The 57,536-nt window shown below is 69.6% G+C and carries 49 protein-coding genes and 3 pseudogenes (1 of these 52 running past the window's edge); 23 read left to right on the top strand and 29 right to left on the bottom strand.

All coding sequences use genetic code 11. The features are described from left to right. Positions 1 to 553, bottom strand: the start of a protein-coding gene (gene ald, locus FG385_RS24170) for an alanine dehydrogenase (protein WP_139099068.1). 563 nt of this gene lie to the left of the window's left edge; only the first 553 of its 1,116 coding nucleotides appear in the window; its start codon is at positions 551 to 553; its stop codon lies beyond the left edge, outside the window. Between the two features lie 157 nt (positions 554 to 710). On the opposite strand from ald, the gene FG385_RS24165 reads away from it, so the two are divergent. Beyond that, entirely contained in the window at positions 711 to 1,655 is a 945-nt protein-coding gene (locus FG385_RS24165) for a zinc-binding dehydrogenase (protein ID WP_139099067.1), read from the top strand. Here FG385_RS24165 and FG385_RS24160 read toward each other — a convergent pair. Genes FG385_RS24160 through rdmE form a run of 3 tightly spaced genes read right to left on the bottom strand, consistent with a single transcriptional unit; the run spans position 1,650 to position 5,502 of the window. Further along, positions 1,650 to 2,366: an MOSC domain-containing protein gene (locus FG385_RS24160; protein WP_139099066.1), complete on the bottom strand. Its 717-nt coding sequence runs from the start codon at positions 2,364 to 2,366 to the stop codon at positions 1,650 to 1,652. The genes FG385_RS24165 and FG385_RS24160 overlap by 6 nt on opposite strands. A 19-nt stretch (positions 2,367 to 2,385) precedes the next feature. Next, on the bottom strand, positions 2,386 to 3,906 hold the full coding sequence (locus FG385_RS24155; RefSeq protein ID WP_139099065.1) for a PucR family transcriptional regulator: 1,521 nt from the start codon (positions 3,904 to 3,906) through the stop codon (positions 2,386 to 2,388). Between the two features lie 24 nt (positions 3,907 to 3,930). Then, on the bottom strand, positions 3,931 to 5,502 hold the full coding sequence (gene rdmE, locus FG385_RS24150; RefSeq protein ID WP_139099064.1) for an aklavinone 12-hydroxylase RdmE: 1,572 nt from the start codon (positions 5,500 to 5,502) through the stop codon (positions 3,931 to 3,933). 97 nt (positions 5,503 to 5,599) lie between these two features. Here rdmE and FG385_RS24145 point away from each other — a divergent pair, with 97 nt between their 5' ends. Together FG385_RS24145 and metX are read left to right on the top strand one after the other, a co-directional pair. Continuing rightward, positions 5,600 to 6,904 (top strand): bifunctional o-acetylhomoserine/o-acetylserine sulfhydrylase, encoded by a 1,305-nt coding sequence (locus FG385_RS24145; RefSeq protein WP_139099063.1) that lies wholly within the window; start codon positions 5,600 to 5,602, stop codon positions 6,902 to 6,904. Continuing rightward, entirely contained in the window at positions 6,901 to 8,022 is a 1,122-nt protein-coding gene (gene metX, locus FG385_RS24140) for a homoserine O-acetyltransferase MetX (protein ID WP_139099062.1), read from the top strand. The genes FG385_RS24145 and metX overlap by 4 nt, the downstream gene beginning before the upstream one ends. Before the next feature lies 1 nt (position 8,023). On the opposite strand, the gene FG385_RS24135 is transcribed toward metX, so the two are convergent. Both FG385_RS24135 and FG385_RS24130 read right to left on the bottom strand, forming a co-directional pair. Further along, positions 8,024 to 8,455, bottom strand: coding sequence for a hypothetical protein (locus FG385_RS24135; protein ID WP_235022767.1), 432 nt, complete (start codon positions 8,453 to 8,455; stop codon positions 8,024 to 8,026). Between the two features lie 106 nt (positions 8,456 to 8,561). Beyond that, on the bottom strand, positions 8,562 to 9,149 hold the full coding sequence (locus FG385_RS24130; protein WP_139099060.1) for an SACE_7040 family transcriptional regulator: 588 nt from the start codon (positions 9,147 to 9,149) through the stop codon (positions 8,562 to 8,564). Positions 9,150 to 9,288: 139 nt separating this feature from the next. Between FG385_RS24130 and FG385_RS24125 the strand changes: the two genes are divergently transcribed. From FG385_RS24125 to FG385_RS24110, 4 genes are all read left to right on the top strand, one after another. After that, a complete protein-coding gene (locus tag FG385_RS24125; RefSeq protein ID WP_139099059.1) occupies positions 9,289 to 10,077 on the top strand; it encodes an SGNH/GDSL hydrolase family protein in 789 nt (262 codons plus the stop codon). Positions 10,078 to 10,146: 69 nt separating this feature from the next. Next, positions 10,147 to 11,724, top strand: coding sequence for a carboxyl transferase domain-containing protein (locus tag FG385_RS24120; protein WP_139099058.1), 1,578 nt, complete (start codon positions 10,147 to 10,149; stop codon positions 11,722 to 11,724). Between the two features lie 5 nt (positions 11,725 to 11,729). Further along, positions 11,730 to 13,661 (top strand): ATP-binding protein, encoded by a 1,932-nt coding sequence (locus FG385_RS24115; RefSeq protein WP_139099057.1) that lies wholly within the window; start codon positions 11,730 to 11,732, stop codon positions 13,659 to 13,661. After that, complete coding sequence (locus tag FG385_RS24110; protein WP_139099056.1) at positions 13,658 to 14,812, top strand: acyl-CoA dehydrogenase family protein; 1,155 nt, start codon at positions 13,658 to 13,660, stop codon at positions 14,810 to 14,812. The genes FG385_RS24115 and FG385_RS24110 overlap by 4 nt, the downstream gene beginning before the upstream one ends. A 194-nt stretch (positions 14,813 to 15,006) precedes the next feature. On the opposite strand, the gene FG385_RS24105 is transcribed toward FG385_RS24110, so the two are convergent. Then, positions 15,007 to 17,859: an AfsR/SARP family transcriptional regulator gene (locus tag FG385_RS24105; RefSeq protein WP_160148876.1), complete on the bottom strand. Its 2,853-nt coding sequence runs from the start codon at positions 17,857 to 17,859 to the stop codon at positions 15,007 to 15,009. Between the two features lie 295 nt (positions 17,860 to 18,154). Here FG385_RS24105 and FG385_RS24100 point away from each other — a divergent pair, with 295 nt between their 5' ends. The 3 genes from FG385_RS24100 to FG385_RS24090 are packed head-to-tail and all read left to right on the top strand — an operon-like array spanning position 18,155 to position 20,233. Further along, positions 18,155 to 18,928, top strand: coding sequence for an SDR family oxidoreductase (locus FG385_RS24100; RefSeq protein ID WP_235022766.1), 774 nt, complete (start codon positions 18,155 to 18,157; stop codon positions 18,926 to 18,928). Next, positions 18,925 to 19,962 carry an alpha/beta fold hydrolase gene (locus FG385_RS24095; protein WP_407645538.1) on the top strand — a complete coding sequence of 346 codons (1,038 nt, stop codon included), beginning with the start codon at positions 18,925 to 18,927 and terminating at the stop codon, positions 19,960 to 19,962. The genes FG385_RS24100 and FG385_RS24095 overlap by 4 nt, the downstream gene beginning before the upstream one ends. Positions 19,963 to 19,981: 19 nt before the next feature. After that, complete coding sequence (locus tag FG385_RS24090) at positions 19,982 to 20,233, top strand: hypothetical protein (protein WP_139099054.1); 252 nt, start codon at positions 19,982 to 19,984, stop codon at positions 20,231 to 20,233. A 25-nt stretch (positions 20,234 to 20,258) separates the two neighbouring features. Here FG385_RS24090 and FG385_RS24085 read toward each other — a convergent pair whose 3' ends face one another. From FG385_RS24085 to FG385_RS24075, 3 genes are all read right to left on the bottom strand, one after another. Next, complete coding sequence (locus FG385_RS24085) at positions 20,259 to 21,470, bottom strand: acyl-CoA dehydrogenase family protein (protein ID WP_139099053.1); 1,212 nt, start codon at positions 21,468 to 21,470, stop codon at positions 20,259 to 20,261. Positions 21,471 to 21,484: 14 nt separating this feature from the next. Next, positions 21,485 to 22,774: an acyl-CoA dehydrogenase family protein gene (locus tag FG385_RS24080; RefSeq protein ID WP_139099103.1), complete on the bottom strand. Its 1,290-nt coding sequence runs from the start codon at positions 22,772 to 22,774 to the stop codon at positions 21,485 to 21,487. Between the two features lie 107 nt (positions 22,775 to 22,881). Beyond that, the gene (locus tag FG385_RS24075; protein ID WP_139099052.1) at positions 22,882 to 24,066 is read right to left on the bottom strand and encodes a TetR/AcrR family transcriptional regulator; all 1,185 of its coding nucleotides are present in this window, start codon (positions 24,064 to 24,066) and stop codon (positions 22,882 to 22,884) included. Between the two features lie 108 nt (positions 24,067 to 24,174). Between FG385_RS24075 and FG385_RS24070 the strand changes: the two genes are divergently transcribed. Next, positions 24,175 to 25,386 (top strand): acetyl-CoA C-acetyltransferase, encoded by a 1,212-nt coding sequence (locus FG385_RS24070; protein WP_139099051.1) that lies wholly within the window; start codon positions 24,175 to 24,177, stop codon positions 25,384 to 25,386. 2 nt (positions 25,387 to 25,388) lie between these two features. Beyond that, positions 25,389 to 27,548: a 3-hydroxyacyl-CoA dehydrogenase NAD-binding domain-containing protein gene (locus tag FG385_RS24065; RefSeq protein WP_200834629.1), complete on the top strand. Its 2,160-nt coding sequence runs from the start codon at positions 25,389 to 25,391 to the stop codon at positions 27,546 to 27,548. 45 nt (positions 27,549 to 27,593) lie between these two features. Here FG385_RS24065 and FG385_RS35475 read toward each other — a convergent pair. The 3 genes and pseudogenes from FG385_RS35475 to FG385_RS24055 form a co-directional block, all read right to left on the bottom strand. Continuing rightward, a pseudogene (locus FG385_RS35475) lies at positions 27,594 to 29,097 on the bottom strand (acyl-CoA synthetase). A gap of 18 nt (positions 29,098 to 29,115) precedes the next feature. Then, positions 29,116 to 29,973, bottom strand: a pseudogene (locus tag FG385_RS35470) (DUF5938 domain-containing protein); the annotation flags it as partial. Between the two features lie 2 nt (positions 29,974 to 29,975). Next, entirely contained in the window at positions 29,976 to 30,593 is a 618-nt protein-coding gene (locus FG385_RS24055; protein ID WP_139099049.1) for an SDR family NAD(P)-dependent oxidoreductase, read from the bottom strand. 147 nt (positions 30,594 to 30,740) lie between these two features. On the opposite strand from FG385_RS24055, the gene FG385_RS24050 reads away from it, so the two are divergent. Further along, positions 30,741 to 31,370: a TetR/AcrR family transcriptional regulator gene (locus FG385_RS24050; protein ID WP_139099048.1), complete on the top strand. Its 630-nt coding sequence runs from the start codon at positions 30,741 to 30,743 to the stop codon at positions 31,368 to 31,370. Here FG385_RS24050 and FG385_RS24045 read toward each other — a convergent pair whose 3' ends face one another. The 4 genes from FG385_RS24045 to FG385_RS24030 all read right to left on the bottom strand — a co-directional run bounded on the left by FG385_RS24045 (position 31,371) and on the right by FG385_RS24030 (position 37,028). After that, entirely contained in the window at positions 31,371 to 32,930 is a 1,560-nt protein-coding gene (locus FG385_RS24045) for an acetolactate synthase large subunit (protein WP_139099102.1), read from the bottom strand. Between the two features lie 235 nt (positions 32,931 to 33,165). Continuing rightward, positions 33,166 to 34,539 carry an FAD-binding oxidoreductase gene (locus FG385_RS24040; RefSeq protein WP_139099101.1) on the bottom strand — a complete coding sequence of 458 codons (1,374 nt, stop codon included), beginning with the start codon at positions 34,537 to 34,539 and terminating at the stop codon, positions 33,166 to 33,168. A gap of 581 nt (positions 34,540 to 35,120) precedes the next feature. Next, positions 35,121 to 35,621: a DUF3830 family protein gene (locus FG385_RS24035; protein ID WP_139099047.1), complete on the bottom strand. Its 501-nt coding sequence runs from the start codon at positions 35,619 to 35,621 to the stop codon at positions 35,121 to 35,123. A 150-nt stretch (positions 35,622 to 35,771) separates the two neighbouring features. Then, entirely contained in the window at positions 35,772 to 37,028 is a 1,257-nt protein-coding gene (locus FG385_RS24030; protein ID WP_139099046.1) for an aspartate aminotransferase family protein, read from the bottom strand. Positions 37,029 to 37,114: 86 nt separating this feature from the next. Between FG385_RS24030 and FG385_RS24025 the strand changes: the two genes are divergently transcribed. Together FG385_RS24025 and FG385_RS24020 are read left to right on the top strand one after the other, a co-directional pair. Next, on the top strand, positions 37,115 to 38,569 hold the full coding sequence (locus tag FG385_RS24025) for an NAD-dependent succinate-semialdehyde dehydrogenase (protein ID WP_235022762.1): 1,455 nt from the start codon (positions 37,115 to 37,117) through the stop codon (positions 38,567 to 38,569). Next, on the top strand, positions 38,566 to 39,627 hold the full coding sequence (locus FG385_RS24020) for a tartrate dehydrogenase (protein ID WP_139099044.1): 1,062 nt from the start codon (positions 38,566 to 38,568) through the stop codon (positions 39,625 to 39,627). Before FG385_RS24025 ends, FG385_RS24020 begins: the two co-directional genes overlap by 4 nt. A 30-nt stretch (positions 39,628 to 39,657) precedes the next feature. Here FG385_RS24020 and FG385_RS24015 read toward each other — a convergent pair whose 3' ends face one another. The 4 genes from FG385_RS24015 to FG385_RS24000 all read right to left on the bottom strand — a co-directional run bounded on the left by FG385_RS24015 (position 39,658) and on the right by FG385_RS24000 (position 43,375). Then, on the bottom strand, positions 39,658 to 40,989 hold the full coding sequence (locus tag FG385_RS24015) for an MFS transporter (RefSeq protein WP_160148875.1): 1,332 nt from the start codon (positions 40,987 to 40,989) through the stop codon (positions 39,658 to 39,660). Positions 40,990 to 41,226: 237 nt separating this feature from the next. Further along, positions 41,227 to 41,901 carry a GntR family transcriptional regulator gene (locus tag FG385_RS24010; RefSeq protein ID WP_139099042.1) on the bottom strand — a complete coding sequence of 225 codons (675 nt, stop codon included), beginning with the start codon at positions 41,899 to 41,901 and terminating at the stop codon, positions 41,227 to 41,229. Beyond that, the gene (locus tag FG385_RS24005; protein WP_139099041.1) at positions 41,892 to 42,605 is read right to left on the bottom strand and encodes a maleate cis-trans isomerase family protein; all 714 of its coding nucleotides are present in this window, start codon (positions 42,603 to 42,605) and stop codon (positions 41,892 to 41,894) included. Before FG385_RS24005 ends, FG385_RS24010 begins: the two co-directional genes overlap by 10 nt. Before the next feature lie 29 nt (positions 42,606 to 42,634). Further along, entirely contained in the window at positions 42,635 to 43,375 is a 741-nt protein-coding gene (locus tag FG385_RS24000) for a maleate cis-trans isomerase family protein (RefSeq protein WP_139099040.1), read from the bottom strand. Between the two features lie 153 nt (positions 43,376 to 43,528). Between FG385_RS24000 and FG385_RS23995 the strand changes: the two genes are divergently transcribed. The 3 genes from FG385_RS23995 (at position 43,529) to FG385_RS23985 (ending at position 46,334) form a co-directional block, all read left to right on the top strand. Next, positions 43,529 to 44,455: a D-2-hydroxyacid dehydrogenase gene (locus tag FG385_RS23995; RefSeq protein WP_139099100.1), complete on the top strand. Its 927-nt coding sequence runs from the start codon at positions 43,529 to 43,531 to the stop codon at positions 44,453 to 44,455. Then, positions 44,452 to 45,852, top strand: coding sequence for an amidase (locus tag FG385_RS23990; RefSeq protein WP_139099039.1), 1,401 nt, complete (start codon positions 44,452 to 44,454; stop codon positions 45,850 to 45,852). Before FG385_RS23995 ends, FG385_RS23990 begins: the two co-directional genes overlap by 4 nt. A gap of 98 nt (positions 45,853 to 45,950) precedes the next feature. Further along, the gene (locus FG385_RS23985; protein ID WP_139099038.1) at positions 45,951 to 46,334 is read left to right on the top strand and encodes a type II toxin-antitoxin system death-on-curing family toxin; all 384 of its coding nucleotides are present in this window, start codon (positions 45,951 to 45,953) and stop codon (positions 46,332 to 46,334) included. On the opposite strand, the gene FG385_RS23980 is transcribed toward FG385_RS23985, so the two are convergent. From FG385_RS23980 to FG385_RS23975, 3 genes are all read right to left on the bottom strand, one after another. Then, positions 46,331 to 47,533 (bottom strand): MFS transporter, encoded by a 1,203-nt coding sequence (locus FG385_RS23980; protein ID WP_139099037.1) that lies wholly within the window; start codon positions 47,531 to 47,533, stop codon positions 46,331 to 46,333. The genes FG385_RS23985 and FG385_RS23980 overlap by 4 nt on opposite strands. Then, a complete protein-coding gene (locus tag FG385_RS34045; RefSeq protein ID WP_160148874.1) occupies positions 47,530 to 47,676 on the bottom strand; it encodes a hypothetical protein in 147 nt (48 codons plus the stop codon). Before FG385_RS34045 ends, FG385_RS23980 begins: the two co-directional genes overlap by 4 nt. A 396-nt stretch (positions 47,677 to 48,072) precedes the next feature. Continuing rightward, entirely contained in the window at positions 48,073 to 48,246 is a 174-nt protein-coding gene (locus FG385_RS23975) for a helix-turn-helix domain-containing protein (protein ID WP_268815939.1), read from the bottom strand. A 167-nt stretch (positions 48,247 to 48,413) separates the two neighbouring features. Here FG385_RS23975 and FG385_RS35690 point away from each other — a divergent pair. Then, a pseudogene (locus FG385_RS35690) lies at positions 48,414 to 48,500 on the top strand (aldo/keto reductase); the annotation flags it as partial. Between the two features lie 61 nt (positions 48,501 to 48,561). Further along, positions 48,562 to 48,762, top strand: a complete 201-nt coding sequence (locus FG385_RS35685; protein ID WP_407645536.1) for an aldo/keto reductase — start codon at positions 48,562 to 48,564, stop codon at positions 48,760 to 48,762. 6 nt (positions 48,763 to 48,768) lie between these two features. On the opposite strand, the gene FG385_RS23965 is transcribed toward FG385_RS35685, so the two are convergent. Next, positions 48,769 to 50,121 carry a WS/DGAT/MGAT family O-acyltransferase gene (locus FG385_RS23965; RefSeq protein ID WP_139099036.1) on the bottom strand — a complete coding sequence of 451 codons (1,353 nt, stop codon included), beginning with the start codon at positions 50,119 to 50,121 and terminating at the stop codon, positions 48,769 to 48,771. A gap of 70 nt (positions 50,122 to 50,191) precedes the next feature. On the opposite strand from FG385_RS23965, the gene FG385_RS23960 reads away from it, so the two are divergent. Beyond that, the gene (locus tag FG385_RS23960; protein WP_139099035.1) at positions 50,192 to 51,193 is read left to right on the top strand and encodes a glutathione S-transferase family protein; all 1,002 of its coding nucleotides are present in this window, start codon (positions 50,192 to 50,194) and stop codon (positions 51,191 to 51,193) included. Positions 51,194 to 51,248: 55 nt separating this feature from the next. After that, positions 51,249 to 52,889 carry a thiamine pyrophosphate-binding protein gene (locus tag FG385_RS23955; protein ID WP_139099034.1) on the top strand — a complete coding sequence of 547 codons (1,641 nt, stop codon included), beginning with the start codon at positions 51,249 to 51,251 and terminating at the stop codon, positions 52,887 to 52,889. Between the two features lie 47 nt (positions 52,890 to 52,936). Here the strand turns inward: FG385_RS23955 and FG385_RS23950 are convergent, their stop codons facing one another. The 3 genes from FG385_RS23950 to styA all read right to left on the bottom strand — a co-directional run bounded on the left by FG385_RS23950 (position 52,937) and on the right by styA (position 55,540). Beyond that, a complete protein-coding gene (locus FG385_RS23950) occupies positions 52,937 to 53,356 on the bottom strand; it encodes a VOC family protein (RefSeq protein ID WP_139099033.1) in 420 nt (139 codons plus the stop codon). Between the two features lie 62 nt (positions 53,357 to 53,418). Continuing rightward, a complete protein-coding gene (locus FG385_RS23945; protein ID WP_139099032.1) occupies positions 53,419 to 54,249 on the bottom strand; it encodes an alpha/beta fold hydrolase in 831 nt (276 codons plus the stop codon). 61 nt (positions 54,250 to 54,310) lie between these two features. Continuing rightward, positions 54,311 to 55,540, bottom strand: a complete 1,230-nt coding sequence (gene styA / locus FG385_RS23940) for a styrene monooxygenase subunit StyA (RefSeq protein ID WP_139099031.1) — start codon at positions 55,538 to 55,540, stop codon at positions 54,311 to 54,313. Between the two features lie 53 nt (positions 55,541 to 55,593). On the opposite strand from styA, the gene FG385_RS23935 reads away from it, so the two are divergent. Next, complete coding sequence (locus FG385_RS23935) at positions 55,594 to 56,316, top strand: IclR family transcriptional regulator (RefSeq protein ID WP_139099030.1); 723 nt, start codon at positions 55,594 to 55,596, stop codon at positions 56,314 to 56,316. An 89-nt stretch (positions 56,317 to 56,405) separates the two neighbouring features. On the opposite strand, the gene FG385_RS23930 is transcribed toward FG385_RS23935, so the two are convergent. Continuing rightward, on the bottom strand, positions 56,406 to 57,236 hold the full coding sequence (locus tag FG385_RS23930; RefSeq protein ID WP_268815938.1) for a PaaX family transcriptional regulator: 831 nt from the start codon (positions 57,234 to 57,236) through the stop codon (positions 56,406 to 56,408). Positions 57,237 to 57,536 lie beyond the last annotated feature (300 nt).

The following is a 57,536-nucleotide window of genomic DNA, read 5'->3' as shown; positions in this document are numbered from 1 at the left end:
GCGCGGCGTTGAGCCCCGCGACACCGCCGCCGATCACGACCACCTTCGCCGGGCGCACGCCGGGCACGCCGCCGGGGAGCACGCCGCGCCCGCCCGAGGGCTTCAGCAGAGCGTGGGCACCGACCTGCGGTGCCAGGCGGCCGGCGACTTCCGACATCGGGGCCAGCAGGGGAAGGGCGCCGGTGGCGGTTTGCACGGTTTCGTAGGCGATCGCGGTGGTGCCCGCTTCGAGCAGGGCTTCGGTGAGCGCGCGGTCGGCGGCCAGATGCAGGTAGGTGAACAGGACCTGGTCGCGCCGCAGTCGCGGATACTCCGCGGCGACCGGTTCCTTCACCTTCAGGATCAGGTCGCCTTCGGCCCACACGTCGTCCGCCTTCGCGAGGATCTTGGCGCCCGCTGCGGTGTAGTCGTCGTCGCTGATGGCCGAGCCGGAGCCCGCCCCGGTCTCGATGAAGACCTGGTGGCCGCGACGGGTCAGTTCGTGCACGCCGGCGGGCGTCACCGCCACCCGGTACTCGTGCTTCTTGATCTCACGCGGGACGGCGATACGCACGGGGTCCTCCTGATCGCTCGTGGGGCGTCGTAATGACTACGGTGATCCACCCGGATGGCGGTGTCATCGTCCGCCCACGACAATCCTCCCGCCGGTCGATGGTTCCCGCACGACAGCGCATTGACCTCCACCTAACTGGAGCATGCAGGGTGGCCGCATGAGAGCCGTGTGGTTGACCGAGTTCGGCGGGCCCGGAGTCCTGCGGCCCGGGGAAGCGCCCGATCCGGTGCCGGGGCCCGGCCAGGCGCTCGTCGCCGTCGCGTTCGCCAACATCACCTTCGTCGAGACGCAGTTCCGCGCCGGCGGCATGAACCCGTTCGGCGTCGAGCCGCCGGTCATCCCCGGTAACGGGGTGGGCGGCGTCGTGACCGCCGTCGGCGAGGGGGTCGACGGGGATCTCGTGGGGCGGCAGGTGGTGACCGCCACGGGCGGGACCGGCGGCTACGCCGAGAAGGTCGTCGTCCCCGCCGCCGCACCGCTGGTCGTGCCGGACGGGCTCGCGCTCGACGCCGCCGTCGCCCTGCTGGCCGATGGGCGGACCGCGAAGGCGCTCATCACGACGGCAGCCGTCGAGCCCGGGCAACGGGTTCTCGTGGAGGCTGCCGCGGGCGGGGTCGGCAGCCTCCTCGTGCAGCTTGCGAAGCGGGCCGGGGCGACGGTGATCGCCGCCGCGGGAGGGCCGCACAAGGTCGCGGCGGCCGCCGAATTGGGCGCGGATCGCGCGGTCGACTATTCGGTCCCGGGCTGGGCGGAGAAGGTGGGCCGGGTCGACGTCGTCTTCGATGGGGTGGGGGGCGAACTCGGCGCGACCGCGTTCTCGCTGCTGGCGCCCGGCGGCCGGATGGTCGTCTACGGCCTCGCGAGCGGCGCGTGGGCCCCGGTCTCCGACGAGGACGCGGCCGCCCGCGGGGTGGAGATCCGCCGCGGTGCCGGCGGTACCCCGGACGATCTGCGTGCCTTCACCGAAAGCGCGCTGGAGGACGGCGCCGCCGGGCACCTGCGGCCGGTGATCGGCCAGCGATTCCCGCTCGGGGACGCCGCCGGCGCGCACCGGGCGATCGAAACCCGCGCCACGATCGGGAAAACGCTGCTGGTGCTATAGCGGCTGCGCCCATACGGGGTCACCGGCGCGGACGGTGCCGGGCCGGGTCACGCGCATGATCAGGCCGAACTTGTTCTCGTGCTGCTCGATCAGCCACGCCTGCAGCTTCGGCCAGCGTTGCCGGCCCGCCGGATCCCAGCTGGGCACCGCGCACCGGATACACGGCCCGGAGTTCGGCCCGGTCGCCTCCAGGATCACCTCGCCCACGGTGAGCGTCGTGCCCGCGCCCCAGCCTTCCTCCGCGAACGCGGGGGCGTCGAGTTCCAGGTGCAGGTTCGGGCGGAACCGGGCCAGTTCGACGGGCGCGCCCAGTTCGTTCGCGAGCGCGGCGCGGGAGGCTTCGATGGTCACGAGCACGGTCGGCCCGCGGTCCTGCCCGCCGTCGGCGGTGCGCAGTTCCAGCGGCACACCAAGGGATTCGCCGAGCGCGGTCGGCAGCGCCGGATCGGTCCACGACCATACGGTGCCGTCGGGGGCGTGCAGGATCGGCGGTTCCTCCGGCGCACCGCGGTAGGTGCTGCGCCACGACAGCAGTTCCTGGTTCTGCCGGACCGTGAGCACGTTTCCCGCGCGCTTCGGGCGGAGGTCGATCAGCGCGTGCGCGCGGTCGCCCGCCATCCCGCGGTCGTCGAACCGGGCGGCCCCGACCTGTTCGCCCCGCAACGACTTGACCGGCCAGCGGTGCAGCTGTGTCACGGCTCCGGAAAACATCGCCCCAGCGTAGTCGCGCTCACGACCACCTGAGCGCCACGAGCTGTGTGATCAGGGCCAACCGCACATCCGGATCGTCCAGATCGAGCGGCACCAGTTCGAGCAGCCGGCGGATGCGGTAGCGGAAGGTGTTGGGGTGGATCCGCAGTGCCTTCGCCGCCGCCCGCGGATCGCCGGGAAAGCGAAGCCATTCGTAGAGCGTCTCGAGGTATTCCGTGCGGTTGGCCACGTCGTGCTCCCGGAGCGTTTCGAGCGGGCCCAGCTCCGAGATCCGCGCGCTGCCGGCCGCCGTCGCCGCGCGATGCAGCACCAGAGCGGTCCACGCGTCGTCGTAGCTGCCCACGTTGCCTTCCAGCAGCCCGGCCCGCACCAGTCCCAGCATCTCGTCGGCTTCCGCCCGCGAACGCGTCAGCTCGGCGATTTCCACCGGACTGCCGGCCGCGACCCGCGCCTTCAGCTCCGCCAGCGCCTTCCGTAGCTCCGGCCACTCGCCGTCGGGCACGATCGCGTACAGCAGCCCACCGAGCTCCGCCGCGACCGGTCGTGGCCCGATGCCCTGCGAGATCCGCTCGATCAGCGCCAGCCGCAGCCCCTCGCCGTCCGTGCGGTCGCCGCCGGGGGTGTCCACGACGACGACCCGGTGCGGCTCGTCGGAGAGCTCGAGTTCCGCGATCGCCTTACGCGGCCCCACTTTCCCGTCGAGCAGCCCGCGCAGCAGCTCCGCGGACGCCCGCCGCCGCGCGTCCGCGTGCGCGCGCCTGCGGAGCAGGTGCAGGGCCACGATCGGGGCGGTGTCGGCGAACGCCGCCGCCCGCTCCTCCGGTACCGGACCGGCGACCACCGCCCACATCGAGCCCAGCAATTCACCGCCCATCCGGATCGGCACGATGAGCCGCGGCAGCGTGCCGTCCCGTTGCGCGGGCACGAAAACCGTCTGCCGCCCGCGCGAAAGTTCGCGGAACACCCCGCGCGAGCGGAAGCGCGCGAGCACGTCGCCGGGCACGCCCCGGCCCATGATCGTGGACACCCGCGCGGGATCGGTGAGGTCCTGCCGCGCGGAGTACGCGAGCACCCGCGAGTTCGTGTCCTCGATCGTGACCGGCGCGTCGACCACCGAGGCCACCACGTCGGCCAGCCGGAACAGATCGCCCGAACTCGAGTCGCCGTCCTCGACCGGGTCGTCGGCGTCGAGGACGGTCCGCAGCAGCCAGACCAGCTGCGCCCACGCCGTCGCGGCCCGCACCTGGACGAGGGCGATTCCGGCCGCCTTCGCCGCACGCCGCACGGACGCCTTCGTCGCGAGCGGCGGCTTGAGCAGCACCGCGGCTGCCTGGCGGTCCGCACTGTGCGAAACGAGCGCGGCCGCGTCCTCGGCGCTCGCCGCCGCGACGCCGAGCACGAGATCCCCGGCCGCGACCGACGCGGTCACCCCCGGCTCGGCGATCACCACATCGGCGACGGCGGGGCAGGATTCCGGCACCCACACGGCATGCAGCAGCGTCGGGCCGACGCGCTCGACGACGCTGCTGACCGACACCATTTCCGCAGCATACGGCGTTACCCGCTACCTGCTGAGGAGATCGCCCAGCACGCTCTGAAGCCGGCCCTCCCGGCCCCCGGCGGCGGCCTTCGCGCGCCAGGCCACGATCCCATCGGGCCGCACCAGGCTCATCCCGCCGGCTTCGAGCCCGTACCGGGCGGCGAAGAGCCCCTCCGGGTCGCCGAAGTCGACACCCGCCTCGAAGCAGGTCAACGCCACGCCCGTGGACGCCGACACCTCGCGCGCCGCGCCCGTCCAGTGAGGACCGTTCGCCAGCAGCACCCAGCCCCGCCCCAGCAGGTCCACAGTGGACTTCGGTACCCCGTCCACGACGATCGGCACGTGCGGTGCACGGAACCCCGCCCGGCCGCTGGGCCGGTTCGGATCCTCGGTGGGGCTCGGGTCGTCGTCCTCGATCAGGACCGCCGTCGAGCGGTACCGGAAGCCCAGCGTGAGTTCCACCTGATCGACCGGGGCACCGGTGCCGCTGAGGTCCAGTTCGGGAGACATCCGCTGCTTCGCGTTGCGCAGCGAGGTGTTCACCACCATCTCCGCGATCGGCCGCCGCTCCGCCTCGTACGTGTCGAGCAGGCCGGGACCGGCCTCGCCGCGAATCACGGCGGCGAGCTTCCACGCCAGGTCATGCCCGTCGCCGACGGCCGTGTTGCCGCCCATCCCACCGGTCGGCGGGGTCACCTTCGCCGCGTCCCCGGCGAGGAACACCCGGCCCGAGGAGAACCGCCTGGCGACCCGGGCCGCCATCTCCCACGCGCCGGACCAGCGGATCTCGGGTTCCAGTCCGGGCAGGTCGGTCGCGATCCGGATCAGTCCGGCCAGCCGCTCGGGCGGGTAGTCGCCTGCCGTCTCGCCCCGCTCGGGGTGGTAGTCGGTCCCGAACACGTACCGGCCCGGCACGTCGGTGTTGACCACGGCGCCGGTGAAGTGGGGGTTCTGCAGGTAGTAGAGGTCGGTGACGTCGGGGACCATCCGGTCGCCGAGGTCGGCGTCGAAGACCACGCCGATGGCATGGCCGATCGCGCCGAGCCCGTCGGTGCCGATGCCGAGGCGCTCGCGGATCGCGCTGCGCCCGCCGTCGGCGGCGACCAGGTACTTCGCGCGGACCCGCGCGCCGCTGTCGAGTTCCGCGGTGACCCCGTTTTCGTCCTGTTCGAACGAGACCAGCCTGGTCGAGAACCTGACCTGGGCGCCGGACTTCTCCGCTCGCGCCAGCAGGATCGGCTCGACGACGTCCTGCCCGGCCATCCCCCAGGGCACTCCCGTCGCGGCACTGAGGTCGATTTCCGACATATCCTCCAGGATCCGGTGGAACACCTGGCCGCCGAGGCTCGACGCGATCGTGATGCGCAGCCCCTGCGACGCGCGCTTGCTCACGCCCAGCACCTCGCCGTCGACACCCGCCCAGCGATACAGCTCCATCGTTCTGGGTGTCTGGCCCGAGGCTCTCGGATGCGGTGACGTGCTCGGGTGCCGTTCGACGACGAGGGTCGGCACCCCTTCCCGGGCCAGGAACATCGCCGTCGTGAGCCCGGCCAGCCCGGCACCCACCACCAGAACGTCCGTCGCTTTATCTCTCATACAAAGTATCTTAGAAACTAAGAGACTTGCTTGGCAAGGGGTACCAGCGGGTGAGAGCTGTTGGGACACGCGGCCGGCGTCGTTAACGTTGGAGTGCATGACGAGCAACGAAGGCTGGTCCTTCGAGACCAAGCAGATTCACTCCGGTGCGGCTCCGGACAGTGCCACGGGCGCCCGCGCGACGCCGATCTACCAGACCACCTCGTATGTCTTCCGCGACAGCCAGCACGGCGCCGACCTGTTCAGCCTCGCCGAGGCCGGCAACATCTACACCCGGATCATGAACCCGACCCAGGACGTGCTCGAGCAGCGCGTCGCGGCCCTCGAAGGCGGCGTGGCCGGGCTCGCGTTCGCCTCCGGCTCGGCTGCCACCACGGCGGCGATCCTGAACCTCGCCGGGGCGGGGGACCATCTGGTGTCCAGCACGAAGCTCTACGGCGGCACCTACAACCTGTTCCACTACACCCTGCCGAAGCTCGGTATCGAGACGACGTTCATCGAGGACCAGGACGATCTGGAACAGTGGCGGGCGGCCGTCCGCCCGGACACCAAGCTGTTCTTCGGCGAGTCGCTGGCCAACCCCGGCAGCAACGTCCTCGACATCGAGGGCGTCGCGCGTGTCGCGCACGAGGCGGGCCTCCCGTTGCTGGTCGACAACACGATCCCGACCCCGTACCTGCTGCGCCCGATCGAGCACGGCGCCGACGTGGTGATCCATTCCGCCACCAAGTACCTCGGCGGCCACGGCACCACCGTCGCCGGAGTACTGGTGGACGGCGGGACGTTCGAGTTCGGCGCGTATCCGGAGCGGTTCCCGGGGTTCACCGAGCCGGATCCGAGCTACCACGGCCTGAAGTACTGGGAGGCCATCGGCCCGGGCGCGTACGCCGCGAAGGCGCGCGTGCAGCTGCTGCGTGACACCGGTGCCGCGATCTCGCCGCTCAACAGCTTCCTGATCATCCAGGGCATCGAGACCCTTTCGCTGCGCGTCGAGCGGCACGTCGCGAACGCCAAGGCGCTGGCGGAATGGCTGGAGCGGCGCGACGAAGTCGAGCGCGTCTACTACGCGAGCCTCCCGTCGAGTCCGCACTACCAGCTGGCGCGGAAGTACCTGCCGAAGGGCGCGGGCGCGGTGCTGTCCTTCGACCTGCGCGGCGGGGTCGAGGCGGGCCGCAGGTTCGTCGATGGCACCGAACTGCACAGCCAGCTGGTTAACATCGGGGATGTGCGCAGCCTGATCGTCCACCCCGCGAGCACCACCCACAGCCAGCTCAGCCCGGCGGAGCAGCTGGGCAGCGGTGTCACCCCGGGCCTGGTCCGGCTCGCCGTCGGGCTCGAAGGGCTGGAGGATCTCAAGGCCGACCTCGACGCCGGGTTCCGCGCGGCGAAGGCGGCTCTGTGACCGGATCGCCGGAGTTCCCGCCCGTCACCGGTGCGTGGCGGGCGGGAAATCCGCCGGGCCGCCGGCAGTGGTTGGCGGTGGATCGGCCGCTGCGGCTGGAGGCGGGCGAGTTGCCCGCCTGCACGATCGCGTACGAAACCTGGGGCAGGCTCAACTCCGACGCCTCCAACGCCGTGCTGGTCGAGCACGCACTGACGGGTGATTCACACGCGGCCGGTGCGGCCGGGCCGGGTCATCCCTCACCAGGCTGGTGGGACGGGCTGATCGGGCCCGGCCGCGCGCTCGACACCGGCGAACTGTTCGTGGTGGTGCCGAACGTCCTCGGCGGCTGCCAGGGCACGACCGGGCCGTCTTCGCCGGATCCGGACGGGAAGTACTGGGGCAGCAGGTTTCCCCAGGTGAGCGTGCGGGATCAGGTGCACGCCGAGGCGGTGCTGGCGGACGCGCTCGGCATCGAGCGGTGGGCGCTGGTGACCGGCGGTTCGATGGGCGGGATGCGCGCGCTCGAATGGGCGGCGACGTGGCCGGCGCGGGTGGAGTCGTTGCTCGTGCTGGCCGCGCCCGCGGCGTCCTCCGCGGAGCAGATCGCCTGGGCTTCGCCGCAGCTGCACGCGATCCGGTCCGATCCGGGCTGGCGCGGCGGGGACTACTACGACGCGGCGCCGGGCGACGGGCCGCACCGGGGCCTCGGGATCGCGCGGCGGATCGCGCACGTGACCTATCGCAGCGAACCCGAGCTGGCGGGGCGATTCGGCCGTCGCAGGCAGGCACCCGGTGACGGGCGGTTCGCCGTGGAGTCCTATTTGGACCATCATGCGGACAAGATCGTGCGCCGGTTCGACGCGAACAGCTACCTGCTGCTGACCGGATCCATGAACACCCATGACGTCGGCCGCGATCGCGGCGGGGCCGGGGAAGCGCTTTCACGGATCACGGCGAGGACGCTCGTGGCCGGCGTGGACAGTGACCGGCTGTACCCGCTGCACCAGGCACGGGAACTCGCCGCCGGGATCCCGGGCGCGGGCGAGGCGGCGGTGATCTCCTCCCCGTACGGCCACGATTCGTTCCTGATCGAGACGCCCCAGGTCGCCGCACTGGTGAAGTCGCTGCTGGGCTGAATCAGTCCGCGAGCGCGTCGTGCACCCACGCCGTGACGGGCAGGTCGCGGTCGAGGCATTCGGTGGACAGCCGGATCGTCCAGCGCAGCGCCTGCAGGACCAGGCTGTCGACCTCGTCAGGCGCCGCGCTCGCGAGCGCGATCTCCACCTGCTCCTCGGCCGCCTCGGTGTTGCCGTGCACCTCGGCGAGCAACGTCCGGACGGCCGTGCGGACCGGCGGGTCGGCCTCGTCGATCGGCACCTCTTCACCGGCCTCGTCGAACACCTGGACCTTGACCGGCGCGCTGCCGCCGTCCCCGAGCACCGACACCATCGCGCTGCACTCGCCGAACAGCAGCAACATCAGCTCGCGCATCTCCGCCGTGCGGCCCGGCTCGTCGACCGCGGACGGCATGACCTGGTCGAGCGCCTCGTCGTCCTGCCCGAGCCGCATCGCGACGAGGGCGCGCTGCGCCTTCTCCACGACACTCCGCCCGGTGCTCACCCGTCCCATCAAACACCAGAAGGATGGCTCATGCGCTAGTCGAAATACGGGTGACTCACCCGAGGGCGTGCAGGGCACCGAGCGCGAGCCGGCGCAGCAGGTCCGCGAGCTCGGTGTCATCCAGATAGCGGTTGTGCGGGGTCGAGTTGATCAGGCCGAACACGGCGTGTGCCGCCGACCGGGCCTTCCGCTCACTCACCCCGGGGACGGCATCGCGGATCGCGCGCACCCAGACCTCGACGTACCGGCGCTGCAGGGCGCGCACCTCCTTGCGGTCGGCGTCGATGAGGTTGCCGAGGTTCCGCTCTTGCACGGTGATCAGCGACGGCTGCGTGAGCGCGAAGTCCACATGGAAGTCCACCAGTTCCGCGAGCACCTTCTCCGGGTCCGCGGTCGCCTCGGCACGGGCGGTGCCGCCGCCCAGCAGGAAGTGGCTGATCGAGCGCAGCATCTCGCCGAGCATGGCGTCCTTGCTGCGAAAGTGCCGGTACAGGGCCGGGCCGGAGATGCCGACGGCCGCGCCGATGTCGTCGATGCCCACACCGTGGAACCCGTGCTGGGCGAACAGCTCGGCGGCCGCGGTGAGGATCTGTTCGCGGCGGCTTGCCTTCTCGCCGTTGACCAGCGGGGTGGGGCTCGTCATCCCGTCATGCTATCGGCTTGACGTTAGTGATCACTAACGTTCGCCATCTTGTTACCTACTTACCAACTAAATGCGGGTCCGTGTGAGCGATGACCTTGCTACACCTGAATGCGGTCTGTCACTCACAGAAGGGCCGGAGATGTCCGTTCGTGCAGCAGTGAGATCCCTGATCGTCGTCGTCGCAGCGTTGCTGGCGACGCTTGGACTGACCGCGGCCGCCGACGCGGCGGCCGTCAACTACGTCGCACTCGGCGACTCCTACTCCTCCGGGGTGGGCGCCGGGTCCTATCTCGACTCCAGCAGCTGCAAGCGCAGCGCGAACGCCTACCCCGAGTTGTACGCCAACGCCAAGGGCGCTTCGCTGAGCTTCCAGGCCTGCTCGGGTGCCAAGACGTCGGACGTGATCAACAACCAGGTCGGCGCGCTCAGTTCGTCGACCAGCCTGGTGTCGATCACGGTCGGGGGCAACGACGCCGGGTTCAGCAGCGTGATGGAGAACTGCATCCTCGGTGGTGACTCGGGATGCAAGACCGCGGTGGACAACGCCGTGAACTACGTCGACACCACGCTGCCCGGCCTGCTCGACACCACGTACCGCACGATTCGTGGCAAGGCCCCGAGCGCGAAGGTCGTCGTCCTCGGGTACCCCCACTTCTACAAGATCGGCGGCTCGTGCTCGGTCGGGCTGTCCGACACCTCCCGCGGCTACATCAACGGCGGGGCGGACGCGCTCGACACGGTCATCGCGAAGGAGGCCGCGAACGCCGGCTTCACCTTCGCCGACGTCCGGTCCGCCTTCACCGGGCACGAGATCTGCTCCAGCTCACCCTGGCTCCACAGCGTGACCTGGCCCGTCGACGAGTCCTACCACCCGACGGCCACCGGCCAGGCGAGCGGCTACTACCCCACCTTCACCGGCGCGCTCTGACCCCTGGACAGCTCAGTTAGTCGTCGTTAACATCGAACGTGGTGTTAACGACGACTAACTTGGGCTGGTATGGACACACCGACGCTGACCACGTCCGCGGACCCGCGGAGCGAGAGCTACGCGCGCAACGTCACCGCGCACGCCGAACTCGTCGAGGACCTGCGCAAGCGGCTCGAGACCGCGCGGCTCGGCGGCCCGGAGCGGTCCCGCACCCGGCACGTCGAGCGCGGCAAGCTGCTACCCCGTAACCGGGTGGACGCCCTGCTCGACACGGGCTCGCCGTTCCTGGAGCTGTCCGGTCTCGCCGCGAACGGCCTCTACGGCGACGAGGCGCCCGCGGCCGGCATCATCACCGGCATCGGGCGGGTGTCCGGCCGCGAATGCGTGATCGTCGCGAACGACGCCACGGTCAAGGGCGGCACGTACTACCCGATGACCGTCAAGAAGCACCTGCGCGCGCAGGAAGTCGCGCTGCACAACAACCTTCCGTGCGTCTACCTCGTCGACTCCGGCGGCGCGTTCCTGCCCCGCCAGGACGAGGTGTTCCCCGACCGCGAGCATTTCGGCCGCATCTTCTACAACCAGGCCACCATGTCCGCTCGCGGTATCCCGCAGATCGCCGCGGTGCTCGGCTCCTGCACCGCGGGCGGCGCGTACGTGCCGGCGATGAGCGACGAAGCCGTGATCGTGCGGAACCAGGGCACGATCTTCCTCGGCGGCCCGCCGCTGGTGAAGGCCGCGACCGGCGAGGTCGTCACGGCTGAGGAACTGGGCGGCGGCGATGTGCACGCCCGCCAGTCCGGCGTCACCGACCACCTGGCCCACGACGACGCGCATGCGCTGCAGATCGTGCGCTCGATCGTGTCGACGCTCGGCCCGCGCGCCCCTCGTCCGTGGGAAGTGCTGCCGGCCGAGGCACCGGCAGTCGATCCCGGGCAGCTTTACGGTGTCGTGCCGACGGATTCCCGCACGCCCTATGACGTGCGCGAGGTGATCGCCCGGATCGTCGACGGCAGCAGGTTCGCGGAGTTCAAGAAGGAGTACGGCGCGACGCTGGTGACCGGCTTCGCGCATCTCCACGGGCATCCGGTCGGCATCATCGCGAACAACGGGGTGCTGTTCTCCGAGTCCGCGATGAAGGGCGCGCATTTCATCGAACTGTGCGACAAGCGCTCGATTCCCCTGGTGTTCCTGCAGAACATCAGCGGATTCATGGTGGGAAAGGCGTACGAAGCCGGCGGGATCGCCAAGCACGGCGCGAAGATGGTCACCGCGGTCGCGTGCGCGCGGGTGCCGAAGTTCACGGTCATCATCGGCGGTTCCTTCGGGGCGGGCAACTATTCGATGTGCGGCCGCGCGTACTCGCCACGGTTCCTGTGGATGTGGCCCAACGCCCGGATTTCGGTGATGGGCGGCGAGCAGGCGGCGTCGGTGCTCTCGACGGTCCGTAGCGACGCCGAGGGCGAATTCAAGGACCGGATTCGCGCGCAGTACGAGGAACAGGGCAATCCGTACTACTCGACGGCGCGGCTGTGGGACGACGGCGTGATCGATCCGGCCGACACCCGCACGGTGCTCGGGCTCGCGCTGTCCGCGGCGGCGAACGCGCCGCTGGAACCGGTCGGCTACGGCGTTTTCAGGATGTGATGCGGATGTTCGACAGCATTCTCGTGGCGAACCGGGGCGAGATCGCCGTCCGGGTGATCCGGACGCTGCGCGAAATGGGCATCCGGTCCGTCGCGGTGTACAGCGACGCGGACGCGGCGGCGCGGCAGGTGCGCGACGGCGACACCGCGGCCCGGATCTCCAGCTATCTGTCCATTGAGGACATCGTGGCGACCGCGCTGGAAACCGGTGCACAGGCGGTGCATCCCGGGTACGGGTTCCTCGCGGAGAACGCGGCCTTCGCCCGTGCGTGCGCGCGGGCGGGTCTGGTGCTCATCGGGCCGCCCGCCGAGGCGATCGAAGCGATGGGCGACAAGATCCACGCGAAGGCCACCGTCTCGGCCGCGGGCGTACCGGTGGTACCTGGTCTGTCTGATGTGGACGATTTCACCACTGCTGCCGCCGAGGTCGGTTACCCGTTGCTGCTCAAACCGTCCGCGGGCGGTGGCGGTAAGGGCATGCGGCTGGTGACCGGCCCGGCGGAGCTTTCCGCGGCGGTCGAGTCGGCGCAGCGGGAGGCGCGTTCCGCGTTCGGCGACGACCGGCTCCTGCTGGAACGGTTCGTCACCACCCCGCGGCATATCGAGATCCAGGTGCTCGCCGACACGCACGGCACCGTGCTTCACCTCGGTGAGCGCGAATGCAGCCTGCAACGGCGGCACCAGAAGATCGTCGAGGAGGCGCCGTCGGTGCTGCTCGACGAAGCGACGCGCGAGCGGATGGGCGCCGCCGCGGCCGAGGCCGCGCGCTCGGTCGGCTACACCGGAGCGGGCACGGTCGAGTTCATCGTGTCGGCCAAGGCGCCGGACGAGTTCTTCTTCATGGAGATGAACACTCGCCTGCAGGTCGAGCATCCGGTGACCGAACTGGTGACCGGGCTCGACCTCGTCGAATGGCAGGTCCGGATCGCCGCCGGTGAACGGCTTTCCCTCGCGCAGGAGGACATCCGGCTCAACGGGCACGCGATCGAGGCGCGGGTGTACGCGGAGGATCCGGCTCGCGGCTTCATCCCGACCGGCGGAACGGTTCTGGCGCTTGGCGAGCCTGCCGGGGTCCGGGTCGATTCCTGGCTGGAACCCGGTGCGGTCGTCGGTTCCGGCTACGACCCGATGCTGGCCAAGGTGATCGCGTGGGGTCCGGACCGGGCGGCGGCGCTGCACCGGCTCGACCGGGCGCTGGCGGACACCGCCGTACTCGGGCTGACCACGAACGTCTCGTTCCTGCGGAGGCTGCTCGCGGATCCGGACGTCCAAAGCGGACAGCTGGACACGGAACTGGTCGGGCGGCGGCTGGATTCGCTGGTGTCGGCTTCCGTTCCCGAGGAGTTCTTCGTCGCCGCGGCGGTGGACCGGGTGATCGGCCTGTGGCCCTCGGCCGGGGTCGTGGATCCGTGGGACGTGCCGAGCGGCTGGCGGCTGGGCGGCCGCGGGGGCGTGACTCTCCGGCTCAGGGCAAGGGAAACCGAGGCACTGATCCGGGTCGAGGGGTCGCCCGAAGCCGCTTCGGTCGCCGTGAACGACGGTGCCGCGGTCCGGGTTTCCGCGCGCCGCCAGGGAGATCGGCTCGAGGTGCACTACGGCGATCAGTTCCGCCGGTACCTGCGGGCGGGGGACTGGCTGGCGCGCGACGGCGTCGCGGTCGCCGTCGTCGAACGCCCGAATCTCCTTGCCACGCACGGGGAAACGGCCGAGGGCGGGCCGGTGGTGAGCCCGATGCCGGGCACCGTGCTGGTGGTGAAGGTCTCGCCGGACGAGCGCGTCGCGGCTGGCACGCCGCTCGTCGTGGTCGAAGCGATGAAGATGGAACACACCGTAGTCGCGCCCGTCGACGGTGTGGTGAGCGAACTGCGTGTCCAGGCCGGCCAACAGGTCGCGCTGGACGAAACACTGGCCGTGGTGACCCCGGAGGCGGAAAGATGATCGACTTCAGGCTCGGTGAAGAGTACGAGGCGCTGAGAAAGACGGTGCACGACTTCGCGCAGAACGAGGTGGCGCCCGTGATCGGCGGGTTCTACGAGCGCGAGGAGTTCCCGTACGACCTGGTGGCGCAGATGGGGCGGATGGGCCTGTTCGGCCTGCCGTTCCCGGAGGAGTTCGGCGGGATGGGCGGGGACTACTTCGCCCTGTGCCTGGCGCTCGAAGAACTCGGGCGGGTCGACTCGTCGGTCGCGGTGACGCTGGAAGCCGGGGTTTCCCTCGGCGCGATGCCGATCTTCCGCTACGGCAGCCAGGAGCAGAAGGAACGCTGGCTGCCCGCGTTGTGCGCGGGGGAGGCGCTCGGCGGGTTCGGCCTGACCGAGCCGGGCGGCGGCTCCGACGCCGGCGCGACCCGTACGACCGCGAAACTCGACGGCGACCAGTGGGTCATCAACGGCAGCAAGTCGTTCATCACCAACTCCGGCACGGACATCACCCGGCTGGTCACGGTGACCGCGGTGACCGGAACGAAATCCGATGGCGGCAAGGAGATCTCGACGATCATCGTGCCGTCGGGGACGCCTGGTTTCACCGTCGAACCGAAGTACTCGAAGGTGGGCTGGAACGCTTCGGACACGCACGGTCTGTCCTTTTCGGACTGCCGGGTGCCCGCGGAGAACCTGCTCGGGACGCGTGGCCGCGGATACGCCCAGTTCCTGTCCATCCTGGACGAGGGCCGGGTGGCGATCGCCGCGCTGAGCGTCGGCCTGGCCCAGGGCTGCGTGGACGAATGCCTGCGGTACGCGCACGAGCGGGAGGCGTTCGGCAACCAGATCGGCGGTTACCAGGCGATCCAGTTCAAGATCGCGGACATGGAGATCCGGGCGCACACCGCGCGGCTGGCGTACTACGAGGCGGCGGCGAAGATGCTGCGGGGCGAGCCGTTCAAGCGGGAGGCGTCGATCGCGAAACTCGTGTCCTCCAACGCCGCGATGGACAACGCCCGCGACGCGACGCAGATCTTCGGTGGTTACGGCTTCATGAACGAGTTCCCCGTCGGCCGCTTCTACCGCGACGCGAAGATCCTGGAGATCGGCGAGGGAACGAGCGAGATCCAGCGGATGCTCATCGCCCGCGAACTGGGCCTGCGCTGAGTCTGGCGGCGACGGCGCTGGCGCCGCCCGACTGCAACGTCGCTGGGCCGACCCCCAAAGCGCGGTCCAGCCCTGCGCGAATGATCGCAGCCCTCCACTGACAGCTCACTGACACCAGCAACGGCGCCGTGCCGTGAGGGACCCCCTCATGCCCTTATTGGCCGTGAGGGACCCCCTCACGGCATTGCCGCGCGTCAGGCGGTGCGTGTGGCGTCGGCGAGGATGCGCTCGGCTTGGGGCGCGAGGATCGTCGAGCCCATCGCCTCCAGCGCATCCCGCGCCTGCTGGGCCAGCGCCGCCGCCTCGCTCCGGTCGCCGCCGCGCCACAAGGCGTCCGCCAGCCAGATCAGGGAGCTCGCTGCGGCGCGCCGGTCGCCGAGGTCGGTGAAGATCTCGTGCGAGCGCCGCGCGGTGGCCGCCGCGTCGCCGAACCTGTTCTGCGCCGTCTCGACCCGGCTGCGCAGCTGCAGCAACCACCCTTCGTCATGCGGGTTGCCGCTGAGCAGCGGCGCGGCGTCGGCACAGGCGGCCGCCGCGGTTTCGACGTCGCCCAGCAGCAGGGCCGCGCGCGCCAGCTCGCGGTAGAGACCCGCGGTGAGCGAATCGACTTCGAGTTTCGCGGCCTCCTGGCTCGTCTTCTTCAGGATCCACACGGCTTCCCGCGTCCGGTCGAGCTGCTGCAGGATCTGCGCGAGCGTCCGGCTGGCCGTGCAGTAGGCGATCCTGTCCTCGCCAGTCTCCGCGATCCGCACCGCTCGTTCGGCCGTCCTCAGATCGAGCTCGTTGCGCATCATGCGGCAGAACGCCACGCCGGTCAGGCTGAACACCAGTTCGGTCGTGGCTCCCAGCCGATCGAAGGCGCGCGCACAGGCCACGAAGGTGCGTTCGGACTCCGCGACGTCCTCCGCGAGCGACGCCTCGGCTCGGCCGTAGTCGGCACGCCACGCGACCAGTTCGTCGCCCGCCGCACGTGCCGCCTCGGCGATCCGCCGCCGGGCGGCGATGAGCTCGTCGAACCCGCCGCCGAGGTGCAGCGACGGGATGACCAGATCCGCGAGCCGGGCCGCGTCGGCGTGCCAGCCGGCCGAGCAGGCCTGGTCGATGGCCGCCAGCAGCAGGTTCCGTTCCGCCCGTGCCCAGGCCGCCGGGCACTCGAGCGGGGGAAGGTCCACTTCGGATGGTGCCGCGCCGGGTGGCCGGTACGGCTGCAGCTCTTCGGTCCAGCGCGCGGCCGCGTGGTAGACCTCCTCGCCGCGGGCGAGCTGGACGTCGAGCAGCCGGCGCAAGGGCGGCAACCGGTCCTCGCCGACCGCCAGGTCCTGGGCGTACAGCGCGACGAGATCATGCGTGCGGTACCGGGTCTGCCCGGCCTCGTCGACCCCGCACGGCTCCAGCATCGCCGAGGCCGCCAACGCTTCGATCAGCCGCTCGCCGTCGCTGCCGTCGGTGACCGCGCCGAGCGCCCAGGCCGGGAAACCGCTGCGCGGCAGCATGGCCGTCCGGCGCAGCGCCTCCTGCGCCGGCGGGCCGAGCGCGCGGTAGCTCAGCGCCAGGCTCGCGCGGACCTCCATCCCCTCGACCGCGAGTTCGTCGAGGCGGGTCCGCTCGTCCCGCAGCCGCTGCACGAGCGCGCTCAACCGGCCTTCCGGATGCAGGGAAAGCCGCGCGCCCGCGATCCGCAGCGCGAGCGGCAGAGCACCGCACAACCGCACGAGCTCTTCGGCCTCGGCGCGTTCGGCCGCAACCCTGTCCGCGCCGATCATCTGGCTGAGCAGGCGGACCCCGACGTCCCCGCGCAGCGGTTCGATCCGCATGCGGCGCGCGTTCGGCAGGTCGAGCAGGGACCGGCGCGAGGTCACGAGTACCGCGCAGCCGCCGGTCCCGGGCAGCGCGGGCAGGATCTGCGCGGTCTCGCCGACGTCGTCGAGCACGAGCAGGATGCGGCGGTCGGCCAGGCGGGCCCGCAGCGCGGCCGAGCGGGCCCCGGTCCGCACCGGGATCTGCCCCGCCGGCAGCCCGCTGGCCAGCAGCAGCTGTTCGAGCAGTTCGTGGGCGGAAGCCCGGCCCGAGTGCCGGTCGTGAAGCGTGGCGAAGCACTGGCCGTCCGGGTATCGCTCGCGCAGCCGATGCGCGGCCTGTACCGCGAGCGTGCTCTTGCCGACCCCCGGTTGCCCCCATACGACGACGACCCGTGCCGCTTCACCGGGTTCGACGAGCTGTGCCAGCCGGGCAAGGGCGTCCTCGCGGCCGACGAAATCGTCGATCCCGGACGGCAGCTGGCAGACCGGCGTCCAGCCGCTTGAGCCGTCGGCCGACAGCGCTGCCGCGTGCAGTTCCCGGAGCTCGGCACCCGGTTCGACACCCAGCTCCTCGGCCAGGACCGCGCGCGCGTCGGCGTAGGCCGCAAGCGCTTCCGCCTGTGAACCCGCCTGGTAGAGGGCACGCATGAGCTGGGCCCAGAAACCTTCGCGCAGCGGATGCCGCTGGGTCAGCCACCGCAGCTCGGTGACGGCCTCCGCCTCGCGACCGGTCTCGAGGTCCAGCGCGATGCGGCGGCTCAGCGCGGTCAGCCGTAGCTCCTCCAACTCGCGGAGATCCCGGTCGGCGAGGGGCGGCGGGATGGGGCCGTCGGACCACAGGGCGAGCGCGGCGGCCAGGTAGTCGCGCTCCGTGATCTGGTCCCCGGCCTCCCTCGCCGCCTTGAGCAGCGCGGTGAACTCGAGCAGGTCGAGCTCGTGTTCGGCGACGACTATCCGGTACCCGCCGGGCTCGGCGCGGACGCGGTCCGCCGCGCCGAGCGCCGCGCGCAGGCGTTTGACCAGTACGTGCAGGCTGTTGCTGGCGTTCTTGGGGCGGCGCTGCCAGATCGCGTCGACGAGGTCGTCGGCGGGCACGACCTGGTTGGGATGGGCGAGGAGGGTGGCGAGCAGGGTCTGGTGCAACCGCGACCGGATGCTCACCGCCTCGCCGCCGGCCGTGGCGGAGAACCGGCCGAGCAGTCGGAAGCGCCAGATCTCGTGACTCGGCGTAACGGCTGTCGTTGGCACGGGCGTGATCTCCATTGAATGCTGTTCACACAGACCATACGGAACCCCGTACAGGCCGTTGCCACGCCGGTACCACTGTGATAGAAATACCGGTATAATTATACCGACAGGAGATCTGTGATCGAGTTGGCGCACCCGGGCAGCCGGCGAGGCGATCGCCGTGACCGAGGACGGTCCGCGCATCCTCACCGCGTTGTGACACTGGTGGAAAAACTGTCCCGCACCCGGCAGGATGGGCGCCATGGCAACGGAGCTGCGCGGCAAGGTCATCGTCATCACCGGCGGGGCGTAGGGGATCGGCGCCACGACGGCGGCCGCGCTGATCCCGTTCGGGGCCCGGATCGCGATCGGCGACGTCCGCCAGGCGCTGGCCGAGAAGACCGCGGCCGAGCTCGGCGGGGAGACCATCGCCCTGCCGCTCGACGTCACCGACGGGAAGGCGTTCGCCGGGTTCCTCGACGAGGCCGAGCGCCGGCTCGAGCCGGTCGACGTGCTGATCAACAACGCCGGGGTGATGCTGGTCGGACCGTTCGAGGACGAGGACGACGCGGCGACCACGCGGCAGCTGGAGATCAACCTGCACAGCGTCATCCATGGCACCCGTGAGGCGGTCAAGCGGATGCGGCCGCGCGCGGCCGGGCACATCGTGAACGTCGCCTCGATGGCCGGCAAGGCCGGTTTCCCCGGCGCGACAACGTATTGCGCGACGAAGCACGCGGTCGTCGGGTTGTCGGAGGCGGTCAGGATGGAGCTGCGCGGGTCCGGTGTGGACATTTCGTGCGTGATGCCGGCCGTGGTGCGCACGCGTCTGGCCGACGGGTTGCCGGAGACGAAGATGTTCAAGTCGCTGCCGCCCGACGACGTGGCGCGGGCGATCGTGGCCGTCCTGCGTGAGCCCCGGTTCGACGTGTTCGTGCCGAAATCGCTCGACATCACCGGGCGGATCGCCCGGCTCGTGCCGCGGTCGGCGTCGGAGTGGTTCGTCCGCGTGGTCGGAGCGGATAAGGTGTTCACACGGGCGCATTCCGGTGCGCGAGCCGACTACGAGGCGAAGGTGCGGCGGTCTTGAGCGTTTCGTTGTCCCCGGTCAGTCTGGCGGCTGCCGCGGCGAACGTGGTCGGCAAGGTCCGGGGCGGGGTGGCGGATCTGCGGCCGATGCCGCGCACGCTGATCGACCAGGGGCCGAACAGGTCGGTGTACCGGTTCCACGGCGAGTCCTCGGGCCCGCCGGTCCTGCTCGTGCCGCCGCTGGCCGCGCCCACGCTGTGCTTCGACCTGCGACGTGGCTGCAGCCTGGCCGAGCATCTGGTGGGTCAGGGCCGGCGGACGTACCTCGTCGACTACGGCTCGGTCGCGTTCTCCGACCGGCGGCTCGGCGTCGAGCACTGGATCGACGAGGTGCTGCCGCGCGCGATCCGGCACGTGAGCGAGGACGCGGGTGGCCAGGGCGTGCAGGTGATCGCGTGGTGCCTGGGCGGGCTGTTCTCGCTGCTGACCGCCGCGGACCAGCCGGATCTGCCGATCTCGTCGCTGGTGACGATCGCTTCGCCGGTCGACTTCACCGAGATCCCGCTGATCGCCCCGTTCCGCCCGCTGGTGGCGGCGACCGGCGGTCATCTGCTGACCCCGTTCTACCGGCTGCTGGGCGGCGCACCGTCCTATGTGGTCGGCCGGGTGTTCTGGGCGACCGGGATCGACAAGGAGATCACGAAACCGCTGGCCATCCTGCGCAACCTCGACGACCGCGATTTCCTCGCGCAACTCGAGGCGGTGGACCATTTCATGGACAACATGCTGGCGTATCCCGGCCGCACCTTCGGCCAGCTGTACCACCGGTTCTTCCGCGCGAACGATCTGGCGGACGGCGAGGTCGATTTCGGCGGCCGGATCATTTCGCTGTCCGGGGTCGGCGTGCCGGTACTGGTCATCGCGGGCGAGAACGACACGATCGCGCCGCGGCGGGCGGTCGAACGGCTGACCGCGCTGCTGCCTTCGGCGCCGAAGGTGGACTTCCAGGTGGCACCAGGTGGACACTTGGGCGTGCTCACCGGCCGCCGTGCCCGGACGACCACGTGGGCGCATATCGACGCGTTCTTCACCTGAGTGCGTCCGAGGGGGTGGGATGATGCTGACGCTCTGGATCGTCCTGGGGACCGTGCTCGCGCTGCTGCTGGGCGCGGCGCTGATCACCGACCTGCGGGATCGCCGGGTGCCCGGCCAGCAGAAGATCATGATGCCGCGCTGGGGCGATCGGGCGCGCACGGGGCGAGATGCGGGCTTCACCGATCAACTGGGACGCGAGGGACGACCGCGCGAAGTCCCCACGGGAGCTGGACGACGGGTGAACCCGCCCGGTCACCGGCCTCCTCGGTGACCGGGCGGTTCCGTTCCCGCACAAGCTACTTCAGTTCGGCGCTCGTCTTCCCCAGCACGCGGCGGGCCACGATGAGCTGCTGGATCTGCTGCGTCCCTTCGAAGATGTCCAGGATCTTCGAGTCACGCGCCCACTTCTCCAGCAGGGACTCCTCGGTGTACCCGAACGCGCCGGCCAGTTCCACGCAGCGAAGCGTGATGTCCACAACGGACCGTCCGGCCTTGGCCTTCGCCATCGAGGCCTGCAGCGAGTTCGGCTTGCGGTTGTCCGCCATCCACGCCGATTCCAGCGTCAGCAGGTACGCCGCCTCGTAGTCGGCCTCCAGCTCCAGGTAGGCGGCAGCCGCGGCGTGCTGGCTGTTGGCGGGCTTGTCGTAGTCCACGACCACGCCGGCCTCTTCCAGGATGCGCGCGGTCTCCTCCAGCGCGGCGCGGGCGAGGCCGACGGCCATCGCCGCCACCAGCGGACGGGTGTTGTCGAAGGTCTGCATGACCCCCGCGAAACCCTTCTTGGTGTCGACCTCCGGCGAGCCCAGCAGGTTCTCCTTCGGCACCCGGCAGTTGTCGAACCGCAGCACCGCCGTGTCCGAGGCACGGATCCCCAGCTTGTGTTCCAGGCGCACGACTTCGAAGCCCGGCGTGCCCTTTTCGACCACCAAGGACTTGATCGCCGCCCGGCCGGCGGACCTGTCCAAAGTGGCCCAGACGACCACCGCGTCCGCGCGCTGGCCCGAGGTGACGAAGATCTTCTCACCGTTCAGCACATACGAATCGCCGTCTTCGACCGCGGTCGTGGTGATGGCCGCCGAGTCGGACCCGCAGTCCGGCTCCGTGATCGCCATCGCGGCCCACAGCTTGCCGAACCGCGCCAGCTGCTCGTCGTTCGCGACCGAGGCGATCGCCGCGTTGCCGAGGCCCTGCCGCGGCATCGACAGCAACAGGGCCACGTCACCCCAGCACATCTCGATCGTGCCGAGCACCGTGCTCAGGTTGCCGCCGTTCCTGTTGCCAGAAGAGTCTTTCGTGGAAGATTCTCGCCGGACACCGGCCGCGCCCGCGCCGCCTTCGCCGGACGAGTTCAGCCCGTCGAGCACCGCGGCGAACATGTCCAGCTCTTTCGGGTACGCGTGCTCCGCCCGGTCGTACTTCCGCGAGATCGGCCGCAGCACCTGCGACGCGGCCTGGTACGCCTGGTTGATCAGCGCGCCGGCCTTCTTCGGTGGTTCGAGGTTGATCACGGCAAACCCTTTCTTCAGAGAAGGACGACGCCCTCGGCGATACCGATCGCGCGCAGATCGCGGTACCACCGCTCCACCGGATGCTCCTTGGTGAACCCGTGCCCGCCGAGCAGCTGCACCCCGGCATTGCCGATCCGCATTCCCTTGTCCGTGGCCAGTTTCCGGGCCAGCGCCACCTCGCGTGCATACGGTTTGCCCTGCTCGGCCCGTGCCGCCGCGCGCAGCGTCACCAGGCGCAGGCCCTCCAGTTCGATCGCGATGTCCGCGACCGAGAACGCGACGGCCTGCCGGTGGCTGATCGGCTCGCCGAACGCGGTGCGATCGTTGACGTACGGGATCACGTAATCCAGCACGGCCTTCGCGGTACCGGTCGCGAGCGCCGCCCAGCCGAGCCGTGAAAGCCGCACGACGTCGGCGAACGCGTCCGGCGTGCCGAGCAACGCGCCCGCGGGGACTTTCACCTTGTCCAGGAACAGCTTCCCGGTCGCCGCACCGCGCAGGCCCATCGCCGGTTCGGCCTCGACGGTCAGCCCCGAAGCCGACGATTCGACGAGGAACAGCCCCGGCCCGCGACCCTCGAGATCGGCCGAGACGATGAACAGCTCAGCCTGGGAAGCCCGCGGTACCAAGGACTTCACCCCGTCCAGCTGGTACCCGGACGGCGTCCGGCGGGCGCGCGTCGCGGGTTTGAACGGGTCGAACAGCGGGCGTGCCTCCTGCAGCGCGAGCGCCGCGGCGGGCACGTTCTCGCCGACGAACGCCGGGAGGTAGTCGGCCTGCTGCTGCGCGTCGCCCCACAGCACCAGCGCGGTGCTCACGGCCGACGGCGCCAGCACCGCCACCGCGAGCCCGAGATCGCCGTGCGCCAGTGCTTCCGCGATCAGCGCGCTCGTCACGACCGAGCGCTCCGAACCGGCGCCGCCGAGCTCTTCCGGGATGCCGATGAGCGTGACGCCCAGTTCTGTCGCGCGCGTGAGCAGGCCGTCCGGCGGGGCCAGCTTCGCGTCGGCTTCGGCCGCGGCCGGGCGCAGTTGCTCGGCGGCGAACTCGCTGACCGTCTCGACGATCATCTGCTGCTCGTCGCTCGGCGTGAGGTCGAACAGGCCCTTGCCCGCCGGCGCCGCGGGCCGCGCCGGCTTGCCCGTGACCCGTGCCGCCGAGAACGCGCGCGAAGCGGCGCCCGCCGTGCGGAAGCCGCCCTTGGTCGCGGCGCCGACCAGGTGCTGCAACGGCACGCGCAGGCCCGCCCGCTCCAGCGTCCTGTTGCCGGCGAGCTTGGTCAGTGCGGCAAGACCGGCGCCCATCAGGTCGCGCTTGCGCTGGGGTGTTCCCACGTCGCACTCCTCATCAGACCTCTACCTACTCGCGAGTAGGTTAGCACGCTCAGGCTTGCGTGCGCAGGACCTGCCGCTCAGCCGATGTTCAGCACAGCCGACAACAACGTCGCCAGCTCGGCGGCCAGGTTCGGGCGCGCGCTGACCCGTCGCGTCCGGGCCAGGTCGTTCGCGATCGTCAGCGCCGCGTGCACGGTGATCCTGGCTTCGCGCCGGTCCAGCCCGGGCTCGACCGTGCACAGCAGATCCACCCAGCGTGTGACGTAGTCGCGCTGGACGCGTACCAGTTCGGCGCGTTCCGGCTCGGCGACGTTCACCGCATCGATGGAGAAGGACACCGCGAGCTCACCCGAACCGGTGAGCACCTGAACATACGAGGAAACCAGGCGCCGCAGCGCTTCTCGCTCGTCCGAACTGCCGCGGAGCACCTCTTCGGTCGCCACGGCGAGCCGGTCGGCGGCGCGGCGGGCGATCGCGTGGATCAGGCTTGCCTTGCTGGGGAAGTGCCGGTACACGCTGGGGCCCGCGATACCCGCGGCCGCACCGATGTCCTCAATGCTGACGTCGTGGAAGCCGCGGCGCCGGAACAGGTCCGTGGCCGCGGCGAGCACCTGCTCACGCCGTGACCGGGTGCCGACGCCGAGCGCCGGAGCGGCCGGCGCAGCGCTGGTCACGGCCGGGAGGTCCGCGCTCAGGACGCGTTTGGCCAGATCGGTGAGCAACCGCGCGAACCGCCGTTTGGCGACCGTCGTGTGATGCACGGAGACACTGCCGAACACGCTCAGCGCGGCCCAGCACAGCAGTTCGGCGTCGGCCGCGGCCAGTTCGGGGCGGATTTCCATCAGGACCTTGGCCCACGCGGTGAGGATCGCCGACGACCGCTTGCCGATCTCCTTCTGGTCTCCCGGCGCGAGGTGCTTGCCCTCCCAGCGCCACAGCGCGGCGACTTCGCGGCGCTCGACCGACGCCGACGCGATCCGGGACAGCAGCTGGTCGACCTGCTCGCCGCTCGGCTTCTCCAGCACTGTCAGCGCTGCCGTCGTCTCGGCCTCCATATCGCGTACGCGGGACAGGAGCACGTACGCGAGGATGGCCTGCTTGTCCGCGAAGTGCCGGTACAGGGCCGGGCCGGTGATCCCGGCGGCCGCGGCGATGTCGTTGATGCCCACCCCGCGGTACCCGCGGGCACGGAACAGCTCGGCCGCGATCGCGGCGAGCTGGCTCTTCCGGTCGCCGGGGCGACGGCTTCGGGACTGCTGCATGGTGAGACCACTCTAGCGCCGGTAGATCACACTGCAACCAGTTGACACCTGCGGATATGGGCGGATTATGTTAGTCAAGATTAGCGGAATCGAGGAAGGGTTGTCCGCGTGAGCAACGAGGCCTACATCTACGAGGCGATCCGCACGCCTCGGGGTAAGAACAAGGGCGGGTCCCTGCACGGGACGAAGCCACTCGACCTGGTGGTCGGTCTGATCGCGGAGCTCAAGGCGCGCCATCCCGGGCTGGACCCGGCCCGGATCCAGGACATCGTCCTCGGGTGCGTGACCCCGGTCGGGGACCAGGGCGCCGACATCGCGCGGACCGCGGCGATGGCCGCCGGCCTGCCCGACACGGTCGCGGGCGTGCAGCTCAACCGGTTCTGCTCCTCGGGTCTGGAGGCGGTCAACCAGGCCGCGGCGCGGGTGCGCTCGGGGTGGGAGAACCTGATCATCGCCGGTGGGGTCGAGTCGATGTCGCGGGTGCCGATGGGTTCCGACGGCGGCGCGATGTTCGCCGACCCGGCCACCGCGTACGACAACTACATCGCGCCGCAGGGCATCGGCGCCGACCTCATCGCCACCATGGAGGGCTTCTCGCGCGAGGACGTGGACCGGTTCGCGGTCCGCTCGCAGGAGAAGGCCGAGGCGGCCTGGTCGGGCGGGTACTTCGCGAAGTCCGTGGTACCGGTGAAGGACATCAACGGCGTCACGGTCCTCGACCATGACGAGCACCGCCGCCCCGGCACCACGATGGAGAGCCTGGCGAAGCTCAAGCCGGCCTTCGAGACGATCGGCGAGTTCGGCGGGTTCGACGCGGTGGCGCTGCAGAAGTACCACTGGGTCGAGAAGATCGACCACGTGCACACAGGCGGGAACTCCTCCGGCATCGTGGACGGCGCGGCGATCGTGCTGATCGGTGACGAGCAGGTCGGCAGGGACCTCGGGCTCACCCCGCGGGCGCGCATCGTCTCGGCCGCGGTCACCGGCTCCGACCCGACGATCATGCTCACCGGTCCGACGCCGGCCACCCAGAAGGTGCTCGCCACCGCCGGCCTGACCACGGACGACATCGACCTGTTCGAGCTGAACGAGGCGTTCGCTTCCGTTGTGCTGAAGTGGATGAAGGACCTGAAGTTGCCGGAGGAGAAGGTCAACGTCAACGGCGGGGCGATCGCCATGGGCCACCCGCTCGGCGCGACCGGTGCGATGATCCTCGGCACCATGGTTGACGAGCTGGAGCGCCGTGGTGAGCGGCGGGCGTTGCTGTCGCTGTGCATCGGCGGCGGAATGGGTATCGGCACGATCATCGAGCGGGTGTGAGCATGACCAACACGATCAAGTGGGACAAGGACTCCGACGGAATCGTCGTGCTCACCCTCGACGATCCGAACCAGTCGGCGAACACCATGAACGCCGACTTCCGGGCGTCGTTCGGGCAGACCCTCGACCGGCTGGAGTCCGAAAAGGACTCGATCACCGGCGTGGTGATCACCTCGGCCAAGAAGACCTTCTTCGCCGGCGGTGACCTCCGGGACCTGATCCAGGCGACGCGCGAGCACGCCGCGGAGTTCGCCCACAGCACCAACGAGATGAAGGCGCAGATGCGCCGGCTGGAGACGCTGGGCAAACCCGTCGTCGCCGCGATCAACGGGGCCGCGCTCGGCGGCGGCCTGGAGATCGCGCTGGCCACCCACCGCCGGATCGTCGCGGACGTGCCCGGCGTGCAGATCGGGTTCCCCGAGGTCACCCTGGGCCTGCTGCCCGGCGGTGGCGGCGTTGCCCGCACGGTGCGGCTGGTCGGCATCCAGAACGCGGTGCTGAACTGGCTCGTGCAGGGCCAGCGGCACAAGCCGGCGAAGGCGCTGGAGTTCGGCCTTGTGCACGAGCTGGTGTCCAGTGTGGACGAACTGCTGCCGAAGGCCAAGGAGTGGGTCAAGGCCAACCCCGAGGCCGCGCAGCCGTGGGACGTCAAGGGCTACAAGATCCCCGGCGGCTCGCCGTCGAGCCCGTCGTTCGCGGCGAACCTGCCCGCGTTCCCGGCGAACCTGCGCAAGCAGCTCAAGGGCGCGCCGATGCCCGCCCCGCGGGCGATCCTGGCGGCGGCGGTGGAGGGCGCGCAGGTCGACATCGACACCGCGACGCAGATCGAGACCCGGTACTTCGTGAACCTCGCGACCGGGCAGGTCGCGAAGAACATGACGAAGGCCTTCTTCTTCGACTTGCAGCACATCAACTCCGGCGGCTCCCGTCCTGGTGACGTCGAGAAGTACACCGCCAAGAAGGTCGGTGTGCTCGGCGCCGGGATGATGGGCGCCGCGATCGCGTACGTCTCGGCGAAGGCAGGGATCGACGTGGTGCTGAAGGACGTTTCGCAGGAAGCCGCGGAGAAGGGCAAGGGCTACGCGGTCAAGCTCGAGGAGAAAGCGCTTTCGCGGGGCAGGACCACGAAGGAGAAGTCGGACGCGCTGCTGGCCCGCATCAAGGCGACGGCCGACCCGGCGGACTTCGCGGGCGTCGATTTCGTGATCGAGGCCGTGTTCGAGAGCCAGGAGCTCAAGCACAAGGTGTTCGGTGAGATCGAGAACATCGTGAACCCGGACGCCGTGCTGGGCTCGAACACCTCGACGCTGCCGATCACCGGTCTCGCGCAGGGCGTGCAGCGGCAGGAAGACTTCATCGGGATCCACTTCTTCTCGCCGGTGGACAAGATGCCGCTCGTGGAGATCATCCGCGGCGAGAAGACGTCGGACGCCACGCTCGCGAAGGTCTTCGACTACACGCTGCAGATCAAGAAGACCCCGATCGTCGTGCACGACAGCCGCGGCTTCTTCACCTCGCGGGTGATCGGCACGTTCATCAACGAGGCGATCGCGGCCGTGGGCGAAGGCGTCGAACCGGCTTCCATCGAGCAGGCGGGTTCGCAGGCCGGGTACCCGGCGCCGCCGCTGCAACTGATGGACGAGCTGACCCTGACGCTGCCGCGCAAGATCCGCCAGGCGACCCGCGCGGCGGTGGAGGCGGCGGGCGGCACGTGGACGCCGCACGCGTCCGAGGCGGTCATCGACCGGATGATCGACGAGTTCGACCGCAAGGGCCGCTCGACGGGCGCCGGGTTCTACGAGTACGTGGACGGGAAGCGGTCCGGGCTGTGGCCGGGCCTGCGGACGGCGTTCAACGCGGGGAGCGCGCAGGTTCCGTTCAACGACCTGCAGGAGCGGATGCTGTTCGCCGAGGCGCTCGAAACGGTGAAGTGCTTCGACGAGGGCGTGCTCACCTCAGTGCAGGACGCGAACATCGGCTCGATCTTCGGCATCGGTTTCCCGGCGTGGACCGGTGGGGTCATCCAGTACATCAACCAGTACGAGGGTGGCCTGAAGGGTTTCGTGGCCCGCGCCCGGGAATTGGCCGAACGCTACGGTGACCACTTCCAGCCGCCGGAATCCTTGATGAAGAAGGCCGAAAGCGGCGAGATCTTCGAGTAGGAGAGCACTCGGGTGCCCGGGCCCCTGCGCCCGGGCACCCGAGGCTCAGCGCAACAGTTCCCGCCGGATGTCGGTCTTCAACACCTTGCCCACTGTGGACCGTGGCGGTCCGGCCAGAACTCGATCTGTTTCGGCGCCTTCACACTTCCGATACGCGCCTTGGTGAATGCGATCAGCTCGTCGGCGTTGATCGAGGCGCCTGGCTGCGGTTGCACGACGGCCGTGACGCGCTCGCCCCATTTTTCGTCCGGCAGGCCGACCACGGCGCAGTCCCGCACCGCATCGTGCGCCATGAGGGCCTGTTCGACCTCGGCCGAGTACACGTTGAACCCGCCGGTGATGACCATGTCCTTGGCGCGGTCGACGATGTAGAGGAAGTTCTCCTCGTCCAGGTAACCGATATCGCCGGTGTGATGCCAGCCGTGCGCGGAGACCTCGGCCGTCGCCGCGGGATTCTTGTAGTACCCGGCCATCACCAGCGAACCGCGGACCACGATCTCACCGCGTTCACCCGGGCCGAGCAACCGTCCTTGCTTGTCCATGATGCCGACGGTGACCAAAGGGGACGGTCGCCCGGCGGAGGACAGGCGGCCGACCGCGACCGAACCGTCCGCGTCGAAATGCTCGGCGGGCGCCAGCGTCGAAATCATCATCGGCGCTTCCGACTGGCCGAACAACTGGGCCATCACCGGGCCGATGCGGGTAAGCGCTTCCTCCAGCTTGGCGACGGACATCGGTGCCGCGCCGTACCAGAGACATGCAGCGAGCTGAGGTCGGTGGCGTCCAACGTTGGATGTCCGAGCAGGAGGTAGATCAGCGTCGGTGGCAGGAAGGTGTGGGTGACCCGGTGCCGCTCGATGAGTTCCAGGAACCTCCCGACATCCGGCTCGGCCATCACGACGATCTCGCCGCCGTGCGCCAGCACCGGGAAGCACAGCACACCGGCCGCGTGGGTGAGCGGCGCGAGCGCGAGGTAGACCGGTCGTCCTACGAAGGGATAGCTCATCAGCGTGATGGCCGTCATCGTTTCGAGGTTGCGGTCGGTGAGCTGGACGCCCTTGGGCCGCCCGGTGGTCCCGCCGGTGCCGACGATCGCTACGACGTCGTCCGGCGGGGGAGCCTCGGCGACCGGGTCCTCGGCTGCGGAAGCGAGCCACGTGTCGAATCCCTCGCCGAACTCCACGAGCGTCCGCAGTTGTGGCAGCTCGCCGGAGATCTCCTTGACCAGTTGCGCGAAACGGCTCTGGTACAGCAGCGCCGCACAGTCGAACAGGTCCAGCAGTTCGGCGTTGTCGGCCGCGCTGTTGCGAGGATTGATCGGGCACCACACCGCGCCGGCCCGCGCGATGCCGAAGACGCACGCGAAGGCCGTCGGATCGTTGGCCGACAGGATCCCCACCTTGTCCCCGGGGCGGACGCCCGCACGCCGCAGCGCGCGGGCGACCGCATGACTCAGGTCGACGACCTCCCCGTAGGACAGGAACTCGTCGTCGAGCGTCAGGCAGGGTGCGTCGCGGCCGAGCGGGCCCGAGGCATACACCGAGTCGATCGAGGTGTTGACCCGCGGGTTCTCCCGTGGCGGCATGCCCGCCTGCAGCCCGGCCGCGATCTCGGCCAGCGCCGCCTCGCGGGCGTCCGGCTCCATCGGCTTGATCTTTTCCTCGTACATTCCCGTGGTGGCAACGACTCCGTCCATCACCGAACGGTCCAGCACGCCGCCGGTGGCGGTCACGGTCGCCACCCGCGGGTCGTTCTTGAACCACACCGGATGCGCCATCCCGCCCCAGGGCACGGTCAGCGCTGTCGCGTGCTGGCCAGGCACGACGCATTCCCGCGTACTCGTGTGGTCCCAGGCGACGAACTCGTTGTTGACCAGGTGGAACCAGTCGGCCTTGAGGATCGTGAAGATCGTCTGCGTGGACGCGTAGGTCGGGAAACCCTTCCACAGCACGAGAATGTCGAGCGTGTCGAGGCCGGGGGTCTCCAGCGCCAGGTTCGCGGCGATCTCGCTCGTGGTGTACATCTGCGCGACACACGGCGAAAGCAGCAGGCCGGCGTCCGCATAGGCCTTGCCCCAGCGTGCCTGCGCGTCGAGCAGCCAATCCTGCTCGCTCGTGGTGTCCAGGTAGTGCGTCCCGGCGGCGAGGCTCGCTTCCACGACTTCCGGGCCGTACTTGATGAACGGGCCGACGGTGTTGCACACGACCGAAGCGCCGCGGAACAGTTCCGTGAGCGACTCGACGTCGTGGTTCACCTCGACGACCTCGTGCTCCACCGTGTCCACGCCCGGAATCCGGTCCACCACCTCCTGCACCTTCTTGCCGTCACGCCCGGCGGCGACGAAGGGGATGTGGAACTCGCGGAGGTACTCGCAGACCAGGCGGCCCGTGTAGCCGGAAACGCCATAGACGACAACGGGTTTCATGCTCACATCCCCATCCCGCCGTCGACCGGCAGTCCGATTCCGTTGATGAACCTGGCTTTGTCGGAGGCCAGGAACACCACCGCGTCCGCGATATCGGAGACTTCGGCGAGCCGGCCGGAGGGCGTCAGCCCGACGACGGCGGCGACCGCGGCGTCCGTGTTCTCGAACAGGCCGACACCCGCGGTCTCGACGGCGAGCTTCACGCCCATCTCGGTCGGCACGAGACCCGGGTAGATGCAGTTGACCCGGACGCCGTAGCCGAGTTTCCCGGACTCCATCGCCGCGACCCTGGTGAGCCGGTCGACGGCGGATTTGGTGGCCGAATAGCCCGCGATGGCGGGGAACGCGATGGTCGCCGCGACCGACGAGATGTTGACGACGGTGCCGCAGTGCCCGTCCGCGCCGCCCGGCCGCATCGCGCGGAACGCGTGCTTGGTCCCGAGCAGCGCGCCCAGGAGGTTGACCTCGAACATGCGCTTGTGCTCGCCCGCGTCCTTGAGCACGTCGGCGATCATGACCTGCGCCCCGGCGGCGGTCAGCGCTTGTGCCGCGCCCGCGCCCAGACCTCGTGCCCCACCCGTGACCAGCGCTTTTCGTCCTGTCAGAGCCAACCCAGCCATCCTGGCGTCCTTTCGGTAACACGTCCTTGTGCCCTGTGGAAGACCACGGTGGTGCAAGTCTGGACGACTGTCCAGATTTTTCTGGACAGTCGTCAAGAAAAAGCTGGACAGTCGACCAGATCGGTGAAGACGGGCTACGTTTGTCGGGTGACCAAGCCCGCCGAGCGACTCGACCGCATCTCGCGAAGACAGGTCGACAAGTTCGAAGAACGCCGCCGGCTCCTGGCCGACGGCGCCCTGCAAACGCTTGCGGAGCGGGGCTACGCGCGCACGAGCCTGCGTGAGATCGCGCAGAACACCGAGTTCTCGCACGGCACGCTGCACTACTACTTCCGCGACAAGGTCGAACTGATCACGTACTGCGTGCGCCAGTACAAGGCGCACTGCGTGCAGCGCTACGACGGGATCGTCGACACCGCCGAGATTCCCGAGCAACTGGCGCACGAATTCGCCGAGGCCATGGCGGGCACGCTCGAGGAAGAGGCGTACATGCACCGCCTCTGGTACGACCTGCGCTCACAGTCGCTGTTCGAGGAGTCGTTCCGGGCGGACGTCGCGGAGATCGACGACAGCCTGGAGCGGATGATCTGGCGCATCGTCAGCCGATACGCCGAACTCGCCGGACGCGAGCCGTCCTGCTCTTCACCGATGGCGTACGCGTGCCTCGACGGCCTGTTCCAGCAGGCCCTGCTCAAGTTCCTGAGCGGTTCGGAACTCGCGCTCGACGATCTGCGTACCGGCGTGCGGCACCTGCTGACGGCCGTCGTCTGCGGTTGACTACATCAGGGGCGGGACGACCGCGTCGATCAGATGCGGCCCCGGTTCCGCGACCGCGGCCCTGAACTGCTCGGCAAGCTCCTCCGCCGTGGTGGCCCGCGTGCCCGGCACGCCCATGCCTTCGGCGATCTTCGCGAAGTCCATGTCCGGCCGGGAAAGGTCGAGCAACTCGTTCGCCCTGGGGCCGCCCGCGTCCGCGCCCACCCGCTGTAGCTCCATCCGGAGGATCGCGTAGGCGTGGTTGTTCAGCACGACCGTCGTCACGTCCAGGTTCTCCCGCGCCTGCGTCCACAGCGCGGAGATCGTGTACAGCGCGCTGCCGTCCGCCTGCAGCGCGATCACCGGGCGGTCCGGGGCGGCGACGGCGGCGCCCGTGGCGACGGGCAGGCCCTGGCCGATCGCGCCGCCGGTCAGTGTCAGCACGTCGTGCCGCGGCGCGCCCGCCGTGGCGCCCGGGAGGAGCACACCGGAAGTGTTGGCCTCGTCCGAGATGATCGCGTCGTCCGGCAGCAGGGCCCCGATCACGTCGACCCAGTTCTGCGCGGTGAGCGGGCCGCTCGGCAGCGCGGGGCGGCCCGGCTCCTGCACCACCGGTTCGACTCCCGCCGCGACCTCGTCGGCGAGCGCTTCGAGAGCACCGACCACGTCGTGATCAAGCTCCGCGAGCGTGTGCACCTGCGCGCCGTCGGGCACGAGATCGCTCGGCTTTCCCGGATAGGCGAAGAACGAGACCGGCGCCTTGGTGCCCGCGACGATCAGGTGTTTCGTGCCGTCAAGCTGGTAGGACGCCTGCTCCGCGAGGTATCCGAGGCGCTCGATGTTCGGCAGGCCCGCGCCGCGCTCGAGCCGGGCAGGGAAGGTTTCGACGAACGGCTTCGCTCCCGTCGCGGCGGCGATACGGCTGACCGCGCGCAAACCCGCCGCACGGGCGGCGGGACCGCCGACGAGCAGCGCGACCTGTTCCCCGGAGCGCAGGACCTCCGCGATCGACTTGATCGTCGTGGCGCCGACGGCATGCGGTTTGCGGGGCGGGATCGGGGAGACGAGCACGCCGCCGTCTCCCCACGAGACGTCGGCGGGCAAGATCAGCGTGGCCACGCGACCGGGCGGGTCCATCGCCGCGGCGACCGCCGCCGCGGCGTCCGCGCCGACGTCGGCGCTGCTACCCGACTCGCGCACCCAGCCCTGCAGGGAACCCGCGACGGCGGGGATGTCCGACTCCAGCGGCGCGTCGTACTTCTTGTGGTACGTCGCGTGGTCCCCGACGACGTTGACGACCGGCGTATGCGCGCGGCGGGCGTTGTGCAGGTTCGCCATGCCGTTGCCCAGCCCCGGTCCGAGATGCAGCAACGTCGCCGCCGGTTTGCCCGCGATCCGCGCATACCCGTCGGCGGCGCCCGTCACCACGCCTTCGAACAGGCCGAGCACGCCGCGCATCCCGGGTCCACCGTCACTGTCGAGCGCGGCGACGAAGTGCATCTCCGACGTGCCGGGGTTGGCGAAGCACACGTCGACACCGGCGTCGACGAGTGTGCGGATCAACGATTGCGCGCCGTTCATCATGCTCCTAGTGTCGTGTGATCCTGTCCGGTTTACGTTGCCGTGTTGGCCCGTTGGGTCGGTGGGTTTGTCCGCTGCGGTGTCGAGTTGGCCGGTCCGGTCGCTGACTGTGCACTAGGCGACAGCGGTCGGCCAACTCGATAACGCCCCGAGCCAACTCAGCGACGCCAAGGGCCAACTCAGTAGCCTGGCAAACAAACACACCCGCGCGCAAAGACAACCAGATCACGAAACACTAGTCGAAAAGGACGCCGGGGTTGAGGATGCCGCCAGGGTCGAAGGCGTGCTTGAGCCTCCGCATGAGGGCGACCTTCGCGGGATCCTCCAGATCGAGGAAGTACCGCTTCTTGGCCGCACCGATGCCGTGCTCCCCGGAGATCGCGCCGCCGCGGGCGATCGCGTCGGCGAAGATGTCGTGCAGCAGCCGGTGCCTTTTCTCCCGATCCTTGCAGAAGATCGCCAGGTGCACGTTGCCGTCACCGGCATGCCCGCAGCCGATCGCGCCGGACTCCGCGGCGAGCGCGGTTTCCCGTGTCTTTTCAAGGAAGCCCGGCATCTCGGAGCGGGGGACCACGACGTCGATCACGTCGTCCGCCCCTGCGGACTTCGCCGCCCAGAACGCCTTTTCCCGTGCCTCGATCAGCTTGCGGGCCGAACCGCCCTCGAGTACGTACACGTCCGAGGCGCCGAGTTCGGCCAGCAGTTCCCCGGCGCGCGCGACATCACCGTCGAGCCGGCCGGCGTCGCGGTTTTCCAGGCCCACCACCAGATATGCCTGCGTGGCCTGCTGGATCTCGTCCGGCACCCCCAAGCTCAGCTGCTCGTTGTAGCTGATCGCGGCCATCGTGAGGTTGTCGATGTACTCGAGGATGTTCGGGGCGAGCCCGCTCGACACGATTCCCGGCACGGCCTCCATGACCTGCCGCAGATCGCCGAACGGAGCCAGCAGCGTCGCGCCGTGGGGCAGCCGCGGGAAGAGTTTGACGGTCACCTCGGTGGCGAGCGCGAGCGTGCCCTCGGAACCGATGATCAGCTGGGTGAGGTCGTAGCCGGTAGAGATCTTCGAGGTCTTGCCGCCGGTGCGGATGATCTCGCCGGTCGGCAGCACGGCCTGCAGGCCGAGGACGTTGTGCCGGGTGACGCCGTACTTCACGGCGCGCATCCCGCCGGCGTTGGTGCCGACCGTGCCGCCGACGCTCGCGCTCAACTCGCCGGGGAACACCGTGTACGCGAGCCCCGCCTCGGCGGTCCGTTCGTCCAGTTCCGCGAGCGTGACCCCGGGCTGCACGACCGCGACCTGGTTGCCGGTGTCGATCTCGAGCACCTTGTTCATCCGTTCGAACGAGATGAGCAGGCCGTCCTCGCGGGGCCTTGCCGCGGCGGACATCCCGCTGCCGGAGCCCCGGGCGGTGACCGGGACGCCGTGCTCGCCGGCGGCGACCAGTAGCGCGGCGACCTCCCCGGGCGCGCCGGGTTTGGCCACGTAGGCCGGTTTGCGGGGTTCGGAGGTCAGCGACTCGTCATGTGCGTAGTCCTCGCTGATCCGGTCCCCGGTGAGCAGGTTGACTTCGCCGACGATACCGGCGAACCGTGCCGCGACTTCGCCCATGACGTGCACCCGCCTCTCCCGATCCACACTGCCGCTCACCGCAGCGTAGTACGGACCGGGCCCGCGCCGGTGGGCCGACCGGCACAGCAACAGAGCGGGGCCGGTCCGCGCCAATTCGTCCCGGCCCCGCGTTCAGTTCTGCAGGCTATTCGCGGATCAGACGAGCCAGCCGACGAGGTGAGCCAGTCCGGCCACGATGTGGGTGAGGACGTCGTGGCAGTAGTAGAAGTGCATGGGTGTTGCTCCTTAACGGATTCGATACTTGCGAATGTGCCCTTGCTTTCGAAAGCGATCAGGAGATTTCCACCGATGCCGAGCGGCTGTCAACGAGCCTTGGCCGAACCGGGTACGCGCCGCCGTTGGGCGCCGAAATCCCTTCAGCTTAGACGCGTAACACTTTCGGGTTTTTGCTAGGGGTTACCGCTTCGTACCGCCGCACTACTGGTAAACCCACCCGAATTGGTGACGTGCGATTATGGCGATCTTGATGCGGCAACCGGGCGCCACGCCCTCACGATCGGGTGAAAGCGTTGGCACGATTGGTGATCTGGCTGAGTTCACGCGGACGAGTGAGGCCGTGGTCACTCGGCCCTGGCGTACGACAGCGTCTCACCCTCGACCCCGCGCAACCACAGATCCTGGGCCGCTTCCGCCATTTCGGGGAGGCCCTCGACGATCGTGGCGAAAACGTTGCCCGGAACCCAGCCGGCGTCACCGTTTATCAGTAAATTGTTTCGCCCGTAAAAGATGGCGAGATCGGTCGCGCCCTGCGCGCCGTATGCCTCGCTGGAATCCTCGTAACCGTAGGCCGGGTTGCCGATTTCCCACGCTTCGAAACCGAAATAGACGACATCGCCGGGAATAGGCGTGACGGTCGGGTTCTCGCGTCCCGGTTTCGGGTCGGCGAACGGTGGAACCAGCGTGTACACCTCGTTCCGCGCGTATTTCGCATGATAGGCCGAACCGCTCTGCGGGAGGGCGTTCCAGACCGCCTCGCAGGTGCGCGGCGCCTCCCGGTCCAGCAGGACGGCCCGGCAGGACACCCCGCGCTTGTCGAGGCTGATGGTGATGTAGCGAGCCACGGTTCTCCTTAGTGATCTGTTGAGGGGCTTGCCTCGCTGCCCGGGTGGCGGCACGACGTCGGCGCCGTCCTCACGAGGAACCATCGCAGGACCCGCAGCGGGGCAGGCTGCGTGCGTACGGCAAGCGGGTCCGCCGCTCCGAAATGCCGCCTAGTTCGTCGTGACGGCCGCGAGTGTCTCGCGCCAGATAGTGAGCGCCTCGTCGATCTGCTCGGCCGTGACCACCAGTGGCGGGATCATCCGGACCACGTTCATGTACGCGCCGCAGGTGAGCATCAGCAACCCGCGGCGGGCGGCCTCGGCCTGTGCGGCCTGCGCCGTCGCGGTGTCCGGCTTGCCGTCAGCGGTGGTGAACTCGGATCCCACGAGCAGCCCGAGTCCTCGCACGTCGCCGATCTCCGGGGTCTTGTCGCCGATCAACCTGGCGCCGTCGAGCAGTTGCCGGCCGCGCGCCGCCGCGTTGGCGACCAGGCCTTCCTCCTCGATGACGTCCAAAGTGGCCAGTGCCGCGGCGCACGAAACCGCGTTGCCGCCGTACGTCCCGCCCTGCGAGCCCGGGTAGGCCTTCGCCATCAGGTCCTTCGACGCGGCGATGCCCGACAGCGGGAAACCGCTGGCCAGGCCCTTCGCGATGGTCACGACGTCGGGCCGGACGCCGAAGTGATCGTGCCCCCAGAACCGCCCGGTGCGGCCGAAACCGGTCTGGATCTCGTCGAGCACGAGCAGGATGCCGTGCTCGTCGGCGCGTTCGCGCAGGCCTCGCATGAACTCCGTGTTGGCCGGGACGTAACCGCCCTCGCCCAGCACCGGCTCGATGAAGAACGCGGCGGTCTCGTTGGGCGCGCTCACCGTGGCGAACAGGTAGTCCAGTTCGCGCAGGCAGAACCGGGTCGCCGTCTGCTCGTCCCAGCCGTAGTGGTAGGCGTGCGGGAACGGCGCGACGTGCACCCCGGCCATCAGCGGCGAGAAGCCCGCGCTGAACCGGGTGCCGGAGGTGGTCATGGTCGCCGCGGCCACGGTCCGGCCGTGGAACCCGCCCTGGAACACGATCACGTTGGGGCGGCCGGTCGCCTGGCGCGAAAGCCGGAGTGCCGCCTCGACGGCTTCGCTACCGGAGTTCGCGAAGAACAGCGAGTCCAGCCCCGGAGGTAGGACGTCCCCGAGCCGCTCGACGAGCTTCAGCAGTGGCTGGTGCATCACGGTGGTGTACTGGCCGTGGATGAGCTTGCCGATCTGTTCCTGCGCCGCGCGGACGACCTTCGGATGGCAGTGGCCGGTGCTCGTCACGCCGATGCCGGCGGTGAAGTCCAGGTGCCGGTTGCCGTCGACGTCGTACAGGTACGCGCCTTCGCCGTGATCGACGACGACGGGAGTGGCTTGCTTGAGTAGAGGTGAGAGCTGAGCCATGGAAGCTACTCCTGACGCGGGTTGTAGATTGTTGACAATATGCATAGCATGGCTGGCGAAGCGGTGCAATTGACACGGAGGCGGATGTGAGCGAGACCGGCGTGGTCGAAGCCGTGCACAAGGAGCTGTTCATCGGGGGCAAGTGGGTACCCGCGACAGGAGGTAGGACGTTCTCCGTCGAAGATCCGGCGACCGGGGCGAAGCTGTGCGAGGTCGCGGACGCGACCCCCGAGGACGGCAGGGCCGCGCTCGACGCCGCCGTCGCCGCGCAGGCCGAATGGGCCCGCACCGCGCCGCGCGAGCGCGGCGAGATCCTGCGCCGCGCCTATGAGCTGCTCAACGCGCGCACCGAAGAACTCGGTCTGCTGATGACGCTCGAGATGGGTAAGCCGCTCGCCGAGGCGAAGGGTGAGATCGCTTACGCCGCCGAGTTCTTCCGCTGGTTCTCCGAGGAGGCCGTGCGGATCGACGGCGGCTACCAGGTCGCGCCGAACGGCAAGGGCCGCTTCCTCGTCACCCGGCAGCCGGTCGGCCCGACCTTGCTGATCACGCCGTGGAACTTCCCGATGGCCATGGGCGGGCGCAAGATCGGCCCGGCGATCGCCGCCGGCTGCACGATGGTGATCAAGCCTGCCGCGCAGACCCCGCTGTCGATGCTCGCGCTGGCCGCCATCCTCACCGAGGCCGGCCTGCCAGCCGGGGTGCTCAACGTGGTCACGACGACCGATCCCGGCGGCGTGATGGAGCCGCTGATCCGCGACGGCCGCGCGCGAAAGCTGTCGTTCACCGGGTCCACCGCGGTCGGCCGGAAACTGCTGGAACAGTGCGCGGACAAGGTGCTGCGCACGTCGATGGAGCTCGGCGGCAACGCGCCGTTCCTGGTCTTCGACGACGCCGACCTCGACGCGGCGATCGAAGGCGCGATGCAGGCGAAGATGCGCAATATCGGGGAGGCGTGCACCGCGGCCAACCGGTTCTACGTGCAGCGTGGGGTCGCCGACGAGTTCGCCCGCCGGCTCACCGAGCGGATGTCCGCGCTGCCCATGGGCCGCGGCACCGAACCGGACGTCGTGGTCGGCCCGCTGATCGACGCCAAAGCGGTCCAGAAGGTCACCGAACTGGTCCAGGACGCGGCCGAGCGTGGCGCGAAGGTGCTCACCGGTGGGGCCACTGTGGACGGTCGAGGGCACTTCTATCAGGTGACCGTGCTCACCGACGTGCCGCGTGACGCGCGCATGGCCTCGGAGGAGATTTTCGGCCCGGTGGCGCCGATTTCGGTGTTCGACACCGAGGAAGAGGCACTCGCCGCGGCGAACGACACCGAGTACGGCCTGGTCAGTTACGTGTACACGAACGATCTCAAGCGAGCGCTGCGGGTTTCGGAGAACCTCGACGCCGGCATGATCGGACTCAACCAGGGCATCGTGTCGAACCCGGCCGCGCCGTTCGGCGGAGTCAAGCAGTCGGGGCTCGGCCGCGAGGGTGGGGCGGTCGGCATCGACGAGTTCCTGGAGATCAAGTACGTGGCGGTCGCTCTGTGAGCGACTATCGCATCGCGAGCATCCCCGGCGACGGGATCGGGGTCGACGTCCAGATCGAAGCCCGCAAGGTGCTCGAGCGCGCCGCCGAGCTGCACGGGTTCGTTCTACAGTGGACGGAATTCGACTGGAGCTGCGAGCGCTTCGCGCAGACCGGCACCATGATGCCGGACGACGGGGTGCAGCTGCTGGCCGGGTTCGACCAGATCCTGCTGGGCGCGGTCGGCTTTCCCGGCGTGCCGGACCACGTTTCCTTGTGGGGCCTGCTGATTCCGCTTCGCCGCGCGTTCTCGCAGTACGTCAACCTGCGGCCGGTGCGGCTGCTGCCCGGGACCAACACGGTGCTCGCCGGACGCACCGCCGGAGAGCTGGAGATGGTGATCGTCCGGGAGAACTCCGAGGGCGAGTACTCCCGGATCGGTGGCCGTCACGGCACCGGGGCCGGCGAGTTCGCGCTGCAGGAGTCGGTGTTCACGCGGACCGGGGTCGAGCGGATCGTCCGGTACGCCTTCGAACTCGCGAAAACGCGGACGGGACGCGTGGTGTCCGCGACGAAGTCCAACGGGATCATCCACACGATGCCGTTCTGGGACGAGATCTTCGCCGAGATCGCCGCCGAGTACCCGGATGTCCACAGTGAACAGTGCCATATCGACGCGCTCGCGGCGCGGATGGTGCAGCAGCCGGAGCGGATCGACGTGGTGGTGGCGTCGAACCTGTTCGGGGACATCTTGAGCGATCTGGCGGCGGCGGTCACCGGTGGGCTGGGGATGGCGCCCTCGGGCAACATCAACCCCGAGAGTACGCACCCGTCCATGTTCGAAGCCGTCCACGGGAGCGCGCCCGATATCGCGGGGCAGGGGATCGCGAACCCGGTGGCGCAGATCCTCGCCGGGGCAATGCTGCTCGACCATCTCGGCGAACGGGCGGCGGCCGGCTCCGTGTCCGCGGCCGTCGAGACCGTGCTCGCCGCAGGTGAGGTGGCGACCCCCGACCTCGGCGGCAAGTCCACGACCGCCGAGCTCGGCACCGCCGTCGCGGAGGCAGTCAAGATTTCGTGACGTGGCAGCCACCTCAACCGAGTAGCCGAACTAGGCTAGCGTCTCCCGGCTGGTCTCGCGGGCCGACAGGACCGCGCCCAGCGAGATCACGGAGATCGCGACGTAATAACCGATCACCGACCAGATCGAGCCGGAGACGGCCACCAGTGACGTCGCGATGAGCGGGAAGAACCCGCCGACCACCCCACCGAGCTGGCGGCTCACGCCTAGCCCGGAGAACCGGCGGCTGGCGTCCCGGAACAGTTCCGCGTAGAAACTGCCTTCGGTGGCGAACAGCAGCGTTTGGATCAGCGCGGGCGGGATCGCGATCGCCAGCACGACGAGGGTGTGGTCGTGGGTCCGCAACAACGGGAAGAACACGAACAGCACGTAGAGCACGCCGATGATGAGCGAGGAGGCCAGCATCACCTTGCGGCCGACGAAATCCGAGAGGCGCCCGAACAGCGGGTTCGCGAAGATGCCGACGATGTTGCCGATCAGCACACCCTGCAGCATGACCGCGCTGTCGAGGTGCAGCGCCTGCTTCCCGTAGACCAGGATGTACACGGTGAACAGCTGCAGCATGCTCGTTTCCGCGATCGTGCACAGGAAAACGGTGACGGAGGCCCTCGGTTCCCCGCGCAGCGCCGAGAGCAGCGGGACCCGCCGCGCGGCGTTCTTCGTCGCGGCCCTGAACACCGCCGACTCATCGATCTTGGCCCGCACGTACACGCCGACGATCACGAGCACGGCGCTGCACAGGAACGGCACCCGCCAGCCCCACGACAACCGCTCGCCTTCGGCCATGCCCGCCACGAGGCTCGCCGACAGCGCCGCGAGTACCGACCCGAGCGCGGCGCCGACCTGGATGAACCCGGCGTATCCGCCGCGCTTGCCGTGCGGGGCGCCCTCGGTCGCCATGATCACCGCGCCCACGGTCTCGCCGCCGAGCGCGATACCCTGGATGAACCGCAGCAGGGTGAGCAGGATCGGCGCCGCGATCCCGATCGCCGAGTAGGTCGGCAGCAGCCCGATCAGGGTGGTGCAGGCGCCCATCAGGATCAGCGTCGTGAACATGACCGGTTTGCGGCCGAGGCGGTCGCCGAGATGGCCGAACAGCGCCCCGCCCAGTGGGCGCGCGACGTAGCCGATGGCGTACGTGCTCAGCACCGCGACCGTGCCGACGAGACTGCCGGCCTTGGGGAAGAACAGCGGCTCGAAGACGACGGGGGCGATCAGGCCGTAGAGCAGGAAGTCGAACCATTCGATCGTGGTGCCGATCGAGCCCGAGATCAGGATGCGGCGGCGTTGTGCTCGCACGGATCCGGAAGCGGTACCGGTGCCCGTGCGGGCCGCCGGTTCTCCGGTTTGGCCGACCGTCATTGGCAACTGCCCTCCGGACGTCATTGAGCCGAGGCGTTCCTGAGGAAAGATACGGAGGCGCCGGTCGCGCGGGCGATGGGCAAATGGTGACCACGGGATGAGTCAAGCGTCGCGATCACTCCCGCCGTCCACCGGCCGAACGCGAAGTGGCCGAGGAGTCTACAGTGGACGAAGTGACCCAGGACCTGACGTTCAAGGGTTTCGTCGCCGAGGTGGGGCTACAGCGGGGCAAACCCGTTACGAGAACAGGCTCGTGCCCGGGGCGAGGCGTTGGACCGCGTCCTCCATATGCGTCTCGAGCATGGGCAGGGCCCGGTAGTCCTCGCCCTCACGGATGGCATGCGCGAGCAGCCTGTGCTCGGTCACGCGTTCCTCGTCCTTGCCGTACTTGAGCCGCAGCGCCGACACGCACATGCGCGTCTCGATCAGCAGCGTCCGGGACATGCGCACGAGCCGCTTGCTGCCGGACGCCGACACCAGCACCTCGTGGAACCGCGTGTCCGCGGCGGAAACCTCGTCCCAGTCCTCGGCTTCCGTCGCCGCGGCCATGTCCGCCACGACCTCGTCGAGCCGATCCGCCGCCTTGGCCTGGACACCGCTGGTCATGATGCGGATCACCGCCGCGCGTTCGATCGCGAGGCGCGCGGTGTAGATGTCGCGGATGTCCTCGGGCTCAAGGTCGATCACGAACAGCCCGCGATGCCGTTCGCTGCGCAGCAGGCCCTCCGACACCAGCCGCTGCATCGCCTCGCGCAGCGGGCCGCGCGACACCTGGAACTGCCCGGCCAGTTCGGTTTCGGCGAGTTGCGTGCCCGGCGGGAGCGAGCCGCTCATGATCGCTTCACGTAGCTGGCGCGCGATGATCGCGGCGGTCGACTCGCGGCTGACCGGTTCGATTTCGGCTATCGCCATCGGAACAATGCCCCCAGTTGGCCGGACTCGGGCACGTCGCCCGCGAGCCGCAGGCCCTCCCAGATGGTCACCTGGTTGGCCGTCAGCACGGGCTTGCCGAGCCGTTCTTCGATGGTCTCGAGCACGCCAAGGGTGCGCATCGCCGTGTCGGGGATGAGCACCGCGTCGGCATCCGGATGGTCGTGGCCTACCGCGAGGTCGATGACCGCCCCGGGCGAAAGCCGCCCGACTTCGGCGGCGGTGTCGATGCCCTCGCTGGACATCGCGACGATCTCGATCCCTCCGCGCGCGAGGAACTCGACGAACAGCGTCGCCACGTCGTCGGGGTAGCTCGCCGCGACCGCGACCCGCTTCAGCCCCAGCCTTTCCGCCGCGCGCACGAAGGCGAACGACGTGCTCGACGCCGGTTTCCCCGCCGCGGCCGCCAGCTTTTCGACCTGCTCGTGCGCACCGCCCCAGCGGTACACGAAGCTGCCGCTCGTGCACGCCCACACGACCGCGTCGGGTTCGTGCTTGGCCAGCAGCGCGGCTCCGTCGGCCAGCCGCTGCTCACTGCCCAGATCGAGCAGTTCTGGCACGGCATGCAGGTCGGTGCCGTAGATGTGCTCGACCGGCAGGGAGAACCGGTAGCCCAGCAGCCGTTCGGCGAAAGGGTAGTCGTCCTCAGCCGCGTGGTCCGGGTAGATGAAGCCGACTGTCGGCACGAAACCTCCCTCGTAGGTTGTCAACAATCCTACGATACGTCCTTGAGCCACTTTCCGGGACCGACGATCGGCAGCTCCATCCGTTTCAGGCAGGCCCACATGGTCAGCTGGTTCGCGGTGAGGATCGGCTTGCCGAGCGCCACCTCCAGCGGCTCGATCAGGTCGTAGGTCGGCAGGTTCGTGCAACTGACGAAGATCGCCTCGGCGTCGGGGTGGTCGCCGTTGAGGATGCGCTCCGCGATCGTCCGGTAGCTGACCTTCCAGATGCCGCCACCGAGGCCGAGGTGGTCGCTGGAGACGGTGTCCACGTTCATCTCGGCGAGGAAGCCGTGCAGCTTGCCGGTGAGGTCCGCGTCGTACGGGGTGATGACGGAGACGCGGTGCACGTCCAGCTGGTGCAGCACCTCGGCGAGCGCGCCGGAGGTGGTCACCGCGTCCGGCGCGCCGGCGTCGCAGATCGCCTTGCACAGCGATCGCTCGTAGTCGATGCCGTTGACGAAGCTGCCCGAGGTGCACAGGTACGCGACGACCTCTGGTTCGACGTGCAGCACGTCGCGGGTGGCGGCGGCCAGGTGCGCGCTGTTGCTGACCAGCTGCGCCATCTCCATGCTCACCGGGACCGGCTCGTACGGCGTGCGCGCCAGATGCAGCGAGACCTCCATCGGCACCCACCGCCAGAGCTCACGCTCCAGGGCGAGGTCGAACGGGGCGATGACACCAATACCCCGCTGGGCCAAAGGCCCGTCGAAGGCAGGAAAGTCCAGATCCAAGGCTCGGCTCCGAAGGTGACGCTCTGGAAGAAGGCCTCCGGGGTGGACCCTCGGATTGTTGACAATCATACGACCGCCTCTTACGGTGTCAATGTGATCGGCCCGAGGACTCCGGTGCTGGCGGTGCTGTGCGGCGGTCAGCGCCCCCCGGATATGGAGACCATCGAGTCCATGGCAGAGGTCCGTTACACCGGCGAAAAGGGCCTGGCCGAAGCGCTGCGCGGAGCCGACGCGCTGTTCGTCTACGACTTCCTCTCCACCGCGGTGCCGGGCGCGTGGCATGCCGCCGACAAGCTCCGGTGGCTGCACATCGCGAGCGCGGGTGTCGACCCGGTGATGTTCCCCGCACTGCGTGAGAGCGACGTGACGCTGACGAATTCGCGCGGGGTGTTCGACGCCTCGATCGCCGAGTACGTACTGGGGGTGATCATCGCCTTCGCCAAGGACCTGCCGCGCTCACTCGAACTGCAGCGCGAGGGGCGCTGGCAGCACCGGGAGAGCGAGCGCGTCGCGGGCCGCCACGCGCTCGTGGTGGGGACGGGCCCGATCGGGCGGGCGATCGCGCGGATGCTGCGGGCCGCCGGGATGGTCGTGTCGGGGATGGGGCGCCGGGCTCGCGAGGACGATCCGGACTTCGGTGCCGTGCACGCCTCGGCCGAACTCGTGCGGCACCTGCCCGCGTTCGACTACGTGGTGGCCGTCGCGCCGCTGACCGAGCAGACCAAGGGCATGTTCGACGCGGCCGCGTTCGCCACGATGAAGCAGTCGGCCCGGTTCGTCAACGTCGGCCGCGGCGAACTGGTCGTCACGGCCGACCTGGTCACGGCCATGCGGGAGGGCCGGATCGCGGGCGCTGCGCTCGACGTGTTCGAGACCGAGCCGCTGCCACCCGACGATCCATTGTGGACGATGCCGAACGTGCTCGTCTCGCCGCATATGTCAGGCGACTTCGCAGGCTGGCGCAACGCGCTCGTCGAGGTGTTCGCGGACAACTTCGAACGCTGGCACACTGGCCGGCCACTTCGTAATGTCGTGGACAAACAACTGGGCTACGTGCCGTCCGGGCACCTAGGAGCATGATGAGCACCGTCTTGACGGCGAGTGAACTGGTCGCCGCCTATTCCTCCGGTGAGATCTCGCCGGTGGAGGCCACCGAAATGGCCCTGCGGGCGATCGAGGAGCGGGACGGCGAGGTCAACGCCTACTGCCTCGTCGACCGCGAGGTCGCGCTGGAAGCGGCCAAGTCATCGGAAACCCGCTGGCGGGAGGGTAACCCGATCGGCTGGCTCGACGGAGTGCCGACCTCCATCAAGGACATGTTCCTCACCCAGGGCTGGCCCACGCTGCGCGGCTCGGCCTGTGTCGACCCGGATCAGCCGTGGGACGTCGACAGCCCGGTCGTCGCGCGGCTACGCGAGAACGGGCTGGTGCTGCTCGGCAAGACGACCACGCCCGAGCTGGCGTGGAAGGGCGTGACCGACAGCAAGCTCACCGGCATCACGCGGAACCCGTGGGACACGTCGCTGACCGCGGGCGGTTCCAGCGGGGGCAGCGCGGCGGCGGTCGCGGCCGGGATGGGCGAGTTGTCCGTCGGCACCGACGGCGGCGGTTCGGTGCGGATTCCGGCGGCGTTCTGCGGCATCGTCGGTCTCAAACCGACGCACGGGCGCATCCCGCTGTATCCGGCGAGCCCGTTCGGCGCGCTCTCGCATGCCGGGCCGATGGCGCGCTCGGTCGACGACGTGGCGTTGATGCTCGACGTGCTGGCCTTGCCGGATCACCGCGACCCGGCGGCGCTCCCGCCGCCGATCAGCGCGTACCGCGAAGCGGTCCGGCGTGACGTGCGCGGGCTCAACGCGGCGTACTCGCCGACCCTCGGGTACGCCCACGTCGATCCGGAGGTCGCGCGGATCGTGCGCTCGGCGGTGAACGCGCTCGCCGACGCGGGCCTGCGGATCGAGGAGTCGGATCCGGGTTTCGGCGACCCGAAGGACGCCTTCGACGTGCTGTGGTCGACCGGTGCGGCGCAGTGGCTGAACACGTTCCCGGCCGGGTCGGCGGAGAAGGTCGATCCCGGCCTGCTCAAGATCTGGGAGCTGGGCAAGACCTTCTCGGCCGCCGACTACCTGGCCGCGACCGCCGAGCGCGCCGCCCTGGGCATCCGGATGGGCGAGTTCCACACCCGGTTCGACGTGCTCATCACGCCGACCGTGGGCATCGTGCCGTTCGAGGCCGGGCACGACGTGCCGCCGGGCAGTGGCCTGTCGAGCTGGCCGGAGTGGACGCCGTTCACGTACCCGTTCAACATGACCCAGCAGCCGGCGATCAGCGTCCCGGTGGGGCTCACCGAAACCGGGCGGCCGGTCGGGCTGCAGATCGTCGGGCCGCGGCATTCGGATGACCTCGTGCTGGCGGTGGCGAAGCTGATGGAGGAGATCCGCCCGCCCCGCCTCAGCCCGCTGGCGTCGCAAGGCTAGCCAGGTACCGGATTTGGTACCCGTAAGCATCTGGTCCGCGAGGCCGCGGCCAAGGTCGCCTCGATCAGCGAGGAACTCAACGAGCGACTGGCCAGGTAGTGCGGGATCCGTACTACCTCGATGTCGAGGACGTGCTGACCGCGACCCGGCACGCGGCCGGCGGGCCGGTCGAGGTGCGGGACTTCGGCTTGCTCGCCGCGGCAGTGGCACGCCCGTCCGCGACGGTGTTCGGCCAGGACGCCTACCCGGACCTGTTCACGAAGGCGGCCGCGCTGTTGCATTCGCTGGTGCGTAACCGCGGTCTGGACGATGGGAACAGGCGCGCCGCCTGGGCCGCCGCCTGGGTTTTCCTCGAAGTCAACGGTGAGAGCCTGGGTGAGCGGCTCGACGTCGACGCCGCGGAGAAGCTCGTGCTCGCAGCGGCCACCGGTGAGATCGAAGTGCCGGAGATCGCCGCCGGGTTGCGGGGCTTCGCGGTTTAGCCGACGGGTTCCGGTTTCCTGGCCAGCGTGCGGATCTCGCGGCTGAGCAGTGCCGCGACCGTCGCGCCGGCGATGAGGGCCGCGCCACCAAGGAGGGTGGCCTGAGTGCCGAACCGCGCGGCGAGCGGGCCGGCCGCGGCGGCGCCGGCGGGCAGGGCGATGATCGAGCCGAGGATGTCGTAGGAGTACACGCGCGCCAGCCGGTCGGCGGGGATGTTCTCCTGCAGCGACACGTCCCACGCCACGGTGAACAGTTCGATCGCGACCCCGTTGGCGAAAGCCGCGGCCAGCAAGGGAAACACCAGCGGCGCCTGCGCCAGCAACGCGAGCGGGACAGCGTCGGCCAGGGTGAGGGCGACGCCGATGAGCAGTGCCCGCCGCGGTTGCCAGCGCGAGGCCAGGACCCCGCCGCCCAGCGAGCCGATCGTCTGCGCCGCCAGGATGAATCCCCACGCGGGCCGGCCGAAGTGCTCGTCCGCGACGACCGGGCCGAGCACCTGCATCGCGCCCACGTTCACCGCGTTGACGAGACAGTACTGCGCGACCACGACCCAGATCCAGGTCCGCGAGGTGAACTCCCGCCAGCCCTCCGCGAGTTCCGCCAGCGGGCGGGCCGTCGCGGTCGTGCGAAGGTGCCGCCGGATCCGCCGGTAGCTCAGCGCGGCGCCCAGGAACAGCGAAGCGTTGGCCGCGATCGCCCAGCCGGTGCCGAGGCTCGCGACCAGCACGCCGCCCAGCGCCGCCCCGGTGAAGCGGCCCAGGTTCGCACCGATCCGGACGTACGCGTTCGCTTGCGCCAGCACGGTTTCCGGCACGGTCTGCGGGGTGAGCGAGGACGCGGCCGGGAGTGACACGGCCGCGACCGCGCCGTTCGTCATGCTCAGCGCGATCAGCAGCGGGATCGAGGCGAATCCATAAAGGACGCTCAGTGCGATGGTCGCCTGGGTGAGCGCGGCGGCCACCTCCGTGCCCTGCAGGATGACCGAGCGGGGCAGCCGGTCGGCGAGCATCCCGCCGAACAGGACGAACAGCACGCTGGCGACCGACCGCGCGCCGATGACGATCCCGAGATCGGCGGCCGAACCCGTGAGATCCAGTACCGCGAAGGCCAGTGCGACCGGCGCGACGGCGTTGCCGAGCTCGCCGCACGTCCGTCCTGTCAGTAGCCAGCGGAAATCCCGGTGCGCCGGTGGTTTCACCGTTCCGGGTCCATGACGAACAGCGACATCGTGGCGCTCACCCGCACCGTCCCCTCGGTGCGCGGCGGCGCCGCGGCCTTGTGCAGCAAGGCACTCAGCTCGCGCACCTGCTCGACGATGCGCTCCCAGCTCGCCTCGTCCACCCACAGTTCCGCGTCGGTCAGCGAGGAACGCCCGTCCGGCAGGCGGAGTTCGGTACGGCGCCGCAGTTCTTCGGCGAGCGCGGCGGCGAGCAGTTGCTCCTCTTCCGGGCGATCGTGGGTGAAACGCGGCCCGGTGTCCGGATCGTGCCGGTACCGCCGGGCTTTCCCGCCGCGGATGCTGACCTCCTCGGCGACCTCGACAAGCCCCGCCTCGTGCAGGCGCCCTAGTGTCGTGTGATCCTGTCCGGTTTACGTTGCCGTGTTTGCCCGTAGGGTCGGTGGGTTTGTCCGCTGCGGTGTCGAGTTGGCAGGTCCGGTCGCTGACTGTGCCCCCGGCGACAGCGGCCGGCCAACTCGATAACGCCCCGAGCCAACTCAGCGACGCCAAGGGCCAACTCAGCACCCTGGCAAACAAACACACCCGCGCGCAAAGACAACAAGATCACGAAACACTAGGTGATAGCTCACATTCGCCTGCGTCTCGCCGAGCTCGCGCGCGGCTTCCGCCGCGCTGAGCGAAGCACCGGTGAGCAACGACAAAAGGCGCAGCCGCAAGGGATGCGCGAGCACGCGGAGGTCGCGAAGGGGCACGCGCGCCAGTGTGGACAGTGTGCGAAAACACTGTCAAACAGTTATTTTGAGGTCGGCACCTGGAGTTGGTCCACGATGCGCGGCCGCGCGCGTCGTTCGACGAAGACACCGCGGTACAGGCGATCCAGCACGCGCGGGAGCTTGGCGTGAACTTCTTCGACACCGCGCAGGCCTACGGTTTCGGCAAATCGGAGGCGATGCTGGGCCGCGCGTTACGCGAAGAGCTCAAGCGCGACCGCGACAATCTGGTCATCGCGACCAAGGGCGGGATCAACCCCGGACGAGGGTGCGACCGTGAGCCAACTGGCCATCGCGTGGACGCTGCACCAGCCCGGTGTGCACGTCGCGATCGTCGGCGCACGGAGGGCGAAGAACATCGAGGACAGCCTCGGCGCGGCGGATCTCGACCTGACGCCCGAGGACCTCGCGGAGATCGAGCGCATCACCGTGAGCGCGGTGCAGGTCGAGGGCGCGAGCCCGGAGGGCGTCGCCTGACCGGGCTCAGCCGACCGCTGCTTCGAGTTCCGTCAGCGCGGTGTCGAGGTGCAGCAGCAACCGCTGAAGGTGCGGCACGCTGCGCCGGCAGCCGGTGATGCCGAAATCGAGGTTGTCGCCGTTGTTGGTGAGCGTGATGTTGAGCGCCTGCCCGTCCAGCAGCACCGACGCCGGGTAGATCCCGTCGAGCTGGGCGCCGTTCCAGTACATCTGCGAGCGCGGGCCCGGCACGTTCGAGATCACCAGGTTGAACGGCGGCCGCGTGTTCGTCACGACGCCCGGTACGGTCGAGATGCCCAGCTGTGCGACGTTGATCCCCGACAGGAGCAGCGCCTGGACCGGGGTCAGCTCCTTGAAGATCCGCTTCGCGTCGCGCATCGAACGGTGGATCGTCGCGAGCCGCGCGGCCGCGTCGGTCTTGTCGGTGCCGAGATTGCACAGCAGCGCGCCGATCTGGTTCCCGCTCGACTCGGTCTCCGCCTGCTTGCGCATGGACACCGGCACCATCGCGACGAGCGGCGCGTCGGGCAGCGCGCTCTGCTCGATCAGGTAGTCGCGCAGCGCGCCGGCGCACATCGCGAGCACGACGTCATTGCGCGAGGTATTGGTCTTGACCGCGATCGAGCGTACCCGCGACAGCGGCCACGACTGGGCGGCGAACCGGCGGGCGCCGCCGATCGGGACGTTGAACATCGTGCGCGGTGCCTGCATCGGCAAGAGCAGCGAATGCTCGCGGAAGGCCTCGTTCGCCACCCTCACCGCGGCCGGCGGCAGGCCCGCGAGCTGGCTCAGGGAACTGCGCGCGGTACGCACGAACGACCGGTTCGCCTTCTCCCGCGGCGCCCGGCGCGAACCCCACGGCGGCGGGCAGGCGTGATCGTCGGGGTCGCTGCTGAGGGTTCCCTGCAGATGCCGCAGCGCGGAGACGCCGTCCATCAGTGCGTGGTGGATCTTGCTGTACATCGCGAACCGGCCGTCCCGCAGGCCCTCCACGAGGTGGATCTCCCACAGCGGGCGATGCCGGTCGAGCAGCGTGCTGTGCCAGCGCGAGGTGAGTTCGAGCAGTTCGCGGACGCGGCCCGGTTCGGGCAGCGCGGAATGGCGGAAGTGGTAGTCGAGGTCGACGTCCGAGTCCTGCGACCACGCGAGATAGCCGGCCGTGTTCACCGGACGCGCGGGCCGTCGCCGGAACAGCGGCGGCACCTCGTCGGATTTGAGCAGATCCTCGCGCAGTCCGCGCAGGAAGTCCGCGCCGGCGCCTTCGGGTTTACGGAACAGCTGCAGGCCGCCCACATGCATGGGATGCTCGCGGCTTTCGACCAGGAGGAACATCGAGTCGGTGAAGGGCATCAGCGCCATGGTGGTCCACCTCTCGTGCCGGTTGGCCGAGTCTACTGCCAGGTACTCGTAATGCACCTACGCTGTTGGTATGACCGTGCCGACCGATCCGGAAACCGGCGAGTTCGTCCGGTCTCCCAATCATTTCGCCGCGCGCGTCACCGCCGACGGGCGCGACGGCTGGCCCGTGGAGCCCGGCCGGTACCGGCTCGTGGTCAGCCGTGCGTGCCCGTGGGCGAGCCGCGGGCTCGTCGTGCGGCGGCTGCTCGGCCTCGAGGAGGCGATCTCGGTCGCGGTCGCCGACCCGATCCAGGACGAGCGCAGCTGGCGCTTCACCCTCGACCCGGACGGCCGGGATCCCGTGCTGGGCATACGTTTCCTCGCCGAGGCGTACCACGCGGCGGAGCCGGATTACGACGGCGGGATCAGCGTGCCGGCCGTCGTGGACATCCCCAGCGGCAAGCTCGTGACCAACGACTACCCGCAGATCACTCTCGACTTCGCGACGGAGTGGACGGCCCATCAACGGCCGGGCGCGCCCGATCTCTACCCGGAAAAGCACCGCGACGAGATCGACGAGATCAACGCGGCGGTGTACCGCGACGTGAACGCCGCCGTCTACGAAGCCGGTTTCGCCTCGAAACAGTCCGCGTACGACGACGCGTACGCCCGGCTTTTCGCCCGGTTGGACCATTTGTCGGACCGTCTTTCGCGGCAGCGCTACCTGGTCGGCGAGATGATCACCGAGGCCGATATCCGGCTGTTCACGACGCTGGTCCGGTTCGATCCGGTTTACCACGGGCATTTCAAGTGCAACCGGAACAAGCTCACGGAGATGCCGGTGCTGTGGGCGTACGCGCGTGACCTGTTCCAGACCCCGGGCTTCGGCGACACCGTGGACTTCGACCACATCAAGCGGCACTACTACCAGGTGCACGAGCGGATCAACCCGGCGCGGATCGTGCCGAATGGTCCGGACCTGCGCGGCTGGGCCACCCCGCACGGCCGCGAGTCGCTCGGCGGGCATCCCTTCGGCGACGGCACCCCGCCCGGGCCGCCGCCCGCCGCGGAAACCCTCCCGCCGCAGTGGTGACACGCATGGGGCACACCGACAGTGCGTCCGGGGCCCGTGGGCCTAACCTGGACGGGTGAACAAGACCGGCGCACAGCATCTGGTAGAGGCGCTCACCGAGCTCGGTACCGATGTCGCGTTCGGCCTTCCCGGTGTGCACAACCTGCCGATCTGGGAGGCACTGGCGGGCAGCGGGATCCGGATGATCGGGGTGCGGCACGAGCAGACCGCCGGGTACGCGGCCGACGGGTACGCGCGCGCGACCGGCAAGCTGGGGGTCGCGATGGTCACCACCGGGCCGGGTGCGGCGAACACGCTGGGAGCGGTCGGCGAGGCGATGGCCTCGGCCTCGCCGGTGCTCGTGCTGGCCACGGACATCCCGTCCACGCTGCGGCGGCCGAACGTGGTCCGCGGCGTGCTGCACGAGACCAGCGACCAGGCCGCCCTGTTCGCGCCGGTCACCAAGGCCGCGACCACCGTCGAGTCGCCGAAGGAGATCGCCCGGGCCGTCGCGCGTGCGGCCCGGTTCGCGCGCGAACCGCAGAGCGGGCCGGTCTACCTCGGCATCCCCACCGACTTCCTGCGCGCCGAGACCGAGCGAGCGCCGGAGGAGGATCTGACCGAACGGTTCGCCGCGGTCGACATCGACGACCTGGACTACGCACGCGCACTGCTGTCCGGTGCGGAGCGGCCGTTGATCTGGGCCGGCGGTGGCGCCGTCCGGGCCGAGGCCGGCACCGTCGTCGGTGAGCTGGCCGAGCGGCTCGCCGCACCGGTCATCACGACGTTCGCCGCGCGCGGGCTGCTGCCGCCGGAGCATCCGTGCGCCGCGCCGACGCCGGTGCACGCACCCGAGGTCGGTGCCCTGTGGGACGAGGCGGACGTCGTGCTCGGCGTCGGCAGCGATTTCGACGGGCTGATGACGCAGAACTGGCTGATGCCGAAGCCGCCGAAGCTGATCGCCGTCAACGTCGACCCGAAGGACGCGGCGAAGAACTACCAGCCCGACATCACGCTCGTCGGGGACGCGCGGGACGTGGTGAGCCAGCTGATCACCGGGCTCGCACCGCGGCCGGGGCTCACCGAGCTGGGTGAGCGGCTGCGCGGACTCGGTGAGGCGGTGCGCCGCCGGATGCGCGCCGACGAGCCGCAGGCGGCGGATTTCCTTGGCACGCTTGAGGAAACCCTGCCCGAGGGCGCCGTCGTCGTGGCCGACATGTGCGTTGCGGGCTACTGGGCGGGCGGCTACCTCCGGGCTCGCGCGCCGCGCCGGTTCGCCTACCCGATGGGCTGGGGCACGCTCGGCTTCGGCTTCCCGGCGTCGCTGGGCGCGGCGGCGAGCGGGAGCGGGCGGGTGGTGTGCGTCAGCGGGGATGGCGGGTTCCTCTACGGCTGCGGGGATCTGGCGACGCTCGCGCAGGAGTCGCTGCCGCTGACGGTGGTCATCGTCGACGACGGCGGGTACGGGATGCTGCGGTTCGACCAGGATCGCGCCGGCGTGCCGCACCGCGGGGTGGACCTGCACACGCCGAATTTCGTGGGCCTGGCGCGTTCGTTCGGCGTGCACGCGGAGGAGGTCAAGGGCTTCGGCCGCGCCTTCCGCCGGCTGCTGGGGGAGTTCGTCCGTGCCGAGGAGCCCAACGTGCTGGTGGTGCGGGCCGCGCTGAAGCCGCCGCTGAACACCTCGCCCCGCTGGTACCGCGCGTCCGGCCGCTGAAAGGTCGCGCACCCGGGGACGCGCGCGCCGGGCGTTCGCCGCTGAGCTCACTGGAGGCAGAACTCGTTCCCCTCCGGGTCGGCCATCGTGACCCACGTGTACGGCCCCTGCTGCCCGCGGAACAGCACCTTCGCGCCCATCCCGGTGAGCCGCTCCACCTCGGTCTCGCGCCGCTCGCCGACCGCGACGTCGAGGTGCATCCGGTTCTTCACCGTTTTCGGCTCGGGAACCCCCTGGAACAGTACGCGCCGCCCGGAGTCGGGATGCCGGATCGCCGCGCCCACCCGCCAGACGAGGACGCCGCGATGAGTCTTCGTGTCCTCTTCCGTCGCATGCCCTTCGGCGACCATGCGTCTGATGAAGGCCTCGTCGCTCGGTTCGACCGCCCAGCCCAGCGCCTCGGCCCACCAATCGGCGAGGGTGTGCGGCTCGGCGCTGTCGACGGTCACCTGGAAGTCGTATGCCATGTCGTGAAGCTAGCCCGACCCACCGACAATTTCGCGCACGACGCCGGTGCGCTGGCGGTCACCTACTTGCTGGCCAGGTGTTCGAGGAGCAACCCGGTGAGCACCTCCGGGACCTCCTCGGGCACCCAGTGGGTCACGTCCTCCAGCATCTGGAACGAGTACGCGCCGGTCACCCACTGTTCGGTGGCGAAAGCCGCGGTCGAGCCGAAGGCGACGTCCTCGGTGCTCCACACGTAGAGCGTCGGCACCCCGACCTTGCCGATCTTCCCGGCGGGGCGGCTCGCGCGGTACCAGTTCAGTGCCGCGGTGAGCGCGCCCGGCTCAGACAGGCGCTGGACGTATTCGTCGACGCGGCTGTTGCCGACGCGCCACTCGAACATGCGCCGGAGCGCTTCGGCGTTGTTCGCGAGCATCCGGCGTTCCGTGCCGCTGCTCCGCCAGTCCCGCATGTACTGCGAGCGCAACTGCTGGTCCTCGTCGGTGCGCAGGGCCTCGCCGAGCGCACCGGGATGCGGGGTCGAGACGACGCTCAGCGTGCGCAGGCGCGCGGGGTGCTCGGCCGCCGTCCACCAGGCGACCGCTCCGCCCCAGTCGTGGCCGACCAGGTCGAACCGGGCCCAGCCGAGTTCGTCGGCGATCGCGAGCACGTCCTCGACCAGTTCGTCGATGCCGTACTCGGCTGCGGCCTGCGGCCGCACCCCCGGCGAGTACCCGCGCTGATCCGGCGCGACGGCGCGGAAGCCACGGTCGCCGAGCACCGCGACCTGGTAATCCCAGGAGATCGCCGCCTCGGGGAAGCCGTGCAGCAGCAGGACAGGCCGGCCGTCGGCGGGCCCGGCCGCGATCGCGTCGAAGGCGCCCGCGGCGGTCGGGATACTCACGTGTTCGGTCACGCCCGAACCCTAACCGCCACCCCCGCCGCCCTCGGCGGGGCAGGTGAGGTGCGGCGGCAGGTTACGACAGGCCGCGGGCGGTGAGGTAGTGCTGCACCCGTTCGGGGGTGGCGAGGTTGTCCCATTGCCGGTCGGGGTAGCTGAAGTTCTCGGTGAACTCGTCGGCCACGGCCTGGTTCTGCGCCATCGCCCCGAACATCCGCAGCAGGTGCGGTGGCGGGGGCGTACGGATCATCAGATTGGTCCAGTCCGCCGTCGCGTACACGCGGTTGCGCCGGCGGTCGGCCACTTTCCGGCAGAACCGCTCGTCGAAGTTCGGGTCCTCGACGATCGCATGCCCCAGTTCCCAGGCCGAATACGAAGCACAGTTCGCCCCCTGGCCGATCACCGGGTCGACGACCACGTGCGCATCGCCGACCGCGACGACGTAGCGGCCGTTGGGCAGGCGAGTGTAATCCTCGCGGACCGACGGCAGCACAGCGCCCTGCAACACATCCAGCGGGCCGGTCAGGTGGAACGCGGCCGGGTCGATACGCGCGAAGGTCGCTGGATGGTACTGCCGTGTCTTGTCCAAGATGGTCTTTTCGAAACCGGCGGGATCGTCCTCGTAGCTGATTTCGGCGAGCATTTCCAGGTCCCCGCCCGGCACGTTCTCGAACAGCAATGCGGTGACGTGTCCGGCCGACGAGTAGATCGGGATCTCGAGCAGTTCGCCGTGCCCGGCGGCGACGCTCATCGTGACCCCACGGGGATCGGACGGCGCGACCCCCTCGTACAGGCCGACGCACAGTTTGCGTTGCGGTGCGTCATAAGGAGATTTGTCGGCCCGGCGCGGGAACATCGCGCTCATGTCGCCGCGGCCCGAAGCGATCACCACGAGATCGTGCCTTTCGGAAAGCGTGACGACATCCGCCGCCTGCACGGGGCGCACGTCGAATTCTCCGCCGCGTGAAACGAAATCCTCCAGAAGAGCCGGAAGGTAAAGGCGGTAGTCGATTGCGCGCGAAGGCGCGGTGAAGAAACCGGGGAACACCAGTGGCTGCGGCCCGCCGCCGAGGTAATGGTGGTGCCCAAAATAGTGGTATTCCTCGGCTTCCCAATGATCGACGCCCAGCGCACGTTCGCGTTCGATGGTCGCGTGGTGGTGCGCGACGCTGTTGAGCATCCGGCCGCTGCCCAGTTGCCGCGCTGTCCGGTCGCTGTAGATGGTGACGGGCACCTCGTGCTGCCGTAACAGAAGCCCGAGGTGCAACCCGGCGACACCGGCTCCGACGATCCCGATTCCTGCCATGACCGCTCCCGGAATTGATAATGTGACGCAGACAACACTGAGGGGGTTTGTGGGTGGAGACCAAACCGGGTGTCCGGGCTCAGACGCTGGACCGCGCGCTCGACGTGCTGGACGTCCTCGCCGACGGCCAGGCCCGTTCGAGCCAGGACTTGGCATCCGCCACCGGTCTGCACCGCTCGATTGTCTACCGGATCCTCCGCACACTGGAAGATCGTGAACTCGTTCGGCGTACTGCCGAGGGCCGGTACACGATGGGCCTCGGGCTGCTGGTGCTGAGCCGGTCGGTGCTCGGCGAGACACAGGCGCAGCTGCACGACGTGCTGGGCGAGTTGGCAAACAGCCTGCCCGCGACGGCGTTCTTCGCGGTGCCACGCGGCGGGCAGGTGGTCACGCTGGTCACCGTCGAGCCCGATCGCGATCGGATCGGTGTCGCCGCGTACCGGCCGTGGACCCGTTCGCCGATGGATCGCGGGGCGTGCGGGCTGGCCATCTCCGCGGCGCGCCCGCCGCGCCCAGAGGAGCGGCCGGAGGTCGGTTGGGCGCGCCAGACCGGGTACGTGCGGACGGTGGGCGAACTGCATGCCGGGCTCACCGAGATCGCGGCTCCGGTGTGGCTCGCCGAGGGCACGATCGGTTGTGTCGCGGTCGTTTTCGTCGGCGGGGACCTCGGTGAGGACAAGGCCGCCGAAGCGGTCCGCCATACCGCGGCCCGTCTCTCCCACACCCCCCGCCGGGATCTACGTTCAAAACGCCGGGATCTACGTTCAGGACGGTGAGTTCGACTTTTGGGGACCGGGCCCGCGCCGGCGGCGGTGTGGCCATTGTCGGACTCGGGCGCGTGAAGGTAGATCTCGGGGGTTGGGGGTCAGGCGGCTTCTTCTTCCGAGGTCAGCAGGGTCCAGTGGTCCTGCGCGGCGGGGCGCCACTCGACGTGCTTGCGGTGGAACAACTCCGCGGCCTGCACCCCGCTCCAGCTCGCCGGGAGCAGCCGGACCGGCAGTTGCGGGTCGAGGAACGGGAACCGCCGCCATTCGTGCACCAGCCGGGTCTGCGCGTAAAGGACCTCGGCGCCGGTCGCGGGGCGCAGGCCCGCGAACTCCTCGATGAAGCCTTCGTACCGCCCCTCGAGCGCGGTGAGATCCCAGGCGGCGGAGACCATCGCGTCCTCGTCGCCGATCTTCCCGTACGACGCGACGAAGGACATCGCCTCGCGGTCGAGGCCCAGCGTGCGCACGATTTCGTCCGCCTCGTCCTGCCGGGCGGCGTCGGCGCTGATCCACACGCCCGGCGTCGGCGAACCGAAACCCGCCCAGGTCAGCCGCGTGCGCAGGGTGTGCCGCAGATCCCGCTTGGTCTCCGGCACCGAAACGAGCAACATCAGCCACCGGCCGTCCCAGTCGCCGCCGTCCCGGCCGAAGCCGTAGATCCGGTCCGCGCCTTCGGTCAGCAGACGCCGACCCGGAGGTGTGAGCGACCACCGCACGCGCCTGCCGACGCGTTCGGAAACCAGCCAGGCCTCGGCGGCGGTACGGGCGAGGGCCTGGCGAGCCGACTTCTCCTCGACGCCGAACATGGCCAGCACGTCGACCAGGGTCGAGGTCCATACCGGGCGGCCGCGGGGAAGAACGAACTCACCGAGCACCGTCATCAGCAGCGAGCGGGCGCTCGTATGGCTGACTTCACGCCGCCTGCTCATCGTGGGGCGCGCAGCGGCATCCCCCATCGGCCGTCACCTCCCGTCGCCGGTGGTCAGTTCACCCACGGTATACCGCGCGGGTGCCACCGGCGGTGGCAGGATAGTGCGTCAGGGCAGGAATCGTGTCAGTGACCCGGCCGGTCTCGGCAGCAATTCTCCAACGGGAAAATCCTCTACCCAGGGTTCGTGGATAACCGATTCGTCGCGTGCGCACTGGCCGCACAGCGACGTGATCTCAACGACTTTCATTTGATCATTCGATGTTCAAAATGGGTCAGGGTGAGTGCGGCTTTCACGATG

The organism is Amycolatopsis alkalitolerans, assembly GCF_006152065.1.
Taxonomy (GTDB): domain Bacteria; phylum Actinomycetota; class Actinomycetes; order Mycobacteriales; family Pseudonocardiaceae; genus Amycolatopsis_E; species Amycolatopsis_E alkalitolerans.
Note: the sequence above shows the minus strand (reverse complement) of the source record. Positions and strands in the feature narration are given on the sequence as shown.

Bases quoted from the DNA above. Each gene is read 5' to 3' on its own strand.
- FG385_RS24065 (WP_200834629.1), top strand. From the start codon at position 25,389: ATGACCAACACGATCAAGTGGGACAAGGACTCCGACGGAATCGTCGTG.
- FG385_RS24160 (WP_139099066.1), bottom strand. From the start codon at position 2,366: ATGTTTTCCGGAGCCGTGACACAGCTGCACCGCTGGCCGGTCAAGTCG.
- FG385_RS24155 (WP_139099065.1), bottom strand. From the start codon at position 3,906: ATGGTGTCGGTCAGCAGCGTCGTCGAGCGCGTCGGCCCGACGCTGCTG.
- FG385_RS24040 (WP_139099101.1), bottom strand. From the start codon at position 34,539: ATGGGCGAAGTCGCGGCACGGTTCGCCGGTATCGTCGGCGAAGTCAAC.
- FG385_RS24075 (WP_139099052.1), bottom strand. From the start codon at position 24,066: ATGCAGCAGTCCCGAAGCCGTCGCCCCGGCGACCGGAAGAGCCAGCTC.
- FG385_RS24045 (WP_139099102.1), bottom strand. From the start codon at position 32,930: ATGAACGGCGCGCAATCGTTGATCCGCACACTCGTCGACGCCGGTGTC.
- FG385_RS24055 (WP_139099049.1), bottom strand. From the start codon at position 30,593: ATGGCTGGGTTGGCTCTGACAGGACGAAAAGCGCTGGTCACGGGTGGG.
- FG385_RS23960 (WP_139099035.1), top strand. From the start codon at position 50,192: ATGACCGTGCCGACCGATCCGGAAACCGGCGAGTTCGTCCGGTCTCCC.
- FG385_RS23930 (WP_268815938.1), bottom strand. From the start codon at position 57,236: ATGAGCAGGCGGCGTGAAGTCAGCCATACGAGCGCCCGCTCGCTGCTG.
- FG385_RS23965 (WP_139099036.1), bottom strand. From the start codon at position 50,121: ATGGCGCTGATGCCCTTCACCGACTCGATGTTCCTCCTGGTCGAAAGC.
- FG385_RS23950 (WP_139099033.1), bottom strand. From the start codon at position 53,356: ATGGCATACGACTTCCAGGTGACCGTCGACAGCGCCGAGCCGCACACC.
- FG385_RS24090 (WP_139099054.1), top strand. From the start codon at position 19,982: ATGATGCTGACGCTCTGGATCGTCCTGGGGACCGTGCTCGCGCTGCTG.
- FG385_RS24115 (WP_139099057.1), top strand. From the start codon at position 11,730: ATGTTCGACAGCATTCTCGTGGCGAACCGGGGCGAGATCGCCGTCCGG.
- FG385_RS24135 (WP_235022767.1), bottom strand. From the start codon at position 8,455: ATGCGGCTCGGGCAGGACGACGAGGCGCTCGACCAGGTCATGCCGTCC.
- FG385_RS24145 (WP_139099063.1), top strand. From the start codon at position 5,600: ATGACGAGCAACGAAGGCTGGTCCTTCGAGACCAAGCAGATTCACTCC.
- FG385_RS24010 (WP_139099042.1), bottom strand. From the start codon at position 41,901: ATGGCGATAGCCGAAATCGAACCGGTCAGCCGCGAGTCGACCGCCGCG.
- FG385_RS23995 (WP_139099100.1), top strand. From the start codon at position 43,529: ATGGAGACCATCGAGTCCATGGCAGAGGTCCGTTACACCGGCGAAAAG.
- FG385_RS24110 (WP_139099056.1), top strand. From the start codon at position 13,658: ATGATCGACTTCAGGCTCGGTGAAGAGTACGAGGCGCTGAGAAAGACG.
- FG385_RS23990 (WP_139099039.1), top strand. From the start codon at position 44,452: ATGATGAGCACCGTCTTGACGGCGAGTGAACTGGTCGCCGCCTATTCC.
- FG385_RS24130 (WP_139099060.1), bottom strand. From the start codon at position 9,149: ATGACGAGCCCCACCCCGCTGGTCAACGGCGAGAAGGCAAGCCGCCGC.
- FG385_RS24080 (WP_139099103.1), bottom strand. From the start codon at position 22,774: ATGGGCGCCGGTCTTGCCGCACTGACCAAGCTCGCCGGCAACAGGACG.
- FG385_RS24120 (WP_139099058.1), top strand. From the start codon at position 10,147: ATGGACACACCGACGCTGACCACGTCCGCGGACCCGCGGAGCGAGAGC.
- FG385_RS24015 (WP_160148875.1), bottom strand. From the start codon at position 40,989: ATGACGGTCGGCCAAACCGGAGAACCGGCGGCCCGCACGGGCACCGGT.
- FG385_RS24165 (WP_139099067.1), top strand. From the start codon at position 711: ATGAGAGCCGTGTGGTTGACCGAGTTCGGCGGGCCCGGAGTCCTGCGG.
- FG385_RS24125 (WP_139099059.1), top strand. From the start codon at position 9,289: ATGTCCGTTCGTGCAGCAGTGAGATCCCTGATCGTCGTCGTCGCAGCG.
- styA (WP_139099031.1), bottom strand. From the start codon at position 55,540: ATGGCAGGAATCGGGATCGTCGGAGCCGGTGTCGCCGGGTTGCACCTC.
- rdmE (WP_139099064.1), bottom strand. From the start codon at position 5,502: ATGAGAGATAAAGCGACGGACGTTCTGGTGGTGGGTGCCGGGCTGGCC.
- FG385_RS24030 (WP_139099046.1), bottom strand. From the start codon at position 37,028: ATGGCTCAGCTCTCACCTCTACTCAAGCAAGCCACTCCCGTCGTCGTC.